The sequence below is a fragment of the Siminovitchia thermophila genome (assembly GCF_016909185.1).
GTDB lineage: Bacteria > Bacillota > Bacilli > Bacillales > Bacillaceae_C > Siminovitchia > Siminovitchia thermophila.
In genome coordinates this window covers 1-57,671 of the sequence record NZ_JAFBFH010000017.1, presented here as the reverse complement: position 1 = coordinate 57,671, position 57,671 = coordinate 1, and the positions used below count along the sequence as shown (strand labels likewise).

Annotated in this window: 48 protein-coding genes, 1 pseudogene and 2 riboswitches (1 of these 51 running past the window's edge); of the genes and pseudogenes, 18 read left to right on the top strand and 31 right to left on the bottom strand. The window is 42.7% G+C overall.

Annotation, left to right across the window (positions count from 1 at the left end; all coding sequences use genetic code 11):
• From JOC94_RS12770 to JOC94_RS12715, 12 genes are all read right to left on the bottom strand, one after another.
• Positions 1-933: the 5' portion of an MFS transporter gene (locus JOC94_RS12770; RefSeq protein WP_077109487.1), read on the bottom strand. The gene continues 231 nt to the left of window position 1, outside the view; 933 of the gene's 1,164 nt are visible here — the first part of the coding sequence; its start codon is at positions 931-933; its stop codon lies off the left edge, out of view.
• 110 nt (positions 934-1,043) lie between these two features.
• Positions 1,044-1,143, bottom strand: a riboswitch (purine riboswitch).
• Positions 1,144-1,186: 43 nt separating this feature from the next.
• On the bottom strand, positions 1,187-1,339 hold the full coding sequence (locus tag JOC94_RS12765) for a hypothetical protein (RefSeq protein ID WP_171973765.1): 153 nt from the start codon (positions 1,337-1,339) through the stop codon (positions 1,187-1,189).
• Positions 1,340-1,742: 403 nt separating this feature from the next.
• On the bottom strand, positions 1,743-3,314 hold the full coding sequence (locus tag JOC94_RS12760; protein WP_205179514.1) for a bifunctional GNAT family N-acetyltransferase/carbon-nitrogen hydrolase family protein: 1,572 nt from the start codon (positions 3,312-3,314) through the stop codon (positions 1,743-1,745).
• A 330-nt stretch (positions 3,315-3,644) separates the two neighbouring features.
• Complete coding sequence (locus tag JOC94_RS12755; protein ID WP_205179512.1) at positions 3,645-4,727, bottom strand: C45 family autoproteolytic acyltransferase/hydolase; 1,083 nt, start codon at positions 4,725-4,727, stop codon at positions 3,645-3,647.
• Positions 4,728-4,750: 23 nt separating this feature from the next.
• Positions 4,751-6,028 (bottom strand): NAD(P)/FAD-dependent oxidoreductase, encoded by a 1,278-nt coding sequence (locus tag JOC94_RS12750; RefSeq protein ID WP_205179510.1) that lies wholly within the window; start codon positions 6,026-6,028, stop codon positions 4,751-4,753.
• A 39-nt stretch (positions 6,029-6,067) separates the two neighbouring features.
• Positions 6,068-7,114: an ABC transporter substrate-binding protein gene (locus JOC94_RS12745; RefSeq protein WP_205179508.1), complete on the bottom strand. Its 1,047-nt coding sequence runs from the start codon at positions 7,112-7,114 to the stop codon at positions 6,068-6,070.
• Between the two features lie 51 nt (positions 7,115-7,165).
• Positions 7,166-7,513, bottom strand: coding sequence for a hypothetical protein (locus JOC94_RS12740; protein ID WP_205179506.1), 348 nt, complete (start codon positions 7,511-7,513; stop codon positions 7,166-7,168).
• 8 nt (positions 7,514-7,521) lie between these two features.
• Entirely contained in the window at positions 7,522-8,967 is a 1,446-nt protein-coding gene (nhaC, locus tag JOC94_RS12735) for a Na+/H+ antiporter NhaC (protein WP_205179505.1), read from the bottom strand.
• A gap of 377 nt (positions 8,968-9,344) precedes the next feature.
• Positions 9,345-10,682, bottom strand: a complete 1,338-nt coding sequence (locus JOC94_RS12730; protein ID WP_205179503.1) for an APC family permease — start codon at positions 10,680-10,682, stop codon at positions 9,345-9,347.
• 132 nt (positions 10,683-10,814) lie between these two features.
• Entirely contained in the window at positions 10,815-12,302 is a 1,488-nt protein-coding gene (locus JOC94_RS12725; RefSeq protein WP_205179531.1) for an aldehyde dehydrogenase family protein, read from the bottom strand.
• A 236-nt stretch (positions 12,303-12,538) separates the two neighbouring features.
• A complete protein-coding gene (locus JOC94_RS12720) occupies positions 12,539-13,912 on the bottom strand; it encodes an aminotransferase family protein (RefSeq protein WP_077109478.1) in 1,374 nt (457 codons plus the stop codon).
• A gap of 29 nt (positions 13,913-13,941) precedes the next feature.
• Entirely contained in the window at positions 13,942-15,183 is a 1,242-nt protein-coding gene (locus tag JOC94_RS12715) for a Zn-dependent hydrolase (protein WP_077109477.1), read from the bottom strand.
• A 171-nt stretch (positions 15,184-15,354) separates the two neighbouring features.
• On the opposite strand from JOC94_RS12715, the gene JOC94_RS12710 reads away from it, so the two are divergent.
• Both JOC94_RS12710 and aguA read left to right on the top strand, forming a co-directional pair.
• Positions 15,355-16,740, top strand: a complete 1,386-nt coding sequence (locus JOC94_RS12710) for a sigma-54 interaction domain-containing protein (RefSeq protein ID WP_205179502.1) — start codon at positions 15,355-15,357, stop codon at positions 16,738-16,740.
• Between the two features lie 281 nt (positions 16,741-17,021).
• Entirely contained in the window at positions 17,022-18,119 is a 1,098-nt protein-coding gene (gene aguA, locus JOC94_RS12705) for an agmatine deiminase (protein WP_077109475.1), read from the top strand.
• A 245-nt stretch (positions 18,120-18,364) separates the two neighbouring features.
• Here the strand turns inward: aguA and JOC94_RS12700 are convergent, their stop codons facing one another.
• Positions 18,365-19,750, bottom strand: coding sequence for an aspartate aminotransferase family protein (locus tag JOC94_RS12700; protein ID WP_077109474.1), 1,386 nt, complete (start codon positions 19,748-19,750; stop codon positions 18,365-18,367).
• Positions 19,751-19,953: 203 nt separating this feature from the next.
• Here JOC94_RS12700 and JOC94_RS12695 point away from each other — a divergent pair, with 203 nt between their 5' ends.
• Positions 19,954-20,823: a MurR/RpiR family transcriptional regulator gene (locus JOC94_RS12695; RefSeq protein WP_077109473.1), complete on the top strand. Its 870-nt coding sequence runs from the start codon at positions 19,954-19,956 to the stop codon at positions 20,821-20,823.
• A 160-nt stretch (positions 20,824-20,983) separates the two neighbouring features.
• On the opposite strand, the gene hutH is transcribed toward JOC94_RS12695, so the two are convergent.
• The 8 genes and pseudogenes from hutH to ehuB all read right to left on the bottom strand — a co-directional run bounded on the left by hutH (position 20,984) and on the right by ehuB (position 29,083).
• A complete protein-coding gene (hutH, locus tag JOC94_RS12690; protein WP_205179498.1) occupies positions 20,984-22,528 on the bottom strand; it encodes a histidine ammonia-lyase in 1,545 nt (514 codons plus the stop codon).
• A gap of 388 nt (positions 22,529-22,916) precedes the next feature.
• Positions 22,917-23,263, bottom strand: a pseudogene (locus tag JOC94_RS22940) (GyrI-like domain-containing protein).
• Positions 23,264-23,409: 146 nt separating this feature from the next.
• Complete coding sequence (locus tag JOC94_RS12685) at positions 23,410-24,921, bottom strand: acetyl-CoA hydrolase/transferase family protein (RefSeq protein ID WP_205179530.1); 1,512 nt, start codon at positions 24,919-24,921, stop codon at positions 23,410-23,412.
• 144 nt (positions 24,922-25,065) lie between these two features.
• Positions 25,066-25,710, bottom strand: a complete 645-nt coding sequence (locus JOC94_RS12680) for a LytTR family DNA-binding domain-containing protein (RefSeq protein WP_205179497.1) — start codon at positions 25,708-25,710, stop codon at positions 25,066-25,068.
• A gap of 242 nt (positions 25,711-25,952) precedes the next feature.
• Entirely contained in the window at positions 25,953-26,720 is a 768-nt protein-coding gene (gene ehuA / locus JOC94_RS12675; protein WP_171973766.1) for an ectoine/hydroxyectoine ABC transporter ATP-binding protein EhuA, read from the bottom strand.
• Between the two features lie 75 nt (positions 26,721-26,795).
• A complete protein-coding gene (ehuD, locus tag JOC94_RS12670) occupies positions 26,796-27,494 on the bottom strand; it encodes an ectoine/hydroxyectoine ABC transporter permease subunit EhuD (RefSeq protein WP_077109469.1) in 699 nt (232 codons plus the stop codon).
• Positions 27,491-28,156, bottom strand: a complete 666-nt coding sequence (ehuC, locus tag JOC94_RS12665; protein ID WP_205179496.1) for an ectoine/hydroxyectoine ABC transporter permease subunit EhuC — start codon at positions 28,154-28,156, stop codon at positions 27,491-27,493. Before ehuC ends, ehuD begins: the two co-directional genes overlap by 4 nt.
• Before the next feature lie 42 nt (positions 28,157-28,198).
• Positions 28,199-29,083 (bottom strand): ectoine/hydroxyectoine ABC transporter substrate-binding protein EhuB, encoded by an 885-nt coding sequence (gene ehuB / locus JOC94_RS12660; RefSeq protein WP_077109467.1) that lies wholly within the window; start codon positions 29,081-29,083, stop codon positions 28,199-28,201.
• 338 nt (positions 29,084-29,421) lie between these two features.
• Here ehuB and JOC94_RS12655 point away from each other — a divergent pair, with 338 nt between their 5' ends.
• Positions 29,422-29,547 carry a small acid-soluble spore protein P gene (locus JOC94_RS12655; RefSeq protein WP_205179495.1) on the top strand — a complete coding sequence of 42 codons (126 nt, stop codon included), beginning with the start codon at positions 29,422-29,424 and terminating at the stop codon, positions 29,545-29,547.
• Positions 29,548-29,809: 262 nt separating this feature from the next.
• Here the strand turns inward: JOC94_RS12655 and JOC94_RS12650 are convergent, their stop codons facing one another.
• Complete coding sequence (locus JOC94_RS12650) at positions 29,810-31,366, bottom strand: BCCT family transporter (RefSeq protein WP_205179494.1); 1,557 nt, start codon at positions 31,364-31,366, stop codon at positions 29,810-29,812.
• Between the two features lie 260 nt (positions 31,367-31,626).
• Here JOC94_RS12650 and ectA point away from each other — a divergent pair, with 260 nt between their 5' ends.
• The 6 genes from ectA (at position 31,627) to JOC94_RS12620 (ending at position 36,814) form a co-directional block, all read left to right on the top strand.
• Positions 31,627-32,193 carry a diaminobutyrate acetyltransferase gene (ectA, locus tag JOC94_RS12645; protein ID WP_236017086.1) on the top strand — a complete coding sequence of 189 codons (567 nt, stop codon included), beginning with the start codon at positions 31,627-31,629 and terminating at the stop codon, positions 32,191-32,193.
• Positions 32,194-32,216: 23 nt separating this feature from the next.
• Positions 32,217-33,497 (top strand): diaminobutyrate--2-oxoglutarate transaminase, encoded by a 1,281-nt coding sequence (gene ectB / locus JOC94_RS12640; RefSeq protein ID WP_236017085.1) that lies wholly within the window; start codon positions 32,217-32,219, stop codon positions 33,495-33,497.
• A 13-nt stretch (positions 33,498-33,510) separates the two neighbouring features.
• Positions 33,511-33,897, top strand: a complete 387-nt coding sequence (locus tag JOC94_RS12635) for an ectoine synthase (RefSeq protein ID WP_077109464.1) — start codon at positions 33,511-33,513, stop codon at positions 33,895-33,897.
• A gap of 116 nt (positions 33,898-34,013) precedes the next feature.
• A complete protein-coding gene (locus tag JOC94_RS12630) occupies positions 34,014-35,042 on the top strand; it encodes a LytTR family transcriptional regulator DNA-binding domain-containing protein (RefSeq protein ID WP_205179493.1) in 1,029 nt (342 codons plus the stop codon).
• Between the two features lie 219 nt (positions 35,043-35,261).
• Entirely contained in the window at positions 35,262-36,110 is an 849-nt protein-coding gene (locus tag JOC94_RS12625) for an ABC transporter ATP-binding protein (RefSeq protein WP_205179485.1), read from the top strand.
• Positions 36,107-36,814: an ABC transporter permease gene (locus JOC94_RS12620; protein WP_205179477.1), complete on the top strand. Its 708-nt coding sequence runs from the start codon at positions 36,107-36,109 to the stop codon at positions 36,812-36,814. The genes JOC94_RS12625 and JOC94_RS12620 overlap by 4 nt, the downstream gene beginning before the upstream one ends.
• A 186-nt stretch (positions 36,815-37,000) precedes the next feature.
• Here the strand turns inward: JOC94_RS12620 and JOC94_RS12615 are convergent, their stop codons facing one another.
• The 4 genes from JOC94_RS12615 to JOC94_RS12600 form a co-directional block, all read right to left on the bottom strand.
• Complete coding sequence (locus JOC94_RS12615) at positions 37,001-38,275, bottom strand: ArgE/DapE family deacylase (RefSeq protein WP_077109460.1); 1,275 nt, start codon at positions 38,273-38,275, stop codon at positions 37,001-37,003.
• A gap of 62 nt (positions 38,276-38,337) precedes the next feature.
• Complete coding sequence (locus JOC94_RS12610; protein ID WP_077109459.1) at positions 38,338-38,796, bottom strand: tripartite tricarboxylate transporter TctB family protein; 459 nt, start codon at positions 38,794-38,796, stop codon at positions 38,338-38,340.
• Between the two features lies 1 nt (position 38,797).
• The gene (locus tag JOC94_RS12605) at positions 38,798-40,300 is read right to left on the bottom strand and encodes a tripartite tricarboxylate transporter permease (protein WP_205179475.1); all 1,503 of its coding nucleotides are present in this window, start codon (positions 40,298-40,300) and stop codon (positions 38,798-38,800) included.
• Positions 40,301-40,443: 143 nt separating this feature from the next.
• Positions 40,444-41,406 carry a tripartite tricarboxylate transporter substrate binding protein gene (locus tag JOC94_RS12600; protein WP_205179473.1) on the bottom strand — a complete coding sequence of 321 codons (963 nt, stop codon included), beginning with the start codon at positions 41,404-41,406 and terminating at the stop codon, positions 40,444-40,446.
• 1,354 nt (positions 41,407-42,760) lie between these two features.
• A riboswitch (SAM riboswitch) is annotated at positions 42,761-42,878 on the top strand.
• A 144-nt stretch (positions 42,879-43,022) separates the two neighbouring features.
• On the opposite strand from JOC94_RS12600, the gene JOC94_RS12595 reads away from it, so the two are divergent.
• From JOC94_RS12595 to JOC94_RS12575, 5 genes are all read left to right on the top strand, one after another.
• On the top strand, positions 43,023-43,868 hold the full coding sequence (locus JOC94_RS12595) for a MetQ/NlpA family ABC transporter substrate-binding protein (RefSeq protein ID WP_205179471.1): 846 nt from the start codon (positions 43,023-43,025) through the stop codon (positions 43,866-43,868).
• Positions 43,869-43,949: 81 nt separating this feature from the next.
• Positions 43,950-44,987, top strand: a complete 1,038-nt coding sequence (locus tag JOC94_RS12590) for a methionine ABC transporter ATP-binding protein (protein WP_205179469.1) — start codon at positions 43,950-43,952, stop codon at positions 44,985-44,987.
• A complete protein-coding gene (locus JOC94_RS12585) occupies positions 44,962-45,633 on the top strand; it encodes a methionine ABC transporter permease (RefSeq protein ID WP_408021921.1) in 672 nt (223 codons plus the stop codon). Before JOC94_RS12590 ends, JOC94_RS12585 begins: the two co-directional genes overlap by 26 nt.
• Positions 45,634-45,667: 34 nt before the next feature.
• Entirely contained in the window at positions 45,668-46,507 is an 840-nt protein-coding gene (locus JOC94_RS12580; protein ID WP_205179468.1) for a MetQ/NlpA family ABC transporter substrate-binding protein, read from the top strand.
• Between the two features lie 172 nt (positions 46,508-46,679).
• Positions 46,680-47,585, top strand: coding sequence for an acetamidase/formamidase family protein (locus JOC94_RS12575; protein WP_205179467.1), 906 nt, complete (start codon positions 46,680-46,682; stop codon positions 47,583-47,585).
• 925 nt (positions 47,586-48,510) lie between these two features.
• On the opposite strand, the gene JOC94_RS12570 is transcribed toward JOC94_RS12575, so the two are convergent.
• Together JOC94_RS12570 and JOC94_RS12565 are read right to left on the bottom strand one after the other, a co-directional pair.
• Complete coding sequence (locus JOC94_RS12570; RefSeq protein ID WP_205179466.1) at positions 48,511-49,908, bottom strand: vWA domain-containing protein; 1,398 nt, start codon at positions 49,906-49,908, stop codon at positions 48,511-48,513.
• A 10-nt stretch (positions 49,909-49,918) separates the two neighbouring features.
• Complete coding sequence (locus JOC94_RS12565) at positions 49,919-50,089, bottom strand: hypothetical protein (protein ID WP_205179465.1); 171 nt, start codon at positions 50,087-50,089, stop codon at positions 49,919-49,921.
• A 486-nt stretch (positions 50,090-50,575) separates the two neighbouring features.
• Between JOC94_RS12565 and JOC94_RS12560 the strand changes: the two genes are divergently transcribed.
• The 3 genes from JOC94_RS12560 to JOC94_RS23550 all read left to right on the top strand — a co-directional run bounded on the left by JOC94_RS12560 (position 50,576) and on the right by JOC94_RS23550 (position 52,269).
• On the top strand, positions 50,576-51,079 hold the full coding sequence (locus JOC94_RS12560; protein WP_205179525.1) for a hypothetical protein: 504 nt from the start codon (positions 50,576-50,578) through the stop codon (positions 51,077-51,079).
• 4 nt (positions 51,080-51,083) lie between these two features.
• Positions 51,084-52,013, top strand: a complete 930-nt coding sequence (locus tag JOC94_RS12555) for an ABC transporter substrate-binding protein (RefSeq protein WP_077114512.1) — start codon at positions 51,084-51,086, stop codon at positions 52,011-52,013.
• Between the two features lie 172 nt (positions 52,014-52,185).
• On the top strand, positions 52,186-52,269 hold the full coding sequence (locus JOC94_RS23550) for a hypothetical protein (RefSeq protein ID WP_408021922.1): 84 nt from the start codon (positions 52,186-52,188) through the stop codon (positions 52,267-52,269).
• A gap of 1,026 nt (positions 52,270-53,295) precedes the next feature.
• Here JOC94_RS23550 and JOC94_RS12550 read toward each other — a convergent pair.
• From JOC94_RS12550 to JOC94_RS12540, 3 genes are read right to left on the bottom strand one after another with little or no spacing between them, the layout of a single operon-like run.
• A complete protein-coding gene (locus tag JOC94_RS12550; RefSeq protein ID WP_077114506.1) occupies positions 53,296-54,645 on the bottom strand; it encodes a lanthionine synthetase C family protein in 1,350 nt (449 codons plus the stop codon).
• A 14-nt stretch (positions 54,646-54,659) separates the two neighbouring features.
• Positions 54,660-56,507: an ABC transporter ATP-binding protein gene (locus JOC94_RS12545; protein WP_077114508.1), complete on the bottom strand. Its 1,848-nt coding sequence runs from the start codon at positions 56,505-56,507 to the stop codon at positions 54,660-54,662.
• Positions 56,495-57,520, bottom strand: a complete 1,026-nt coding sequence (locus JOC94_RS12540) for a thiopeptide-type bacteriocin biosynthesis protein (protein WP_077114510.1) — start codon at positions 57,518-57,520, stop codon at positions 56,495-56,497. The genes JOC94_RS12545 and JOC94_RS12540 overlap by 13 nt, the downstream gene beginning before the upstream one ends.
• Positions 57,521-57,671: the final 151 nt, after the last annotated feature.

Sequence of the window (57,671 nt, the reverse complement as noted above, 5' to 3'; positions counted from 1 at the left end):
CTGTTGTGGAGGAGCAAGACTCCAACTTAACGCGCCCCAAAGCATCATCGCCACCAAGAATAAAGGAAAAGAAAAAGTGGAATATGGCAGTAAGAATAACACAATGGCAAAAGAACTAATGACTAGTAAAATACTTTTCTGAGATCCGATTCGATCAGCCAATGCTCCCCCCAACGCACCGCCGCATATGGCCGAAAGACCAAATAGGAAATAACAAATACTTATCCAATTTTGATTTAAATGGAATGCTGTTTCCAAAAATGGGGTGAAATAAGCATAGAGCGTATAATGTCCAGCCAGCATGAACATCGTTGCCAAGTGGGCGCTCGCAATTTTTATGTTTCCTAGCGACTTTATTTGGACGGATAGCGGCTGTACTCTTTCAGTAGGAATTCGCTCTAAAAATAAAGAGATGAAAACAATGGACATAAGAGAAAGAAAAGCGATGCCTAAAAATATAGTCCGCCATCCAAAGTGATCGGTAATGATAATGCCTATAGGCACACCTAAAACAAGCGATGAGCTAATTCCCATATAAATAAAGCCTAATGCTTTTGCTCTATGTGCCGGCTCGACAATCTTCGCCGTAATCGTTAACGAAAGGACAACAACTAAGGCGGTACTCATAGCTGTTATAACTCTCGCAACCATAACAAGCAAAAAATTAGGACTGAAATACGTCATGACATTTCCGAGGAAAAATATAAACAATGCGATAAGGTACAATCGTTTCCGTTCAATTTTTGCCGTCAATGATAATAAAACAGGACCGGAAATGGCATAAATAAGCGCAAACACACTAATAAGCTGTCCCGCGGTACCAAGATTGACTTGCAGATCGTCTGCCATAACAGGTAAAATGCCGCCAACAATTAATTCGACCAGACCTACTCCAATCGTAGCCGCAGCAAGTATAAAAACTTTCAAATTCATTAAGGCCCCTCCCTACACTTTTCACACCGCATTTATAAAACATTCTCCTTTAAAATTTTATTGAATCAGACTTAGTGAACCCTTTTAAAACATAAAAAACCCCTGTCCACAAAATAAGATTGCTTTTTTGTAGTCAGGAGGTTATGGTTCCTGGTAGAGACCCTCAAACCAGATTATTGAGGTTATACAAACTTGCGGTTATAAAAATTTCCATTTTAAACTCTACCACATCTATGAACTTTTTTTCAACCCTTCATTTTCTGTCTCTCGTCTCCACTTCAGTTCCCAACAAAATCATATCCGTTGGATGTGCAGGAGGAATGACTGTATGGATGAGGCAAGACATCTGTTGCATGTTTCCTTGTAAAAGCCGATCCCCGTGAATAATGGGACCCGCTTTATTCATAAAAAACTCCTTTCGTGTACCCCGACATTTTTATGAAAAAGTGAGCAGTACGTTTCAGTTTCTTATTTCGCAAAAAAACTTTCAGAAGACATTGTTCTCAAAGTGCCGTCGTTATTCTACCCTTGAAGCTGTTTCAATGCACCTGAAACCTTTCATTTATTCCCATGACAATTATATTGTTCGTTTTTTCATCAGCTGATTAGTTGTGTCCCAGACTCTCTAAAATAACTTAAATATCTACTATATTGCATCTTAAACTATGGCTTATATTTCTTGTTATGTTTTTTCTTTATTGTTGTAACCAAATAAGCTATTAAAACGATAAACAAAATCAAAATAATTGTTCCTATAAAAGTCAATAACGCCACCTACTTTCAGGTTTTATAGATGAAGCTGCGGCCAGTCACTCGCTCGGCCGTTCTGACTCATCATGGGGCGTGAACGCATTCACTTTCGAGAACCCATATTGTCTCCTGTCTTTCAAAGGCGTTACTGAACCGGCTAGCCGAATTCGTCGCAGCGCTTCAAGCTCCACTTCACCGGTTACGAGTGCTTCCACGTTCGAGTGGCCTTTTGCGATGACTCCATCCCCCGGAAAGGAAAAATCAATTGGAGAAAAGATTTCCGACCTTCCGTAGCGGGAATCTGTCAGCGTGACATGGCTTAAATGCCCAACAGAACCTGATGTCACCACAAACACCTGATTTTCAACAGCTCTGGCGCGCGCGCAATAGTGTATTCTTAAAAAGTCATGCTCGTTTTCAGCAGTAAACGGGGTAAAAATAATTTGGGCACCTTTATCAACTGCCAGACGGGCTAACTCGGGAAACTGAATATCGTAACCGATCAAGATGGCTATCTTACCGCATTCGGTATCCAATACTTTCAACTCGGTCCCCGGCTGTATCCCAAACCACTTTTCTTCTTCTGAGGGAATATGCAGTTTATACTGCTTATCCATCGTTCCGTCTCTATTAAAAAGGAAAGCAACACTATACAGTTCGTTGTTTTCTTGGACATAGTGAGAGCCGGCAATAATGTTGATGCTATATTTTAAGGCTAAATCGGAAAATAGATTCATGTATTCATTTGTGTAAGAAGCCGCTTTTTGCGCTTGGCCGCTTGGAAATCTTTCCTCTAAAAAAGAGGCCAATTGCATGGTAACCGCTTCCGGAAATACAATAAAATCCGAGCGGAATTTAGAACTGTTGCGGACGTAATGTTCACATTGTGTGGCAAAATCAGAAAAAGAACTGATTTTCTTCATGTCGTGTTGAACGGTCGTGATGCGGACAGGTAAAGAATGTCGGTAGTCTTTGTCAGAGGATGGAACGTAGTCTTCATTGATCCATTCCATTAATGTGGCATTTTTAAGAGATGCTTCATCACCTGTTAAATAGTTGGGCAAGACTTTTTTAAACGTAAATCCATTCATTGTTTGGAATGTAATGACAGGATCGTAGATTTTTTTCTTAATGACTTCATGCACATATTGTTCCGGCGTCAATTCATGAGCATATTGATGATAATTGGGCATTCTGCCGCCAATTATGATGCCTTTCAAATTGAGACGGCGGCACAACTGACGACGCGCTTCATACAAGCGGCGTCCAATTTTCAGCTTCCGGTAATCGGGATGAACGACAACATCCAACCCGTATAAATGGCCGCCTTTCGGGTTGTGATTACGGATATATCCATCATCTGAAATATCATCAAAAGTATGTTCCTCGCCATACTCGGCAAAATTGACAATAACGCTTGAACACGCGCCCACAATCTTCCCACCATATTCGACACAAAACTGCCCTTCCGGGAATATTCGGATGTGACTTTCATAGTGTTCCGGTTCAAAAGCGACATCGGGAATGCCAAAGCTGAGGTTGGCTACTTTTACGACCTCCGGAATGTCTTTTTGACGAATATTTCTTATGACGATTTGTTTATGTTTTATAGAAGTGTCCGTCTCACTCATGGTGCTTCCCGCTTCCTTTCTTATTTTTCATGATTTTATTTACAAGATGGGGCTGGGACATAAGTTGAAAGCTGATTAAAATTCGTAAAAGTCGTGAGAATAAAACCCGTGAAATCAAGGTTTTTAAACTTGATTCCATGCGGTTTATTCATTTTTATAGGGTTCTGTCCCAGTCTCAGCAGTACCAAGTTCCAAATAGATTGGGTACCGGATTTTACTAATTGATATCTCTTTTCCCTTCTGATCAAATTTGGTGTTGATGGATTCAGGCCTGCAAAAATTGCATTCTAACGAATGGCACGTATCCACTATTGGATCATCAAGAGTCATTTATAGTTCCTCGTACTTTTCCGGTGTCGGATTGCCGATGCACAGCCATGTTCTCCGTTTCGATAAATTCATGATGATTGAAAATACGGTTTCGGTACGCCTATGCTCGGGCGCATTTTCGTTAGGAAAATGATTAATAGAATTCGGATAATTAAATTGATCGGAAAGCCATTCTTTAAAGCTCTCCTCATCAATTGCCCTTCCTTTCGCAAGGGCGGTGCGAATCAGTTGCTCAGCACGGTTTTTCCGGATAACAGAGTCGGTGTATTTAAATTCATTCAAATCCTTCAAGTTACGCAACAAGGAGGGCGAGCAAATATGGTTTGAATGAACAATGGCTCCGTCAGGGGCCCCCATCATGTCTATTCCAAACGTTGACACCTCGATATTGGCCGCCATCGAACCACGTCCGTTTTCTTGAATGGCAAGCAAAAAGTTGGCTGCAGAAGCCATTTGACCGTCCTTCACCTTGGCAATCGCTTCGTGATAAGAGAAAGAGTTGAGTACAGCTCGCAACCCAAGGTGAATCGGTACTTCATCCGATTTTTTATCAGTGATCAATGCATTGAGGCAAACAGCAAGCCCCGCTGAATTCCATCCTATTTTTCCAATGATGCCGCCTTCGGTTACCATTGTTATATCAGGTTTTCCTTTTTGTTTTATGCGAAGCAGCAACAGGCTCGCCTTTTGACTCCCTTTCCAATCCCAGTTTTGTCCAATAATCGTCTCATCTGAAGCGGGCGGAGTCACGGCAATGGACGTGCAGCCATCAGAAAAAATCTGATCCTTTCTGCCGGTAAGCGCGATTTCACTGCGAGCATTCAACGCCAGTATATCTTCAAAATCCACTCCGGCGCCCGCCGCCACCCCCTCCATTTCTTCGAGGAAGCCGGGATCGTAATCTTCAATCGCTTTTAGATGGACAAGCGCCCGCTCTCTCGCTTCTTTCCAACCGATACGATGGTATCCGTAAAACAATTTTTCATAAGTGCCCAAGCTGATTTGGATTTGTTCTTTCCCTTCACGCCCATGTTTTTCCCCTATTTCTCTTGGTGTTCCTTCTAAATCCAATTGTTTGATCATGACAGTCTTCCTTTCTCACACAATTATGAAATGTAATCCTTTATTTTAAAGTAATATTTCATAATGCCGAGACCTTTTGCATTATGGCTGTGAAAAGGAATCGGCTTTAAGTTTGAACGGTCCAAAGGGTTGTTTTTATCTCCTTCATTTACAATATTTGCAGCAACTATTTTCCCGAGTAAGGTGGACATGGCCGCTCCGTGTCCGGCATACCCGAAAGCAAAATGAGTACCGTCATCGAGTTGCCCGATGTAAGGTATTTTTTCAATCGTAAATCCTACTTTTCCGCTCCATGTATACTCCACTTTCGCGTCTTTTAATGCGGGAAATACCTCTGTCATTCCTTTTTGCAAATGAATAAACAGGCGTTTCGCATCACGTTTGCTCGTTGTGCGGCCGGAACCGCCAAAGACCATCCGGTGATCAGCCGATAAGCGATAATAATACAGCAAATTTTTCGTATCACAGGCCGCCCGATTATTGACAATCAGCCGCTTGCACAGCTCTTCCGGCAGCCTTTCTGTTGCCAGTACGATACTTTCTACGGGTACAATGGCCCTTTTGATCAGCTTATGCAGGTCTGTCGTATAGGCATTGACAAAAATACCAATGTGCTTCGCTTTGACAGAGCCATTGCGCGTTTTGACGACCACCTCGTCTTTTGACGGATGTTCTATTTTCATAGCCTCGGAGTTTTCATAAATGGTTCCGCCATATTTTTCCACAGCGTCCGCCAATCCAAGACAGTAATTTAACGGGTGGAAAATCGCGCTTTTATCGTCGATGTGTGCGCCATGGTAATAGGTTGACTCCATTTCCGTATGCATGTCTTCCTTTTCGATCACTTTTGTTTCAAAATGATATTCATCATACAAAAATTCCTGTTCTTTTTTTAGCGAATCCAAATGGGACGGCTTGTAAGCTGTCAACATATTGCCGTTTCTGAAAAAATCACATTGGATATTTTCTTTTTCTATAATATTTGCAATTACATCCACGCAATCCATCGACATTTGAAACATCTGTTTGGCAGTCTCTCTGCCATACTTTTTGGCAAGCGCGCTCATCGGCTCCACATAACCGATTAGTACTTCCCCGCCATTTCTTCCACTTGCGCCCCAGCCAACAGACTGAGCTTCCAATACGATCGTTTTTACATTTCTTTGCTGTAAATGATATGCGACGGAAAGCCCGGTAAAGCCGCCGCCGATAATGACAACATCACATGTTTTCTCTCCTTCCAGTGAAGGTCTTTTTGGATGTTTGTTTGCTGTCGCATGCCATAATGATAGATCACTCATGGTTCCACTCCTTCAACAGTATGAATCGATCATTTCATTTTATTGTTTTACTTCCGACCATGCCCTGTCATAGTATTGAATGGCTTGCCCCACATCTACTGCGTGGAGGCCCCTTTCATAGTCTTCATCGGATAACTCCAACTCTTTTCGGACATCTTCCGGCAATAATTCCAAGGCAGCTTTGTTCGGGTTATGGTACGGGTAGTCCATCGTGATTTCTTTGCTTATTTCCGGACGAAGTATGAAGTCAATGAATTTTTCCGCATTTTCTTTATTGGGGGCATCTTTGGGAATAACAAAGTTGTCTTGCCATAAGCTTAAGAAATCTTTGGGAATAACGGCTTTAATGCTCGGGTTTTCCCTCATGGCCAAAGCCGCTTCTGCTCCATACACGATACCCGCTTTTACTTCGCCACTGACGAGCAAGTTTTTCGGGCTGTCACTGTCAAATGCCTTTATATTTGGCATTAATTTTCTTAATTCCTCCCCGGCTTTCATGATTTCCTCTTCACTGGTGCTATTTGTGGAATATCCAAGCATTTCAAGCATGGCGCCAAGCATCGTACGCGGGTCATCCAATACGACAAGGCTGTCTTTTAACGACGGATCAAACAAGTCTTTATATTCATCAATCTCAATATCTACCAAATCTTCGTTATAGGCAATCACTTCCGTTCCCCACATATACGGAACCGAGTAATCGTCATTTGGGTCAAAATCCCACCCCAAAAACTTTTCATCAATGTTTTTTAAATTTGGAATATTTTCCTTATTTATCTTCTCCAGTTTTCCTTCATTGATTAATACTTCAATAAAATACGTGGATGGCACTGCCAAATCATAGGTGGCATTTCCGACATTTAATTTCGCTAACAGCTCTTCATTGGAAGAAATCGTGCTGTAGTTCACTTTAATCCCTGTTTCTTCTTCAAATTGCTGAATGAGGTTTTCAGGCAAATATTCGGACCAATTTAAAACATTGACGACATTCTCTTCTTTTCCCCCCGTACTTCCTCCCCCGCATCCAGTGGCAATAAACAACGCAAGTATAGCCACAATCATTAACATGCCAAGCTTTTTTCTCATCCAAAACCTGCCCCCTTTTAATGTTATTTGAAAATTTAACCAACGGGCCATTTACATATCAATGGCAAGCTCTTCCACATACGCGAGCACCATTCCTTTCAGGATTTCATCTCCTTCCTTCACCTCAACCGACAATAACTTTCCCCGATAGGACTTGATTAGTTCATATATACTGCCATCTGTTTTTTTGATTTGAAAAATGGTTGAACACCGCTGCAAGTCATCTTCTTGGTGAATCTGAATCTTTTTTAACATGCCTTCGCAGGGACTTACAATCATCTCTTCCATTTCCGTCTCTCCTATCGCTTTTTCTATTATACGTTTATCTAGCCGACTTTTCGTAATCGCTTTCATTTCTTCTTGTGCCAACATGCCGAAAAAGTCGCTTCTTTCCGGCATGATCGTTTTTAGCCTGCGGCATTTGCTTTACTTTTAAGAGCTTTCTTTGCTGCAACCTCATCTTTATATTCAATTTTGAATCCGATCATTCCATATAGGATGGCAATAAGCGGACTAAGCAAACATAAAAACGCAAATGGCAAATAACTCAATGTCGCGACTCCTAATGTCGTTGCCATAAAAGCGCCACACGTATTCCAAGGAACGAGCGGAGAAGTCATTGTTCCCGCATCTTCAAGTGTCCTCGATAAATTTTTGGATTTCAATCCCCTTTTCTCATATTCTGCTGCATACATGCGCCCCGGCACGATGATTGACAAGTATTGATCACATCCGACAATATTGGCGGAAATACATGTTGCGACAGTTGTCGCAATTAAACTTCCCGTTTTCTTCGCCAATTTTAGTAAACTATGAACAATTGTTTCGAATATCTTTGTTTTTTCAAGGACACCTCCGAAACACATCGCAATAATGATAAGTGAAACCGTATACAAAACAGATTCAATACCGCCGTTATTGAGAAGAGTGTCTACTACTTTGATATTCGTTTCAATAGAATAGCCGTAATACAAAATGCCGATGGCATCGCCTACAGGCACCTTTTGGACAACTATGGCACAAAATGTTCCGATCAGCGCGCCTATCGTCAATCCAGGCAAAGCAGGGATTTTCATGATCATCATAAAAATAATGAATACCGGTCCGAGCAATAACCACGGGGAAATCGTGAATATGTCCGCGAGTTGGGATTGAAGAAGACCAACCTCGGAAATCTTGGAACCCTTTCCGGCAAATTTCAAGCCCATAACCGCATAAATAATGAGTGAAATGACAAGAGCCGGTACAGTCGTATAAAGCATATGCCTAATATGTTCAAATAGCTCCGCTCCGACAATCCCCGGAGCCAAATTCGTTGTTTCGGATAACGGGGAAATTTTATCGCCAAAATATACACCTGAGATGACTGCTCCCGCGACCATTGCCGGATTCATTCCGAGACCGTGGCCGATTCCCATAATGGCGATTCCAATCGTCCCGGCGGCAGTCCAAGCATTGCCTGATGCAATGGATACAATACAGGAAATGGCGCAAGCGGCAACAAGAAAATAACCCGGAGCCAAAATATCAAGACCGTAATAAATCATCGTGGGAACAATACCGCCAGCAATCCATGACCCGATAATGGCTCCGATAACCATTAAGATCACAATAGCTTGAAGAGCCATTCTGACAGCATCAAGCATGCCATTTTCAATATCCTTCCACTTATAACCGAGCCCCAAAGCGACGATGGAAGCGACACCCGCACTAAGCAAAAGGGGAATATGCGGATCGGCCTCGTAAATAAATATCCCGACAAACAGGGCTATTATCATGAATGCAATGGGAATAAGCGCAACAAATAAAGTGGGTGTTTTTACTGTTGATTTTTCTTCATTATATGTCTTCATTTAGTAACCTCCTGATGGATAAAGCGCTATCATATTTGATTGCAATTTTTATGCCAAGCTTGTGAACGCTAATTAGCAACGTTTACATCAGCAAAATGAAGCTGTTGTATTCACCATTGCATAACCTTTTCTTTTTTGCATGATTTTTGGCAGACGCAACCGAAAATAAGCCTGAACCCCTATTTTGGACTCAGGCTTGATTTATAAAAAGCGCCACATTCAAAAAACCGTTTTATGCATCGGGCCGTTCATATACAACTTTACTCTACCTTTATATTGAAAGTTCCTTCACGAATACCTGTTCATTTTTTGCTTCCCGCTACTGTTCAGCTTTCCCCATTATCACCCAGCTATCATAGACAAGTCATGAGAGAGAACTAGGCTTCCAATTCATCAAAAGCAATCTGAGGAGGCTCCTTTTTAAAGAAATTCGTCGTAAACGCTAAGTAAATGGTTCCCAACAGCGCCCATATAAGGCCTGCTATAATGGAAAAGATATCAAGACTGATCCATAGGTAAACAACAAATGCCAAGCCGATGAGTGGAAAAAGAAGACTACTTACAGTAAAACCAAATGAACGAGGACCTTTGTGTTTGAAAAAAGAAATGATCACACAAAGGTTCACGAATGAAAACGCCGTAAACGCCCCGACATTGATCAGAGAAGTAGCCGCTTCTAAGCTAAGGAAAATGGCCGAAGTAGACAAAACTCCGATAAGCAGAATGTTAGCCACAGGAGAATTAAATTTCGGATGCAAGTATCCAAAAAAGCGCTTCGGAAGCACCCCGTCCCTTCCCATCGCATAAAGAAGTCTTGATGCACTAAGCTGTGCGGCTAAACCCGAAGCAAAGACAGAGAACAATGCTCCCGACAAGAAAAAGGACAAAAATAAATTTCCACCAATGATCACGGCAATTTCTGGGGAAGCTCCTTCAATATCCTTAAAAATGGAAACGTCAGGAAACAGAGACTGCATAAAATAAGTGACAGTGAAAAAGAAAACGCCGCCAATTCCAGCTACGAGAAGAATCGCTTTCGGAATGGTCTTTTTCGGATTTATTGTATCTTCCGACAAGGTTGTGATTGCATCAAACCCGATAAACGAGAGAGCCAATAATGCTGCCGCCCCAAATAATTCTGGCACCTCACCCCCGGAAGGGAAAATGTCACCGATCGGGATAAAACTCTCCGGCCCTTTCACGATTGAACGAATCGTAAGGTACGCAAAGATCACCCCAACCAACGCCTGGAAAATAACAAGAAGCATATTGACCGAAGCAGCAATTTTTACACCGAAAATATTTAAGAAGGTGATGATAGCGATCAGGCCAACAACCCAAAGCCAACCTGGAACTTCCGGAAATCCGGCTGATAAATAAATATCAGCAAGCAAAGCATTAATCATCGGAAGCGCTATATAGGCAATAAATGTGACCCAACCAACAATAACACCCAAATAAGGATTGATCACATTTCTCGTATACGTATAGACAGAGCCCGCGCTGGGAAATTGCCTGACAAGCTTTCCATAACTGAGCGCCGTGAACAAAATGGCAACAAATACAACGATATAGGCGGCTGGCACATGGCCGGAGGATATATCGGAAGCGATGCCGAATGTATCAAACACCGCCATTGGTGACATGTACGCAAGTCCTATGGCAACAACATGCATTAACTTTAGTTTTCTTTCAATTTGATTGGTTTGTTCCATACAAGTTTCATACCTCGCAAGTTTTATGTCTAGAGAAGGGCGACACGACGCGAATGCGTTTTCACGATGTGGGCAATTCCCCGCTTTTGGCACGGGAGTCTTGCCTGGCGAAAGTTGCCAGGCCAAATCCCGTTATTCTAAGTTAATCCACACACTTTTCACTTCTGTATAATTTTCTAGCGCATAAGAGCCCATTTCACGTCCAATACCAGACTGCTTATAACCTCCAAACGGAACGGCCGCGTTTGTAAGATTGTAGCAGTTGACCCAAACCGACCCTGCCTTTAATTTATCGGCTACAACGTGGGCATTTTTCAGGTTTTCCGTCCACAATCCCGCTCCAAGTCCGTAAGGGCTGTTATTCGCCCGTTCAATCACTTCATCAATTGTTTTATATGGCATACAAGCGACGACAGGCCCAAAAATTTCTTCCTGCGCAATTGTCATATGCTCTTCAACTTGAGAAAAAACAGTCGGGGCAACGAAATAGCCTTTATCGAATGTTTCTCCGCCGGCCAAAAGATTGGCCCCTTCTTCAATGCCTTTTTGAATATAAGAAGTGACGATGTCTTGCTGCCTTTTAGAAACAAGCGGACCCATTTCTGTATCTTCTGACAAACCATTTCCCAACTTTACATTTTTAGCATAATCGGCAAGCCTTGCCATGACCTCATCGTACATATGCTCAGGAATGTATGCTCTTGAACCGGCACAGCATACCTCCCCCTGATTGGCCATAATTCCGCTGAATACCCCAGGGATCGCTTTATCCAAATCGGCATCAGGCAAGATGATGTTCGGCGATTTGCCGCCAAGCTCAAGTGTTACACGCTTCATTGTGTTCGCGGCCTCTTTCATAATCGCCTTGCCAACACCGGTAGAGCCAGTGAAAGCAATCTTGTTCACCTTTGGATGCTTAACCAGCGCATCGCCTGCTGACTTTCCAAATCCAGGAACGATATTGATAACGCCCTTTGGAAATTCCGCTTCCTCAATAAGTTTGCCCAAATAAAGCGCCGATAGCGGCGTCTGTTCCGCCGGTTTCAAGATGATCGTACAACCCGTCGCAAGCGCCGGAGCAATTTTCCACAATGCCATCATAATCGGAAAATTCCACGGAATAATCTGGCCGACCACACCCACTGGCTCATGGCGGGTATAATTAAAAAATGATTTGGAAACCGGAATCGTTTGACCGGTCATTTTCGTCGCCCAGCCCGCAAAATACCTGAGCTGATCAATCGCTCCAGGCAAATCGGCGTTTCTCATCTCCTGAATCGGTTTACCATTATCCAATGTGTCCAACTGGGCGAGGATTTCAAAATCCCTTTCCATTAAATCAGCCAATTTATGCATCAATTTAGAACGATCCGATGCGCTGATTTTCGACCAGCTTCCTTCTTCGAATGCTTTTACAGCAGCCTCAACCGCTCTATCAATATCTTTTTCACGGGCTTCATGGACGTGAGCCAACACTTCCCCTGTTGCAGGGTTAATTGTTTCAAACGTTTGGCCATCCGCCGATTCATGCCAGCCGCCATCGATAAATAGTTTCTTCTTTTCTTCCTTTAAAAAATCTCTAACTTTTGGATGAAGTTTCAAAGTTTCACCAGTTTTCATCATTTTCATCCCCTCACTTGGAAAAAGTGGCTGGTTGGTCCAGCAATGATTCTAGTACATCGGTAGTCGAGCGCTTACGCTTTTCTTTTTGTCCAGCTTCAGCGCTCAGCGACTAGCTGACTTCGAGCCTCCTCCTACGATAAGTCAACATCGGCTCCTTCGTCGCCGTGTTTCCTTTATCTCGTCTGAGGCTCTCCAGTCCGTACGTCGCTGGTCGAGCGCTTCCGCTTTTCTTCTTAAATCGTTTTTGCGAAGGCGCCGATTGCATCATCGACAATGGCAATGATCTTTTCCACTTCGTCTTTTTGTACGATGAGCGGCGGTGCAATCGCCACGATGTTCATGCCAGGCGTGAAATCAAATGGTCTGATTAACAGTTCACGTTTATAGGACTCTTCCACAACAGTCGCGGCAGCTTTGATCGATCCGGCAAACGGTTTTCCCGCTTCTGGATCTTCCATCAAATCGAATCCGGCAAGAAGACCTCTAGATCTCGTGTTTCCGACAAATGCATATTTGTCTTCCAAATAGTCGAGCCCTTTTTTCAACTCATCTCCCATGACTCTTGCGTTTTCAATCAGGCCGTCCCGTTCGAGAATTTCGATGTTTTTCAACCCGACAGCACATGCTGTAGGATGTCCGCTGTACGTAAATCCATGCGCGAGCATTCCGTCGAATGTGTTGAATGCGTCTCTGATTTCTTCTGTCATGAGCACTCCACCAAGTTGCGCATATCCGCTTGTCATCCCTTTTGCGATCGACATGAAGTCAGGAACGACGTCCCAATGGTCCACACCGAACATTTTTCCTGTTCTTCCGAATCCGCAGATGACTTCGTCAGCAATCATATGAATATTGAATTCGTCACAAAGCTTGCGAACAGCTTGTAAATAACCTTCAGGCGGCACGTGGACTCCTCCGGCACCTTGAATCGGCTCTACGATGACAGCCGCAATTTTATCAGCGCCCTCTTTTTCAATGATGCTTCTGATGGAACCTTCATATTCAGGATGACTCTTATCTCCGAGCTCACATTCAGTCAAATGCGGCTTCGCGTTTACAATATTAGGGTCCTTTGATCCGGAAAATTCACGGTAAGCCTCGATGCCAGTCGCTCTTTGCGTCGCAACCGTAACACCGTGATAGCCTCTTTTCAAAGAAATAATGATTTTCTTGTCTTTTTTGCCTTTTAAATCCCAGTAAAATCGTGACAATTTAAATGCAGTATCATTGGACTCAGAGCCGCCGGAAGTATAGAAAATCGTATTTAAGTCGCCGGGCGAAACTTCGGCAATCTTTTCGGCCAAGCGCACGGACGCTTCATTCGAATAACCGTAGAAAGTGGTAGTGTAGGCGGCTTTTATCATTTGTTCATATGATGCTTCGGCCAATTCCTTCACACCATGGCCCAGGTTCACGTTCCACAGCATGGAAACCCCGTCAATGTATGTTTTGCCTCGCATGTCTTTTAAGTAGATGCCCTCGCCACTTGTAAAAATCAATTTCGGACCGGTTTCTGACTGCAACTTTGGATTGGTGGACGGATGAAGAATGTGCTTTTTGTCAAGTGATGACAACTCATTAAATAATGTTTCAGTTTGTTGGCTCATGTAAAATCTCTCCTTATTTTAAATTTTCTTTATTTCTTAGTGCCTGCCAGCTTCTGAACAACATATAAAAGGACATTTGCCCCTTTTTCAATATCATCATCCAATGTCAGCTCCTGCTCATTATGGCTGATTCCGTCAACACTGGGGACAAAAATCATGCCTGTATCCGCCACTTCTGCCATATATTTCGCATCGTGGCCCGGGCCGCTGAACAGTTCCATGGATGAATAACCTAATTCAGTTACCGCCTCTTTGACGGCATCTTTGACAACCGGCGCAAATAAGGTCGTCTCTGAATTCCAATCGGTTGTAATCGTTAACTCCACTTTACTTATTAACGCAATGGCACTGAGTTGCTCTTTTAATCTTTCGAAAGCATGGGACCTCAATTCGTTGTCCTCATGGCGAATATCAATCGTAAAAACTACCTCGCCGGGAATAACATTCGTGACGTTAGGGGTCACATCCATTTTTCCGACGGTTGTTTTTAAGCCTTTGATGTCATTTGCAATCTCGTTCACCTTTACAATCATTTTCGAAGCAGCCACAAGTGCGTCCTGCCTGTTTTCCATCGGAGTCGGACCCGCATGGTTCGTCTTTCCCGCTACCTTCACCGTGTACCAGTCATTGCCCTGTATTCCCTGCACAACACCAATTGTTTTTTCTTGTTCATGTAAAATTGGGCCCTGTTCAATATGCAGTTCAATAAAATTTTTGATGTTTTTTAACCGATTCTCGGAATCTCCCATATAACCAATATCTTTTAAAGCCTGTTCAAACGAAATTCCTTCATCGTCTTTAATGTGGTAAATAAAGTCTTTTGTAAAATTCCCGGTAATTCCGCCGGAACCAAGCATCGGAGGCGCAAAACGCGCTCCTTCTTCATTCGTAAAATTAATAATTTCAACAGGATATTCCGTTTCGATATCGTTTTCATTTAGAACACGAATCACTTCCAAGGCGGTTAAAACACCTAAGATGCCATCATATTTTCCGCCGCAAGGCTGTGTGTCCAAGTGGGATCCGATGGCAACGGATGGACCGTTATCCTTTTTTCCTTTTCTTCTTCCATATATGTTTCCAAAATCGTCTATTCTTACTGCAAGACCTTCCGCTTTTAACCAGTCAACAAAAATGTCGCGCATGTTCTTATCAGCTTCCGACAGTGCCAAACGGTGCAAACCGCCATGTGCGGATGAGCCGATGGAAGAGCTTATTTTTATTGTTTCAAGCAAACGCTCTCTGTTCACTTTCAATAATGTCTTTTCCATACGCATCCTCCCCACTTACATTTATCAATGCAAAAAGCGTGCCAAAAGGAATCCCTTTAAAAATAAATCCTTTTTTTAAGAAAGCCAGTCATATATAATAGATTTGCACCGATAGTGAATAAAAACGATGCGTAAGCGAATCAATTTTCGATGAATTCAGGAGGCGCTTTTATGAAAAAGTACTTTTTTAATGATCGACATTTTCATCGCGTATTCAATCACTTAAAAGATGGTATATTTATAGCTGACAAAAATGGCGTGGCACTATGGTGCAATGATACAAGTACAAGACAAATGGGCGCGCCCCGTTCAAAAATCATAGGCAGACATGTCAATGACTTGGAAAACAACGGTTTTTTCACTCCCTCCGTAACGAAAATCGTATTGGAACAAAAAGAAGCTGTGACAAAAGTCCAAACTTCCAAAGACCGGCAGTTTTTGGCGACTGGTTATCTTGTAAAAATTACAGAAGACGATGCCGAGTACATTCTCGTTCAAGTAAAAGATATTACCGAAACGGTGAAGAACTCGTTAAAGCTGGAAAAAGCGGAAGCCCTAATGCGAAAGTATTGGGAAGAGCTTCAGGAGATGAAGAAAAATCAGCATCGGGACAAAACGAGCCAACTCATCATCGGAAACAGCAAGAGCAACGAGGAATTGCTGGATTTGGTGCATAGGGTGGCCACTGTGGACGCAACCATTTTATTAACGGGTGAATCCGGTGTGGGCAAAAGCTTGATTGCCGGTGAAATCCATAAACATAGCACGCGAAAAGATAAAAATTTTGTCCAAATCAACTGTGGAGCCATTCCGGAAAACCTTTTGGAATCAGAACTTTTCGGCTATAAAAAAGGGGCTTTTACCGGAGCAAGCCATAGCGGAAAAAAAGGGCTTGTTGAAAAAGCGGATGGCGGGACATTGTTTTTGGATGAAATTGCAGAACTCCCCTTGTCCCTGCAGCCGAAGTTACTTCAATTGGTTCAAGATAAATCGTTTATCCCCGTCGGCGGCACGGAGCTAAAAAAAGTCGATATCCGGATCATCGCAGCCACCAACCAGGACCTGCCAAAAATGGTTAAGGAAAAGCGATTCCGTGAAGATTTGTATTACCGGTTGAATGTCATTTCCATCCAAATACCGGCGCTTCGGGAACGAAAAGAGGACATCCCGCCATTGGTTTATCATTACTTAAAACGATTTAATGATACATATATGAAAACATCATCCTTGGACAAAGGGGTGCTTGAATACCTTCAAAATTATAGCTGGCCCGGAAATATCCGCGAGCTGGAAAATATGATTGAGCGTTTAATTGTAACGGCAAAAGGTGACACGATCACGGTATCCGACCTGCCGGATAAAATTTTATATGAAGAGTTCATGGACCATTCGATCCGAAAATTAAATAATCAAAGCCTTCCAGATTATTTGGAAAAAATCGAGAAAAGACTAATTGAAGAAGCGAAAATGAAATATCCTTCCACGAGAAAGGCGGCTCAGTCTTTGGGATTGACGCAATCCTCCTACTTAAGACGGTTAAAAAAATATGGATTGTAACTGTCCGGATAACGTAGAGCAGACGGCGCCATTGGGAAGGTACGTTGCGGTAAGATGTTTCAAGAACATGGCTCCCCAGGCGGCCTTGCACGCTGCTCCTCAAAAGCAACCTTTTTCCTCATGACATAAAACTCCATGAAGCAAGAGGTTATTCAAAAAGCTGAGAAGCGACCTTGCCGGAACCGCATAGGCAAGATCGCGCTTAGCAAAACAGTGATAATTTCCCGAGTGGCATAAAAGTTGCATGATAATATCAGTGAACATAAATGGAGGGGATAGTAATGGCACGTACGATAAACAGTACACCCAGAACAGATGGATTTAGAATGCCTGGCGAGTTTGAGGAACATGAAAGAACATGGATGCTTTGGCCAGTCAGAACAGATACTTGGAGAGCTGGAGCCAAGCCAGCACAACGAGCTTTTGCAGAGGTGGCGAAAGCGATTTCACAATTCGAACCGGTTACGGTGTGTGTTAGAGCGGAACAGTTCGAAAATGCCCGCGCTCTTTTGGACGAGCAAATACGGGTCGTCGAAATATCATCTAATGATGCTTGGATGCGTGATATAGGACCCACTTTTGTCAAAAATGACAAAGGTGAAGTGCGAGGCGTGGATTGGGGATTCAATGCCTGGGGAGGTTTGGAAGAAGGACTGTACTTCCCCTGGGATCAAGATCAACTTGTAAAAAGGAAAGTATTAGAAATTGAACAAATTGATCGCTATGACGCAAAAGACTTCATACTAGAAGGCGGCGCCATCCATGTAGACGGGGAAGGTACGCTCATTACAACAGAGCAATGCGTTTTAAACCCGAACCGGAATCCACGTATGTCAAAAGAAGAAGTCGAGGAAAAACTCAAAGAGTATTTAAATATTGAAAAAATCATTTGGATCAAAGAAGGTCTTGTTGGTGACGAAACCGACGGACACGTAGATGAAGTACTATTTTATGTGCGGCCCGGAGAAGTTGCCATCAGTTGGACCGATGATCCTGCACACCCGCAATATGAAGTACTTCAAAAAACCTATAAACAACTTGAGGAGGAAGTGGACGCCAAAGGGCGAAAACTGAAAATCTATAAAATTCCGCTGCCGCGGCAAATTACCATTACAAAAGCAGAAAGCAATGAAATTGATTTCGCCGCCGATGCTTATGACCGCTCAGCCGATACAACATTTATTGCAACTTACATTAATTGCTATTTATGCAATGGCGGGGTGGTATTGCCGGCGTTTGATGATCCGAAAGATGAAGAGGCGGTAAATATTTTTAAACAGATGTACCCGGATCGAAAGGTCGTTACAGTGAATACACGTGAAGTCTCTCTTGGCGGAGGCAATATTCACTGCATTACCCAGCAGCAACCCAAAGCGTAAAGCTGAGCGAAACACATAAGACACGATACGATAGCCCTCAAGCAACAGGGGCAAGTAAGTGGCGGGGAGGCTGCTTATTCATTTGCGACCTTAGCCGATGGCTCCCTGAGCTGGGACTTTAAAAAGAGAGAACGGGAAAACACATTGATATGCTCCCCTGTAAGTAGACAGGTAAAAAAATAAAACCTGAATACTTAAAGGGGGCAGTTCACATCCCTTCTCTCTTTTCGTTTTCTCGGCCCTGGCTAGCAAAGCTTCCCTAACGCCCCTTCAAAAGCCTCCAATGTCCTACTGATTTCTTTTTCTCCATGTGCGGCCGATATGCTATAGCGATTCAAAGGCTTTGTATAAATCCCTTCGGCTAAAAGCAAGAAATCAAGCTCTCTTCTCAAGGCAAAGTCCGCTTTTTGAAGGTCGCGATAGTTGGATATGCTCTCTTGTTCCGTAATAATAATATTAAAGATGGAACCCAGCCCCAATACCTGCATCCCAACGCCTCGTTCAGAAAACAATTTTGCAATACCCGCTTTCAATTTGGCCGCCATATCTTGAATATGCCAGATTTCCCTTTCCAACACTTGGATCGTGGCTAATCCCGCGGCCAATATGGCCGGATGCCCGTTATAAGTGCCGCTGTGAAATAATACATCTTTGGCGCTGGAATGCCGGCTTTTGCTAACGTCAAACACATCTGCGGACGCCGTTGGTGCGCTTAATTCCATAATATCTCTTCTTCCTCCGGTTATCCCGATCGGATATCCACCGCCAACCGCTTTTCCGAGCGTTGTTAAGTCAGGGGTAATTTGGTAGTAGGCTTGCGCTCCCCCGAGCCCCATTCTGAAGCAGGTTTTCACTTCATCAAATATAAGAAGTATGCCCATCTCTTCTGTCATTTTTTTCAATCCGTCCATGAAGCTTTGGGTAGCTGGGATAAACCCTCCTTGAACAGGTTCAATGATCACTGCCGCGAGATCGTGTTGATTTTTTTTCAAAATGTCATAAGTCGCATCCAAATCATTAAATGGCAATATGATCGTATGCTTTTCATGGTACGGGTCGACTCCTTTTGATTCGGCTACCGGATGTGGGTGCCTTTCCGACCCGGCCTCATGTACAGGAGGATTGACACTAACGAGTACTTGGTCATAACCGCCATGGTAATGTCCTTCAAATTTGGCGATTTTATTTTTTCCGGTATAAGCATATGCTAAACGGATTGCGAGCAAAGTAGCTTCTGTCCCCGAATTCGTATATCTTAGCCGTTCCATGCTCGGATAAAGCTGTTTTACTTTTTCTCCCATTTCCATTTCAAGCCGGTGGGGTGCTCCAAACAGATAAGTACCCGATTCTTCCAATTGTACATGCACAGCTTCGATAATGTCCGGATGGCCATGCCCTAAAATCAACGCCCCGTAAGACAACAAATAGTCAATATATTCGTTCCCATCAATATCATACAAGTAACTGCCCCGGCCTTTTTCCATTGCGATCGGATACGGTGAAAAGAATTTAATATTAGCCGTCGCCCCGCCTGGCATCACATCCAGCGTCTTTTTGTAAAGCTCCAAGGACCGGGGGGTTTTTTCCATGAACCGCCTTAACCCTATACTTTTTCTTTCACTGATTGCCATTCATAGCACCTCATCAAAGAAATTATTTTTTCACTTTTTATATGTTATGAAATATATATTTCATTATACACTTAAAAAGCCTATTTGGAATCATTTATTTCAAAATGTAAACAAAATAAAATATTTATTGCAAAAATGCCCGTATTCCATTAATGTATACTGTAAGCCACACTGCCCTTTCACTTTAGAAGGGAACGATACAAATGAAAACACAAAACATTTACCGTCATATGGCAAACAAGCTGCCGGAAATGAGCAAAGCGTTTAAAAAAATTGCCCATTATATTTTGGAGAACACGACAGTAGTTCCATTTTTGAATGTCGCGGCACTTGCCAAAAAAGCAGATGTCAGCGAAGCAACGGTTGTTCGATTCGCCTCATTCTTGGGTTATTCCGGTTATTCGGAGATGCAAACTCATATGCAAAATTCCATTCAAAAGCAGCTTACGACAACTGAAAGACTGAAAATGACAGCAGATGTTTACAATGATCAAGAGCAATGGTTTTATAATATTTTTCGCGACGATATCGAAAATATTAAATCAACCATTGAACAAGTAGATATTGGAAAATTTCATCAGGCGGTTCATATACTTGAAGAAGCGCAAAACATTTATATTGCCGCCAATCGAAGTGCTGCGGCCCTGGGGATATTTCTTCAATATTATTTGCATATTATTTTGGGTAAGTCCGAAATCGTTAGGTCTGTAGAAAACCTTTCGGAACAATTGTACAACTTGGGGGAAAAAGACGTCGTTATCGGGATCAGCTTTCCGCGCTATACGAACAGCACCATCCAAACACTCGCTTTTGCCAGGGAAAAAGGATCAAAAACGATTTGTATTACGGACAGCCTGCTCTCCCCGCTCATCCAACACGCGGACATCCCCTTAACTGCGTCAAGTCAAATGCCGTCCTTCATCGACTCCTTTACGGCGCCGCTTAGCTTGATAAACGCCCTCATTATTAGCGTTGGAAAAGAACGAATGGATGAAGCCAGATCCCGTCTTGATCAAATGGAGGCTACATGGGATCGCTTTAATGTCTTTTACCTAAGAGGAGATCAATCGTAAAATGAACTGCCCCCATTGACAGTGGAGGCAGTTCATTTTTTTAATTTCAAGTATTTTCCGTATTTCACCAAATAAAAAGTCATAAAACTTTTATCGAGAAAAAGCATCGTGGGTTTGAATTAAACTTGGAATATTCTTCTTATATCACTTGCTCGTGCGCTTAAGCGCCCAAGTCCTTTTGAAGCAATTGTTCGATTTCCTCTGTGATTTCCATTTCTTTCATAAGTTCTACTATTTTGTTTAAATAAGGATACATCACATGATCGTCCTCAATAAAAGGAACATGTCTCCGGCAAATCGTATATAGCCGATTTGTTCCTTTGCCCAGTTTTTCAGAACCTCGATAATCGGCGGCACGCGCACCACAAAACAGTTCAATGGCGATGACCCGATAGCTGTTGTTCACGATGCTTGCCGCTTTTCTTGCGGCAATCGTCCCCATACTGACATGATCCTCCTGATTGGCCGAACTCGGTATGGAGTCGACACTTGCCGGATGGGCAAGTGACTTATTTTCTGATACGATCGACGCGGCAGTATATTGAACAATCATCAATCCTGAATTCATACCGCCCCGCTTTGTTAAAAAGCCGGGCAAATCTCCATTTAATTGGGGGTTCACAAGCCTTTCCACTCTGCGCTCGGAGATATTGGCCAATTCCGCCACCGCGATCGCCAGATAGTCCATAATGAGGGCCATCGGCTGCCCATGAAAATTCCCGCCCGATATGACTTTATCTTTATCCGCGAAAATAAGCGGATTATCTGTAACTGAATTCATTTCAATTAATAGTTTTTCATGTATATGCTGCAAAGCGTCCCTTGACGCACCGTGGACTTGAGGAACGCACCGAATCGAATAAGCATCCTGTACCCTCAACTCCCCCTGGTTTGTGATCAACTGGCTTCCCGCCGTCAATCTTAACATGTTCCTGGCCACTTCCTGTTGCCCTAAATGAGGGCGAATTTCATGAGTTTCCGGTTCAAATGCTTGCTTGACTCCGCGAAGAACATCAGCCGTCAAAGCGGCAGTACAATCCGCCCAATTGGCAAGCTGGATCGCATCCCAACAAGCAAGCGCCGCAATCGCCGTCATGACTTGTGTTCCATTAATTAACGCCAATCCTTCTTTTGCTTCAAGTGAGACTGGAGATATTCCCGCTCTGGCAAGCGCTTCCAATCCACTCAATTGTTCACCCCGATACTTGGCTTCACCTTCTCCCATTAACACTAAAGCCAAATGCGCCAGTGGTGCAAGATCCCCGCTTGCTCCGAGCGAACCCTGTTCTGGTATGACAGGTGTCACCCCTTTATTAAGCATTTCAACCATTGTTTCCAAGACCGCCAGGCGAATACCGGAATGTCCATGTAAAAGGGCGTTGACTCTCAGTAAAATAACGGCCCTGACGACATCGTCAGGAAGCGGTTCACCGAGACCGCATGCATGACTGCGAATCAGGTTTAATTGCAATTCTTTTCCCATCTCGCTTGGGATGTAAGTGTCACTGAATTTTCCAAAACCGGTTGTAAGCCCGTATACTACCCTTTTTTCCTCCAAAAGACTTTCAACATATCGTCGGCTGTGATGAATTTTTTCTCTGGAGTCGCGGTTTATCCCCACTTGGTAATGGCAACGCGCAATCTGAACCACTTCCTTGAGTGTTAATAGCGAGCCGCCTAATACGATTTGATTGTTTTTAGCCACGTGACCACCTCATTTCTGTCCATAAATTACTGTAATCGCTTTCAACAATGTGTTACATCTCATTTTAACATGGAAGATGATTTCGTCCATACATTTCTCCAGCACTGTGAAAAAATGCAAAAGAATAAAGGAAGCCAGAAAGCGAGCATCAAGGCAAACCCATTCATGTAAAAAATGAGCATCAAACATAACGATTTTTTATTGGAAGAGTCCATCATGATCAATGGTCTTTCTTATTCGAAAATACAGGTACAAAGAATTGCGCAAAAGCAAAACGATTGCTTTTAAATGCTGCCGGCTCGCAATTACATATTGAAAAAAGGTATTCCGATTTTACAATCACCCTACTGCGAATTCTGAATGTCCCTGCTTCGTAGGAACTAATATGTCACATTCTTTCTATAATTAGTTGTTCTCTTATCGATAGATCATTTCTTTCTATCTCTAAAAAATATTTCCCCAAAATTCACTGACTGCCAAGAAAACAGCGTATTTCCCGCCGGATAATTTACCAACATGGGCTGGTTTTGTCACATTAAAATCTTTATGTATTACTACGCAAACATCGTAACGACATTCCTCTTTAGGACGAATCATCTCTTTGAGTATCTTGCGGTCTGCCTGAAATTGTGGAATGATTTTCCCACTTTTTTTATTTTGCTTTTCACCATACTTCCCAACATTTCGGAAATAAGCAATCCTTGATTCAGGTAATTCTTCAATCGTTATTTTCAGTCTTTCTTAGATAAGGTAATTCGATTTAAAATGTCTTTCAAGTTTTTTTAAAAAAATTGATGATCAGACGGTTTCAGTCATCTACTATTCCAATAAATAATCCGATTTATAATAGAAAACAAAAAAAATGGCATAGCAGCCAAGGCTTATGCCATTTCTTTTTCCTTTATTTGTTGAAGCATTGTTCCTTGATTTTTATATTGGATATGCCAAGAAAAGGCTTTTTCAAGAACATGCGGTGTTTGGCCTCCCCGCTCCAACGCTTCGCTATAATACGTCCATAACTGATCACGGTATAGGGGGTGGGCACAATTTTCAATGATTAAGGGTGCTCTTTCTCTTGGTGCCAACCCTCTTAAATCCGCATATCCTTGTTCGGTCACCACAACGTCCACATCATGTTCCGTATGGTCCACATGAGAAACAAATGGGACAATACTGGAAATATCGCCGCCTTTGGCTAATGATTTCGTTACGAAAATAGCCAGCCGGGCATTGCGGGCAAAATCGCCGGAGCCGCCAATTCCATTCATCATATTTGTACCGGAAACATGTGTCGAGTTCACATTGCCGTATATATCAAACTCCAAAGCCGCATTAATAGAAATCAAGCCAAGCCTGCGGATGATTTCCGGATGATTTGACAACTCTTGAGGACGCATAATCAGCTTATCCCGATATTTTTCAAACTGGCCAAAAACGTGGTTCATTTTCTTTTCCGATAATGTTATGGAACAACAAGAAGCAAATCGCACTTTACCCGCGTCAATTAAATCAAATACAGCATCTTGAAGAACTTCAGAGTATATTTCCAAGTCTTTAAATTCAGAATCAAGCATCCCGTGAAGTACCGCGTTGGCTACCGACCCGATGCCCGATTGTAATGGGGCAAGGTGTTCGGCCAACCTGCCTGCTTTTACTTCCTTCCGTAAAAAACCAATCAAGTGTTTTGCCATCATTTGCGTTTCATCATCCGGGTCCACGATCGTGGATGGAGAATCCAATTGCTCTGTAAATACGATTCCTTTTATTTTTTCAACATCAACCGGAATCCCGGTTGTCCCGATCCGATCCTCCACCTTTTTCAATGGGATCGGTGAACGCTCACCTTGCTTTTCGGGATCATATAAGTCATGCAACCCTTCCAATAGTGACGGCTGCGCCATGTTGATTTCAATGATGATCGATTTGGCCTGCTTCGCAAAAGACAAGGAATTCCCTACGGATGTCGAGGGGATCACCATTCCGTCTTCTGTAATCGAAATCGCTTCCAATATAGCCACGTCAATGGGTTCTATCGTATTTGCCCTGACATATTCAGCCGTATGAGAAAGATGGTGATCAACAAATAACAGCTCTCCTGCATTGATCTTTTTCCGCATCACTGCATCTGCTTGAAAAGGCAAACGTTTACGTATGATACCAGCTTCGGCAAACATTTTATCAACATCAGACCCGAGAGAGGCTCCAGTGAACACGTTTACCTTCAACGGTTCTTTTTTAGCCCGCTCCACCAACGCAAAAGGAACCGCTTTCACATCACCTGCTCGAGTAAAACCGCTTAATCCCAATGTCATCCCATCCTTGATCCAGGAAGCCGCTTCTTCAGCCGAACAAATACGGTCCCATAAGCGTGAATCTCTGATGCGATCCTTCATTTTACCCAATGATATCCCTCTTTCTCTGCATATAGTTAAAAATTATTTTATCCTATGCATGAAGCTTTTGGAGAAATCAGGCCTATAACAAGAAAAACACCGATTAAGCGACAAAATATAATGGCTGAGGCAGAAGAATTTTTTTCAAAAGCCGAGCATCTTCCGGAAATAACTGGCATACGATTGGCTGACAGGAATTCTTGTTTGATTGTCCATTTCCAAAATAAATGTTGAGTGGGTGTCTGGATATATTTCCTGTATATAGCGAACATTCACGATAAATGATCGGTGGCAGCGAATAAACATGTCTCTTGGCAATAAATACTCAAACTCTTGCAGCGGATCCTTATGGGTTCCCGAAAAGCCATCTGCGAAAACATGTGTCTTTCGATCTTTTACTTCCAGATACTTTACGTTTTCAAAGGGGACGGGAATCCAGCCATCATTTGATTTAATCGTTACAACCGATTTACCTTCTGTATAAGCAGGGTAAATGGCCGTCACGCAACCTTCCAGCTTCCCCCCATATTCGAACGGCACAGCCATGCCGTGATAGGGCACTCCGTACACTTCACGGTGAATAAACTCTGACACTTTTTGATTCGTAGTCAGCGCTTTATACGCGATTGTTCCTTCCTTCACAGGGTCCCCCGGCTTGATTTTTAAATCAACCCGCTTGCTCGGACGATAATATATGTATTCTTTTGTATTCGATACAGCAATTGAAATTTCATCCGAAAATAACTCACCAATCACATTGAGCAATGAGACAACCGAAAGCTTTTCCATTAAACCACCCTTTTTAGCTCGTTCACTTCTTACAATATCATAGCAAGTTTTTCCCTTTGAAGGAAAAATGGAGGTTTAAACCAAAGTGCCAATCAGATAGATGTCCTAGAGTAAGTGAAAAATATAGACGTCATTTTACAAGATATTTCACCAGTTGGACAGGATTGCCCAGGAAAAAGAGACCGGTGATTTTCAGAAGAAAAATGATCCTTCCACAATTTAAGCAGAAGGATCATTTTTATTTATTCGTAACCATTTCGAAAATGTTGTAAAAATGTTTGCAGCCGTTCCGTCTCCGGATTTTCCAGCACTTCTTCCGGCGGCCCTTGCTCAACAATGTTCCCCTGGTCGATAAACACGACGCGATCGGATATTTCACGGGCAAAATCCATTTCGTGTGTAACGAGAATCATCGTCATATTGCTCGTTTTCGCAATGTCTTTGATCGTCTTTAACACTTCTCCGACCAGTTCCGGGTCCAGAGCAGAGGTCACTTCATCAAAGAGCATTACCTTTGGCTCCATGACAAGTGCCCGGGCAATGGCCACACGCTGTTGCTGGCCTCCCGATAACTGCGCCGGATATTTATCGACATGGTCTTTCAATCCGACTTTCTCCAGCATCTCAAGCGCCCGCTCCACCGCTTCCTGCTTCGGCACGCCAAGCACATGGATCGGCGCCTCGATAACGTTCCTTAATATCGTCATATGCGGGAAGAGGTTGTACTGTTGAAAGACCATTCCGATTTTCCCGCGCACTTTCCGCAAATGTTTCTCATCCGCGGGTACTAATCTTCCTTTGACTTCCTTGTGCCAAAGCGGCTCTCCGTCCACTTCAATCACTCCGGATGTCGGTTCCTCCAATGTCATGAGCATTCGGATAATCGTCGTTTTACCCGAGCCGCTCGGACCGATAATCGTGATCTTTTCCCCCGGCTTGATATCAAGGTCAATTCCTTTTAACACTTCCGTTTCCCCGAACGATTTGCGGATATCCTGATAAGAAACCATCGGACGTTGTGGCGGATGATCTTGGATGGCTCCCGGGGCCGGATCATCCCCAACGGCTTTTTTCAATACGGTCATTTACAGGCTCACTCCTTTCGTGGCATGGTGTTTGCCGCCTGCCCTTTTCAGCTTTTTCTCCACATGCTGCACGAGCAGGGACGACGGGTAACTCAAGAGCAGGAACAACAGTCCCACAATCGTGATCGGTTCCAAGTAACGCCATGTTTCAGACCCGATGATTTTGGCCGTCTGCAACATCTCCACCACCAAAATGGCGGATAGTAGCGGCGTCTCTTTAAACAACACGATGAGATAATTCCCAAGCATCGGGATAACGGGCGGAATCGCTTGCGGCAAAATCACTTTCACCCATGTCTGAGTCCGGGAAAAGTTCAGTGCCGTGCTTGCTTCCCACTGGCTTTTGGGCACCGCCTCTATCCCGGAGCGGTAAATTTCCGATATATACGTGCTGTAATGGATGCCAAGTCCCAAGGCACCCGTGAGAAACGGGCTCATGGCAAAACCGATGTACGGAATTTCCGGCAAGGCATAAAAGAGGAAAAACAGTTGGACGAGTGGCGGCGTACTGCGGACAAACTCGATAAATCCGACCGCCAGCCACTTCACCGGCTTGATCTTCGTCCGGCGAAGCAGCGTCAGAACAAGCCCGAGCACAAGCGCAATGAGATAAGCGACAACTGTCGCGCCAAGCGTAATCCACATCGCCTTGAGGATTCTCGGAAAAATATCAATCGCAAAACCCCAATCCCATGTCATCCGGCCACCACTCCCTTCGCCGCGCGTTTTTCAAGCCAACGCGCGCCAAATATAAGCGGCAGGGCGATGACAAAATAGAGCAGGAGAAGAAGCGTAAAGATTTCCACCTGATCCCCCGTATAATTATCTTTCAGCATCCTGCCTTGGAACGTCAGGTCGGCCAGAGTCACAAGCGAGACAAGTGACGTTCCTTTCAGGAGTTCAATCGAAATATTTCCAAACCCCGGCAGCATGATTTTAAACGCCTGCGGCAAAATGACGAGCCGCATTCGCTGCCAACGAGTCATATTCAGAGCAATACCGGCTTCCGTCTGTCCGCCGGGTATGGCCAAAATCGCTCCCCGGACAATCTCCGATGCATAAGCCCCATAGTTTAGGCTAAGGGCGATCACCCCTGCTGTAAACGGAGACAGTTCCACTCCAAAGGCCGGGAGGGCGAAGAAGAAAAAGAACATTTGCACAAGCAGGGAAGTGCCGCGAAACAGCTCGACCATCACTCCCGTCAAAAACCGGACGATCCAAAAGCGCGACACCCTGCCCAAACCGAAAAGAAAGGCAAGGAAAAAAGCTAACACGGCCGATAAAAACAGCACCTGAATGGTGACTTTCGCTCCCTGCAACAATTCTGGAAGAAACATTGTAACATTATCTATGATAGACATCCCCTTTTCATTCTTAGGTGCGCCTTCATTTGTTGCGGGATATTATTTAGCACACCGGTCTGCGGTTGTGACCTCGTCCGGCAAATTATCTTCGCCAAAACCAAACTCTTGATAAATCTCCAAAATCTTTCCTGAATCGAATAACTTCTTTAATTCGGCGTTGTATGCCTCCCTCAGTTCCTTGTCTTCCTTGCGGAAAACAGCCGCGCCGTAGCTCATGACGCTCTCTCCGTCAATGACCGGCTGCGTGAAAGGCTTGGCTTCTTCGATTTTGGATTCATCAGCTGAAGCGACCGCTTCACGCAACGTCGCCTCCGTCATGACTGTCGCATCGACACGTCCGGATGAAACAGCGGCAATATTCGACGAAATGCTGTCGGCCGTTTCAATTTGGCTTTCATCCACACCAAGCGATTTCAGGAAATTAAACTGATTTGCTCCCGCCATAATGGACACTTTCACATCCGGATTCGCGGCAATATCTTCATAGCTGTGCAAATTTTTCGGATTGCCTTTTTGAACAGCCATCCCTTCCCCGTATCGGATTTCAACATCACCAAACGCCGCTTCCGAGCAACGTTCCGGACGGATATCCATTCCGGCGGTAACGACATCAAATCGGCCCGCCTTCAAAGCCGGAATCAAGGAACCGAACTCCGTTACCTCTCCTTCCACTACTTCTACACCCATCTCTTTAAAAACGGCTTTTGTTATTTCAGGCGCGACACCTGTGACTTTGTCCCCGTCCATATAGCCGTACGGCTTTTCATTGGCTACGCCAAGTTTGACCTTTCCTTCTTTCTTGATTTGTTCAAGAGTGTTTTGTCCGTCTTTTCCTTTCCCTCCGCTTTTAGACGAACTGTTGGAACCGCATGCACTGAGAAAAACGAGAAGGCATACAGCCAACAGAAGAGCATACTTTCTCATAATAGTGATATCCCCCTGTTTTTTTATTTCGAATTTTCCAAAATAAGAAAATGTAATCCGCCTGTATCGATCAAATTACTTGGTTTAGTCATATGAAACTCACACAAACCGGAGAAAACCGATGGAAAACTCTATGTAATATAGTCTACGTGAACCCAGAATACGGTTCAAACTTCATTTTCCATGTTAATACCCCATTAAATGCTCTCTCGCTACATTAAGATAACAAGAGTGGAAGGATACTCAGCATTATTGGCATATCCTCCTCTTTCCTGCCACATAGAGGCTCATATAAATAAGAAGTTTGGAAAGGATACCAAAATGGGAGGTGCAAGGACATGAGTAAAAACATGGAAAAAAAGCAGAAGAGAAAATCAAACGAGCCAGAACCGCAAAGTGGCTCGCATAAAGTCAAAAACCAGAACCATTCAAGACAAAATAAAAACCCGGGACACGGGATGTAAAAAAACCCGTGCTTTGTTCATCACTTTAGAATGGTACCGGAAGATTGAATGCCCATCACAATACAGTGTCAAATAGACAATCATCGGACTGGCACAGCCACCTCTCCAAAGAACGTGGCTGTTCTTTTTTTATGATGCTCCTCCCTTTTCCATTCTATATTGCCAGCTAAAAAAGTCTTGTCAAGCAAGTATGACGTCATACCCGAAGAAAGCGCCTCCCTTTCATCTTTCTTCCCGATCCGGTCATCATTCTATCAGGCCCTTACTTTTTTGTCTTTTTGTTTGCGGCGGCCTTTTCCAAACGCCTGAAGCGTCTTAAATCTTCTTTCCGCACCGGAAGCGGTTCTTTTCGAACCAGTTTAACAGTGGACACCATCAACAAAAGCAATATGGCCGTAAAAGGCAACGCCGATATGAGCGAAGCTGTTTGCAATGCCTCCAGTCCGCCTGCATATAAAAGAACAGCCGCTATGGCGGAAACGAGTACGCCCCACACAACTTTTGCCAACAGCGGGGGATGCAAGCTCCCATAGGTCGTCATGCTCGCCAAAATATAAGTTGCCGAATCGGCAGATGTCACGAGAAAAGTAAGAATTAACAGAATAGATGCGAATGAAATCAATCCGGTAAACGGAAGGTGTTCAAACGTGGCAAAAAGAGCGGTCGTGAGATCTAAATCAACAGCACGGGCTATGCCTGTCCCCTTTTTTAAATCCAGCCATAAGGCGGTCCCTCCAAAAGCCGCGATCCATAAACAGGCGATTGCCGGCGGAATGACCATTACCCCAAAAATAAATTCGCGGATGGTTCTCCCTCTCGATACCCGTGCTACGAACGCCCCCACGAAAGGCGACCAAGCTATTGCCCAAGCCCAGTAAAAAATAGTCCAATCCCGCACCCAATTCCCTCCGACATAAGGTTGCAACCTTAAACTATATTGAATGAAGTTTGTAATATAATCACCGATTGCAAGCGTAAATGTTTCCAAAATAAAAACGGAAGGGCCCGCGATAAATACAAAAACCAATATGCCAAGCGCCATACCCAAGTTGACATTGCCCAAAAAACGGATTCCTTTTTCCAAACCCGTTGTGGAGGAAATCATATAAAAAATAAAAACCATCACAATTATTCCCAACTGCACGCCGACCGAATGCCCCGCTCCAAACAAAGCATTCAATCCGCCATTCATTTGAAGGACGCCGAGTCCGACAGAAGTAGCGATTCCCATTACGGTTGAAATAACCGCCAAAGCATCAATCGTTCCTTTTACAACGGGTTTACCGCCCGTTACCGGTTCAAGCGCAGTAGAGACAAGTCCATCCCTTTTCTTGCGGAACTGAAGAAAACCGATCACGAGACCGACAATGGCAAAGACCGCCCATTGGCTGATTCCCCAATGGAAAAACGAGTAACCCATTGCGACTCTAGCAGCATTATCCGATTCCGGCTCCAATCCGCCAAAAGGCGGTGAAAAAAAATGGCTCATTGGTTCAGCAATCCCCCAAAACACAAGCCCTACCCCAAAACCGGCAGAAAAAAGCATGCCGATCCATGTGAAAAAGGGAAATTCCGGCCTTTCATCTTCTCCTCCCAGCCGAATCAATCCATATTTACTGATAGCCAACCCAATCAAAAAAACAATGACTAAAAAAACGGCTAATAAATAAAACCATCCAAAATTCTTTGATGTAAAGTTAAACAACTTACCCGATACAATTCCAAATTGCTTTGGCATCAGCGCTCCCAATAATACGAGTATGGATACTATAAAAGCTGACACCGTAAATACTGGATTCTTCCAAGCTTTTCTATCCATCAGATCCTCCTGGTCTACTTATAGTGCTGTTACATTCTTTTTAAAAACGGCCCCATATCATATCTATCACTTTTATTTACCTAATTATTTTTTTGTAAACATGAAACAGACAATTCATCTTCTTCAGTCAAGCTCTCAATAGGACCATTCGGGAGGGATTTAAAGAAAACATACTAAAATGTATAGCAGTTTCATGCTCATACTGAATAAATCGTTCTCATCACGGCTGAGCCGTTTTGATTTTCATGATGACTCTCGATATGATGGTATACAACTTTATCAAAGGGGGTGACCAAACAATCGGCAAGGTAAAAGAAAAGCCAATAGCAAAGGGAAGGATCACCGAAACAATATATTTTCGGGAACCAACCGCAGATGACGGAAGCCATATGTTTGATCTTGTCGTAAAATCAAAAGTCCTTGATGTCAATTCATCTTACAGCTACCTCATGTGGGGAAAGTACTTTCATAAAACATCTATCATTGCAGAAACAGATGGCCGGATCGTTGGATTCATTTCCGCATTTCTCCAACCCGAATCCCCTGACACACTTTTTATTTGGCAAGTCGCCGTCGATCAGACTCAAAGAGGCAAAGGGTTAGCCACTGCGTTGATCATGAAGCTCCTTAACAGACTTGAAGGACAAAATGTCCGCTTCATCGAAGCAACGGTAACCCCGACAAATATCGCTTCTAACCGTTTATTCAAAGGATTGGCGAAAAAACTGGGAACCGACTATAAAACATTTGAATGTTTTGGGGAAGACCAATTTCCCGATCCTTCACATGAAGCCGAGATTGCTTATCGGATTGGACCACTTAAATAAAAAATTGGAGGTATATGCACTTCATGTCAACTGTAACGAGCCAACCGGAAATGGACATGGACATTTTTAACACGCTTGAGTCAAACGTAAGGAGCTACAGCAGAAGTTTTCCCGCTGTTTTTAAAAAAGCAAAAGGATACAAGTTGTGGGACGTCAATGATAAAGAGTATATCGACTTTTTTGCCGGGGCCGGAGCTTTAAATTACGGTCATAACAACGAAAAATTGAAGCAATCCCTCATCAAATACTTGGAACAGGACGAAATTACACACAGTCTTGATATGGCCACTGTTGCAAGAGGCACCTTTTTGCGGAGGTTTCATGACATCATATTGAAACCGCGTCAACTCGAATATAAAGTGATGTTCCCCGGTCCCACTGGCACCAATACTGTGGAAAGCGCCTTAAAGATCGCCAGAAAAGTAACCGGTCGCAATACCGTAATCAGCTTTACAAATGCGTTTCACGGAATGACGATAGGCTCTCTCTCAGTAACTGGGAACGAAGCAAAAAGAAGCGGGGCTGGCATTCCTCTTTCCAACACCGTTTTTATGCCTTATGAAAACGCAGTCGAAAACGTTTCTTCCATCAAAATGATTGAACATTTTCTAGAAAACCGCAGCAGCGGTCTTGATTTGCCAGCGGCCATGATCCTTGAAACAGTCCAAGGAGAAGGGGGCATCAATGCAGCAAGTGATCAATGGCTGCAAAATATCGCTTCTATTTGCAGAAGATTCGGTATACTGTTGATCGTTGACGATGTACAGGCGGGATGCGGAAGAACGGGGACATTTTTCAGCTTTGAACCCGCACGCATTAAACCAGATATCATTTGTCTATCCAAATCGATTGGCGGATATGGCTTGCCGATGGCTCTTACATTAATAAAACCCGAGTACGATATTTGGGAGCCGGGTGAACATAATGGAACGTTCCGCGGAAACAACCTGGCATTTGTTGCGGCTTCAGAGGCCTTGGATTATTGGAAAACAGATGATTTTTCCAAAGGCATTCAAACAAAAGCCGCTGAGATGACTCACTTTATTCAGAAGATCATTGAGGAATACCCGGAGTTGAAAGCGGAAAAAAGAGGCCGGGGATTGATGCAGGGAGTGGCATGTGCCAAAGACGAAATTTCCGAAAAAATCTGTGGAGAAGCTTTTAAACGAGGACTTTTGATGGAAACTTCCGGTCCAAAAGGAGAAGTATTCAAGTTCCTGCCGCCTTTAACGATTGATGAAGAAGGAATGACAAAAGGTCTTAATATAATAGATGAAAGCATTCAAGCCGCTTTAAAACAATGAAGGAGATGGAAAAATGATCGTTAGAACATTGGATGAAATTATTGGGACAGAAAACGAAGTAAAAGCGGACACTTGGGCAAGCCGCCGCCTTTTATTAAAATCGGATAACATGGGCTTTTCATTCCATGATACGATTATTTATGCAGGAACTGAAACTCATATTTGGTATAAAAACCACCTGGAAGCCGTATATTGCGTTGGCGGAGAAGGGGAAATCGAAACCGTTTCCGACGGCAAAGTCTATCCTCTGAAAGACGGGACAATGTACGCGCTTGATCAAAATGATGAACACTACTTACGAGCGACAAAAGATATGAGAATGATCTGTGTTTTCAATCCGCCACTTACCGGAAGAGAGACACATGACAAAGATGGTGTCTACCCTTTAGTAGAAGATTAATGTTCTCCCCTACAAACCCAAGCCGGGATCGGCTTGGGCTTTTTCATTTACACGATCCTTTTGATTAACTGTTATAATGCAGATTGTAAGTAGATTTGGAGAAATGGGGAACAGTCATGGAATTGAAATTTGCAAATGCGGAAAAAAGGGTACACGATACGCTCATCTTCCCTTCATTTAACCTGTCAGTCCATCCCGGGCAAGTGGTCGCTGTATATTCAAGTGTAAATATCCAGGAGCAAGTGTTGCATTTACTCCTCGGTAAAACGTTTCTTTCACGGGGAGAAATTCAGATGAATGGCAGCCCGTTAAAGCACCCGTCCAAAAATATGGGCTTTTTTTTCTTGAAGCCGAGTTTATACGAACGGCTTTCGATAGAAGAAATGCTTCGTTTTATAAAAAATATCTATAGTTCCAATCAAGACATTGAAACAATCATCAAAACGGTTCACCTTGAAAAAAAACGGAACACAAAAATTCATCAACTAACCTATTCGGAAACGAAGCGGGTGCAGCTTGGCTGCCTGCTCCTGCAAAATCCTGCGATTTATATTTTCGAAGAACCCGATCAAAACTTGGATTTGGAATCTAAACGAATATTTTTGTCCCTTCTGCATCAGCTTCGTGAATCAGATAAAAGTATTTTGATCCTGACGGGAAATATGGAAAGTGCCATTACGGCTGGTGATAAGGTGTATAAGTTAGACAACAGCGGATTAACATCCATTCAAATTGAAAGCGACCATTCGGAAAAAGCCGCTGACCCCATACAAAAGGAACAAGGAAGCGAAATGATGCAACCCGTTCAATTCAAAAAGATCCCGACCAAAATAAAGGATAAAATTGTCCTCTTTAACCCACCGGAAATTGATTATATTGAAAGCAGTGATGGGCAATCATTCTTGCATATAAAAGGCGAATCATTTTCAAGCGACTTTACATTGCAGGAATTGGAAAATCGGTTATTGCCTTTCGGATTTTTCCGTTGTCACCGTTCCTATATTGTCAATTTGCAAAAAGTGCGCGAAGTGATTACTTGGACAAGGAATAGCTACAGCCTTGTTTTGGATGACAGCAACAAATCGACAATTCCTTTGTCCAAATCAAAAATGGCTGTATTGAAGGAGATGCTTGGGCTGAAATAATGATTATTTCTCGGGAAATATGTCGATATAAAACTGCCGTTAATCATCAATGTACCTCATTGAAAATCATCAAGTTGCTTGAATACCCAATGATTGGTTTATCAACTTCCCTTATACTCCATTCACCTCATTATCAACTCCTTTCATCGACTTTTTAATGCTTGATGATTCATGATCTTGTAACCTGTAGATACACAAACGGATGAGGTGAAGGAAAACATGGAACATATTATTGAGGTCAAAGATTTGGTGAAAACTTTTGCCAATCGTCCTGCTCTGGAAGGCGTCGATTTCCAAGTAAAGAAAGGAGAGATCTTCGGGTTCTTGGGTCCGAGCGGATCAGGCAAAACCACAACCATTAAGATTTTAACAGGTCAACTGAACCCGACAACCGGTACAGCTACCGTTTTTGGAGAACCTGTTTCCAAGTTGAAAAATCCGGACTATCGGAAACGGTTTGGTGTTCTAACTGATAACAGCGGTTTATATGGAAGGCTATCTGTTTTAGATAATTTGAAGCTGTATTGTCATTTATATGATGTTCCGCACACAAGAATAGAAGAAGCTCTTACAATTGTAAATTTGGAAGAGGATAAAAACAGAAGAGTTTCTACATTATCAAAAGGGATGACACAGCGGGTCGCATTGGCACGCGCATTGTTGCACGAACCAGAGCTTTTGTTTTTGGATGAGCCGACATCAGCTCTTGATCCGACAAACACCCTCCATATATATGAAGGCCTGCGAGCATTAAACGCAAAAGGAACGACCATCTTTTTAACGACACATGACATGCATGAAGCAGATACTCTCTGTAATCGCATTGCATTTTTAAATAAAGGGAAAATTCAGTTATTAGATACACCCGATAACCTCAAAAGAAAATATTCCGAAGCCACTGTCACTGTGGAAATGACAAACGGACAAAAAGTCGTTGTTCCGACAGGTTCAGAAGGTGCAGATAAATTATATAGTCTGATGAAAACAGATCAAATAATGAGAATCCATTCAAACGAATCGACTTTAGGCGAAATTTTCATTCAAGTAACAGGGAGGAAGCTGGCATGACATTTTCATGGAAACGCGTAAACGCCATTTTTGTCAAGGATTATAAGGATTTTTCACGGAATATGGCGGTTTCAATTATCATTTTCTTTCCGCCTGTCCTCGCTGCCCTGTATAGTCGCATGGGCACCAGTTCGATTGAATCCATTTATATGATTTTCAACATGGGATTTGCCATGGTCGCAGCCTTTGTTCAAAGCTGTCTCATTGCGGAAGAAAAAGAGAAAAACACTTTAAGGGGACTGATGCTGTCTCCCGCCACCACAGCCGAAATTCTCAGCGGGAAAAGTTTACTGTCGTTCCTGTTGACGCTTTTCTCCATTGTGCTAAGTGCGATCTTTTTTGAATATCTTCCCAAGAACATTGGAATCATTGCTCTGGCTATCATCCTTTCATCGTTTTTTTATATCGGTTTAGGGACATTATTGGGCCTTTATGCGAAGTCTATTATGGAGGCCTCCGCACTTGTCCTGCCTGTTATTATCGTTTTTTCCGCTGGAACATTTTCCAAGTCACTGGCTGAACAGTATCCCGTGTTGAAAGCGGCCAATTATTTGCCGAACGTACAGTTGCTTGATATTGCGACAAAAGTGGAAGCAAACGCGGGCGGCGCAGATGTACTTTCGCATTTTGCGATTATCGCTGCTTGGGTCATTATCATTTCTCTATTAACAGTGATCATCTTTCGTAAACGAATGGTCGATTAACGAGGCGAGCACTATGCCGTTGCGGCCGGACGTTTTAGCCTATAATCTGAATCAGGCGAAGCAAACCAACGAGGTTCCTTCGCCTGATTTTAGATTTGCAAAATATCAGCTTAGTGAGGGCCAATCTCTAAACAACCATGCCGATCCCTTCAACGCAACATCTCTGTTACAGCCAGAAAGTGCGAATCATGCCTCTTCGACACCGCACCAATCAATGATGTGAGCGGCTAACACTTTTGCCGTGTCGATGACACTGTCAATTTCGACATATTCGTCTGGCCCGTGCATATTGGCACATTTTGGCCCAAATACGAGACCCGGCTTATCGTAATACTGGGTAAATCTCGCGTCATTTCCGGCTGCCCGTCCGGCGACTTCCACTTCACGCCCCAATATGCTTTCAGCCGTCTGTTTAAATGACTGGATATAAGGATGTTCGGGATTTTGGTTCCATGCTTCTGTTGTCCATCCGTACCATTCTAATTGGGGAGGGTTTTGCTGAAGCCACTCGTCTTCTTCAGCAGCCTGTTGAATTGTTTTTTCAACAAGTTGTTTGATCTCCGCTCGCGTTTCTGATGGAATAAACCCGATTCTGCATTCAAGGACTGCTTCACCCGGCACATTGGAAGCCCAGTCGCCTCCCTGTAAAGTGCCCAAGTTCAAATGAACAGATTGGCCGGAACCTTTATGAAACAGTTCAAAATAGACTTCCTTTGCTCTTTTTTCCGCCAATGTTTCCAAGGCGCTGTATACTTTATACATTTTGCTAATGGCATTCACACCTAAATGCGCCATCCCGGCATGCGCCGTTTTTCCGAGCACTCTTACCCGAAAATACATGACACCGGCATGTGCCACAGTCAGCCTTAAAGCGTGGGGTTCCGTTGCAATAAAGCCATCTGTTACATACCCTGCTTCCAATAATGAAAGGGTGCCGCCGGCTCCTCCCGCTTCTTCTTCGATGACGCTTTGAAGCTGAACTTCCCCTTTTGGCTTGAGACCAAGATCCAATAAAGCCTTTAAAGCAAACCAATTGGCCAGCAGTCCCGCTTTCATATCTCCAGAACCCCTGCCGTACAATTTATTTCCTTCGATTTCACCGCCCCATGGGTCCTTTGTCCATTTCTCCACAGGTTCAGGGGAAACAACATCGACATGGCCGTTTAATGCTAAAGAAGGCGTATTTTTTGTCGTCCCTTTCCAAACGCCAATGATATTTTTCCGTCCTTCAAATGAAAGCCCTGAACTGCTGAATGCAGGATGATTCCGAATTTTTTCATATCGCGGCTGTATCTCTTCCACTCGTAATCCAATTTCCTCATATCTTTTCTTCATATATTCCTGCATGGCCTGCTCATTGCCAATCACGCTTGGAATTTGTACCGCTTTCACAATTGCTCCGATTAAGTCCTGCTTATGTTTTTCTATATAGTCCAATACCTGCTTTTTGGTGTCTCGCAACAGCTGTTACCTCTCTTTCTATGAATGTCCAATTCTATTATAGAACAAATCCAGTCCTCATTTCAGCCAAAAATACCGGCAGGCAAAGGAACATTGAATATATAGCGGAATAAAACGAAGAAAAACACACTGACCGCCATTGCGCTCCAAGCTGAATGAAACACCCTCCTATTACCGGGCTTATCCTCTCCCATCATTAAATACCATGTAAATACCGAAAGATAAATGATGCTGGCCAATAAAAAGCCTAGTAAACCTATGAGTACGACATATGCGACCATGCCCAAACCAATAATAAACAGTTGACGTTTATGAATATGTTCGAACAGCTTTGGGCGTTCTTTTCTTACTAAAACGACTGCCAAATACATCACACTAAGAAACAGCAAAATGATACTTACTGTGCGCGGAAAAAGGTAGCTCATTTCATTTAGTCCCTTTGTTTTCCATATGGCGGCCAACGATAAAAACACCAGGACCAGAGAGAACACAAGATCATACGACATGTTTCGCCTGATCACTTCAAACACCTTCTCTCGCTTTTGATTTCAGAATACTTGACACGATTGGACCTGCTATAGAAATGATACATAAAATGATTAAAACAACCGTAACAGGCCTGGAAAAAAACAGTGTCCAGATGTTTCCAGACGCTTTTCCAAGCAAAATCGATTGGATCAACCCTCTTTCGGCAATCGGCCCCAGTATGAGGCCAAGCACAATCGGGGCTGGATGAAAACCGGCATTTTTCAAGACATAAGCTATTAAGCCAAACCCAACGAGCATGGCAACATCCAACAAACTGTTTCTGATCGTATAAGTTCCCACAACCGTCAAAAAGACAATGGAGGGAGCAAGATACCAGATAGGCAGCGTAAGCACATTTCCAATCGTTTGTGAACCGATTAGACCAAAGAACAACATGATCACGTTTGCCAAAATAAACGCGATTAAAAAGGTATAAACGAGCCCCGGATGGTCGTTCATAAGGTTTGGTCCGGGGGTAATTCCTTGCATCATAAGCGCTCCAAGCATGATAGCGGCCGGTGGCGCTCCCGGAATGCCGAGTGACAAAAGCGGAACCAGTGATCCTCCGACCTCTGCGTTATTGGAAGTTTCAGCCGCCATTACTCCGTCCATATTTCCCTTGCCAAATGATTTTTTGTCTTTGGAAAACCGAATGGCAGCATCATAAGAGAGCAGTGCTGCCACATTGCCGCCGGCTCCGGGAATAATGCCGGTAATAATGCCGATAAGCGACGAACGAATGAAAAAAACCGGTTTTTTGATGATATAGAAAAAGATTTTCTTAGAAATGCCCTTTTCTTTTTTTAGCGCCTTTTGCGGCTTGATTTTATTTTCAATCATTGAAATTACTTCCGGGACACAAAAGAACGCGATTAATATGACAACCATATCCAACCCCGATTGCAGGCCGGAAAAGCCGAACGTGTATCTGGATTCCCCACCAACTGGAGAGATTCCGACCGTTCCCAACAACAACCCGATACAACCCCCAATCAATCCCTTTAGCAAAGATCCCGAAGAAAGGGTGGCAATCATCGTTAAGCCTAGTACCGCCACCCAAAAATATTCCGAAGGGCCAAAGCTGAGCGCCCACTTTGCTAATATGGGCGTTAAAAACAAAAGAGCCATACCACCGATAATCCCGCCTATTCCCGAACTCATGGCCGCGGCGATAAGAGCATGGGCGGCTTTCCCTTTTTTCGCCAATGGAAATCCGTCAAAGGTGGTGGCGATTGCGGACGGTGTACCGGGGGTATTGATCAATATGGCTGAGATACAGCCGCCATAAATGCCGCCCACATATAAGCCGCCCATCGTCATCAGTGACATCTCCGGCTGCATCGTAAAAGTAAAAGGCAACAGAAGTGCCAAAGCCATCGTGGCGGTTAACCCGGGTAATGCCCCCACAATCATGCCCACTAATACCCCGGTGCATAAGAGCAGGATATTGAAAGGGTCCGTTAATGAGCTCATCACAGATGGAATCGAATCAATCATCTTTGCGCCTCCCGTTCTGTATCTCAGGGCTTATTCCAGGACCAATTGGGCGGTGGTCACTCAACCTTTGCCTATATGATTATTCCATTCCTGTATAGAAAGTTCCGCATTGCCTCATTTTCAATAATTGGCAGCATGTAACCCTACTGTTTTTCCAAAATATCCGCAAACTCCTTCGTTTTCTGTTCAATATATTGGACTGATTCTTCATGGCCCATTGCTTTTGGCTCAAAGCCTTCCTCATACATCTGATCTTTCACCCCCGGCTCCTCCAATATGTTCAGGAAAGCCTTTTCCAATTTGTGAATGATCTTTAGATCGGTATCCGGCGGCGCTCCTACCCCGCGATCAATCGAGGCGGTAATATCGTAACCCTCTTCGATAAATGTAGGAACTTCCGGCATCGGTTCGAATGTTTCTTCAGACCCGATGGCAAGAATTTTCATGTCTTCGGTATATTTTAATAAATCGCTGGAATTCGCCAATACAGCGTCCGTATTGCCTCCCAGAAAAGCTTGCATAGATGGGCCCGCCCCGTCAAACGGCACATATTGCAACTCAATCCCTGCCACATCTTGAAGCTGTAAAAAGGCGATATGATGGCCGGAATAGTTGCCTGATCCCGCGACCGTGATCGACCCCGGATTTTCCTTTGCTTTTTGAATAAAGTCATCCAACGAGTCAATCCCGCTGTCTTTACCGATAGTCAACGCGATTGGCGTTGTCTGGAAAATGGCTATAGGCACAATATCCTCTGTTTGATACCCTGTATCTTCATTGGCAAGCGGCTGCAGGATGATATGCGGGATGTTGATGCCTGCGAGAAAATATCCATCCGCCTTTTGATTCACCAACTCACTCCAGCCTACAGAACCACCACCGCCAGGTTTATATTGAATAACAATTTTTTGCTTTAAATATTTCTCCAGAAATGACTGCTGCCGCCGGGCCTCGATATCAGACTGTCCGCCTGGTTCAAACGGGATGCTGTACGTAATGGATTTTTCAGGAAACTGCCCTTTTCCATTTCCGCCACTTGCAGAACAAGACATTAATAACAAAGCGGCGCAAATAAATGAAACAGCAGTTACCCACTTTTTCTTCATGGGGTAAACCTCCCTTGCTCGGATACGGCAAATTCTTAATGATTATATTCAGATTGACGGAAGATGATTCGAACTTTATGGAGATGAAAAAGATCAAAGCGCCATACATGAGCTCCTCGGGAACAATCCATTATCTTCCAACCCACAACCCCATAAGGTTTTTTTCGGTTTAACCCCAAAAAGATTATTGTTTTAATGTTGTTATCTTAACTTCTTATTCTATAGATTCCCCTGGATTACCATAAACAAAGAGTCTGAGACACAACTCAATCAGCTGATGAAAAAACGAACAATAAAGTGAAACTTCATTCAGTAGGGCTCCTACTGAATGTTAGTTGAACCAATCGGGCATTTAGGTGCCGTTTTCTCCCACTTAGGGCTTTTGTATTCACTCAAGATTTTGAAGTGGGAGCCTTACGGCACCTTACATGCGGGATAAATTATCCCAGGTATAATACGCAAGCTTTTAGCGTAGTCAAAATAGGTAGACTCCTGCGGGAATAGCTCGAGCTGAAGATCCCGCAGGAAAGCGATCTTTGCTTTCCGAGGAAGCTGAAGCCGTGCCCGCGGAAAGCGAAATATGTTGACGTAGCGATGTTAGGGATTTTTTACACAAATAAACCGAACAATTCATTTATAATTGTTCGGTTTTTGCTATTTCGTATTTGCTTATGTCCCAGCCCCTACAATATACATATGTGGTTAGACATCTCGTCCTTTACGTTCAAAAAAAAACAACCTCTTGAAAAATGTCGTTAGGTTTTACACCTGATGTAAAGCTCGGTGATACTAGTACATATTTAAAAAAGCTAAAAATATTTCCGTAAATGTTTTTTGTTTAAAATTATGTATAATCTTATTAAAAGGAGATGATCATAATGATAAAGTACAGACGTTTTTTATATCTCAGCTTTATCGTTTCTATAAGCATAGTCTTAATCTCTCCTTCTCAAGGAAAATCGTATGGACTTCCTTTTAACTGGGTAATACATCATGGACCTAATAAATTAACTACTACATTCCTCCTTTTTTCTCCTAAGAATTTATCAACTACTGAATTTATCCCCTCTGCATTTTTATTAAATGTGTTTATTATCTATTTCTTAATAATTGGAGTATATAAATTTTTGACAAAGATAAATAAAAATCGTCAAACAAATTAATTTTATAAATTTGCTCTTTCATTGCGTTCCAAAAACTTCTCCTTAAAAACTAAAGAGTCCAATAATTCAAAACCCAAGAATGTTGATTTTAAAGCTTGGGTTTTACTTTTTGATTTTCAGTTTCCATGAAAAATTTGTTGACATTTTTTCTAACTAAGGATAATATCTATGTAACAATTGAATTTGAAATTCTCTTATAAAGAGCGGCGGAGGGACTGGCCCTGTGAAGCCCGGCAACCATTCTTGTTTGACGAAACAAGAACAGGTGCTAAATCCTGCAAAATACTGTTGTATTTTGAAAGATAAGAGAGGTAAACCGATTTACTTACAATGTATATCCATGCCTCTCATTTTGGGAGGCATTTTTCATTTTGAAGAAAAAACCTCCCCGTATGTGATTTTCAACATACGCCTTAAATGCAGACTAAATATATAAAGAAAAGAGGAAATGACATGCACAAATGGTTATTAACTAGTTTCGTTGTGTTGCTAGCACTTACCCTTGCCGCATGCGGTGGAGGAAAAAGCAGTGAAAAAGAAACTGTAAATAAAGAATCAACATCTGAAGGTCTTCTCAGCGACGGCAAATTGACAGTCGGCGTAACGGCCGGACCGCACGAGCAAATTGTGGAAAAAGTAAAAGAGCTTGCAGCAAAAGAAGATTTGGAAATAGAAGTAAAAGTTTTCACCGACTATGTCATGCCGAATATCGCTTTGGACGAAAAAGAGCTTGATCTCAACGTATTTCAGACGATACCTTATTTAGATCAATTTAAAAAGGACAGAAACCTGGATCTTGTAAATGTGGGCGAAACAGTAACGTTCCCGATGGGTATTTATTCTTCCAAAGTAAAAGATGTGCAAAAACTGCAAAAAGGGGCAAAGCTCGGTTTGCCTAACGATCCTACAAACGGCGGCCGCGCTCTCGTTTTATTCGAAAAAGCCGAATTGATTACACTAAAAGAAGGCTCGGGAAACACGCCAACTGTCAAAGATATCGAAGAAAACAAAAACAACTTTGAATTTGTGGAATTGGAAGCATCCCAAATTCCCCGTCAGTTGGAAGAACTGGATGCGGCGGCGATTAATACCAATTATGCGATCGAACATGGATTCAAACCTGGAAAAGATGCTATCTTTATCGAATCGAAAGATTCTCCATGGGTAAATATTGTTACGGCAAGAGCCGAGTCCAAAGACGACGAAGCGATTCAAAAGTTTTTGGATGTGTACCGCTCTGATGAAACAAAACAATTTATTGATGAAACATTTGAAGGATCTGTCATTCCTTCCTGGTAAGGAATGAAGGGGGCCACCCGTCCCCGAATATTCTTCCAGCCATTACGGGTTTGAAAATAAAGCATGAAGGAGCAAATACACATGATCGAATTGGCGGGAATTTCAAAGACATTTAAAGGCAAGCAAGGCTCTATTCACGCATTAAAGAATGTGTCACTTTCAGTGAAAAAGGGTGAAATATACGGTGTCATTGGATACAGCGGCGCAGGAAAAAGCACGCTCATCCGTTGCGTCAATTTATTGGAAAAACCGGATACGGGTTCTGTAAAAGTAAAAGGGATCGATTTAACAAAGCTGTCTACCAAAAAACTTCGCGAAGCCCGCAGTAACATCGGAATGATTTTTCAAGGCTTTAATTTGTTAAAGACGGCTACTGTTTATGAAAATATCGCCCTGCCGCTGAAACTTGCCGGATTCAGCAAAAAGGAAGTGGAAGAGCGGGTCAAGAAATATATAAAAATCGTTGGACTCGACGAAAAGCATCATGCCTACCCGGCCGAACTGTCCGGCGGGCAAAAACAACGGGTAGCCATTGCCCGTGCGTTGGCTTTCGAGCCCGAAGTCCTTTTAAGTGACGAAGCGACAAGCGCATTGGACCCTGATACAACGGAGGCCATTCTGGAATTGCTGTTAAAAATCAATAAAGAGCTCGGCATCACGATTTTGTTGATTACGCATGAAATGAACGTCATCCAACGAATTTGCGACCGTGTGGCCGTCATGGAAAAAGGGGAAGTAATCGAGGAAGGAAAAACGAAAGACCTCTTTACTTCACCGCAACATCCGACGACGAAGCGGTTTGTCAGCAATCTGTTTACACATAAAATACCAAACGACATGCTGGAAAAATTAAATGAAAGCGGCCAAGTCGTTACTCTCTCTTTCTTCGGGGAATCAAGCGGCGAACCAGCGTTGGCCACTGTTACAAAGAAGTTTGATATATATCCAAACATTCTATCAGGCAGCATTACACATTTAAAAGAAGATACCTTTGGCCAGCTTGTCGTTCATATGAAAGGTGATCCGGCCGAAATTCATAAAGCCATTCGGTATTTGGAACAAGATCAGGTTCATGTGGAAGGTGTGAAGATTAGTGACGAAAATAAACGAGTTTCTTGACAACTGGGGCGCTGATATTTGGGAAGCCATCATCCAAACCTTCCAAATGGTCGGAATCTCTTTAGGAATATCCATTTTAATTGGCTTGCCTTTGGGAATCATGCTTGTTTTGACCCGTCCGGGAAAAGCTCTCGGCAATAAATTTGTTTTTGGTGTTTTAAACGTATTGATTAATATTATCCGTTCAGTTCCATTTATTATTTTGTTGTTCTTTATTTTGCCTTTTACAAAATTCATTGTCGGAGTAACGATTGGTGTAAAAGGGGTGATCGTGCCGCTCGTTATTTATACAGCGCCCTATATCGCCCGCTTAATGGAAACCGCCCTCTTAGAGGTGGACCGCGGAGTGATTGAAGCATACGAAGCGATGGGGATGAAAACAAGGCATATCGTATGGCACGTGCTTGTAAGGGAGTCCCGCTCATCCATCATTCTTGGTTTAACCATTGCCACCATCTCCTTAATCGGAGCAACGGCCATGGCGGGACTTGTCGGCGGCGGCGGTCTTGGCGACCTTGCTTACCGCTACGGACACCTCCGTTACGAAGTCGATGTGATGTATGTAACAGTCATCTTGCTCATCATCCTTGTGCAAGGGCTACAGTCGCTTGGCAACCGCTTGGCAGCCAAATTGAAAAAAGACTAATCAACCATCAAAAAAAGAAAAGAGGAATGGCAATATGAAAAAGTGGCTCTTATCCAGTTTACTCCTCATACTGATCGCCGCCCTTACAGCTTGCGGAGGCGGCGACAAAGAAAACGCGGGAGATAAAGACGAAAAAGCGAAAGACCTGCTCAGTGACGGAAAGCTGACTGTAGGTGTCACCGCAGGTGAACATGAGGAAATCATGGAAAAAGTAAAAGAACTGGCCGCAGATAAAGACCTGGAAATTGATATAAAAACTTTTTCCGACTATCTCATTGTGAACGAAGCACTGGCACAAGGAGATCTTGATCTGAACGTATTCCAACATGAACCTTATATGAACAAACAAAAAGAAGATCGCAACTACGATATCGTCAACGTCGGAAATACGATTACGACCCCGATGGGTGTATATTCCAATAAAGTGAAAGATCTCGGCGAACTGAAAAAAGGCGCAAAGCTGGGATTGCCCAGCGACCCGACCAATGGCGGCCGCTCCCTCCTATTATTTGAAAAAGCCGGACTGATCAAACTGAAGAAAGGCGCTGGCGATACACCATCCGTCAAGGACATTGAAGAAAACAAAAAGGATTATGAATTTGTAGAATTGGAAGCCGCGCAAATTCCACACCAATTGGATGATTTGGATGCGGCGGCCATCAATTCCAACTACGCGATTGAAAGTGGACTCGTTCCAACAGAAGACGCCATCTTTATGGAAGAAAAAGATTCCCCGTGGGTGAATATTGTTGCCGCCAGAGCGGAAAGTAAAGATGACCCTGCGATTAAGCAATTTTTGGAAGTATACCAGTCAGAAGAAGTCAAACAATTTATTGATGAAACATATAAGGGTGCCGTTATTCCCGGATGGTAATTGGGAAGGTACCGAACTAACCGGAAAGGCGGATGTAGCACAAATAGGGCTGCCCCCGCCTTTTTGCCATGTTGATAGAGAATAGATCACCAAATACGACGAAAATTGACTTACCTAACTTCTATGTTACGATAGGCTTAATATGTACTTTTTATAAAAGGGTGGGAAGAGAATGCCGCAAATAGTACCAACGGGAAAGCCTATTTATTCATTTAGCAAAGAACACGAACCCGTTATAAAGGTGGACTCGGGAACCAGGTTGGTAGTTGAAGCTTACGACTGCTTTGAAAATCAAATCCAGTCCGATCATACAACGATGAACAGTATTGATTGGAACCGAATTAATCCCGCAACTGGCCCCATTTACGTAGAATCGGCCAAGCCGGGAGATGTATTGGCTGTAACGATTCACAGTATTGAAATTGGGGAAAGTGGCGTGCTTGCTACTGGACCAAATTTGGGTGTCATGGGCCATCGAATCGATGAATTTACCGTGAAAATCACTCCAATCGAAGACAACTATGCCATTTTTAATGAAAAAGTGAAAATCCCGCTTAATAAAATGATTGGTGTGATAGGTGTTGCTCCTGAGGACGATGCCGTGCCTTGCGGCACACCGGGAAGCCATGGCGGAAACCTGGATACACTTCTCATTGCAGAGGGAGCGACCATCTATTTCCCTATTTTTCACGAAGGGGCTTTGTTTGGCCTGGGAGATATGCATGCAGCAATGGGAGACGGAGAAATTGGTGTATCCGGTATCGAAGTTCCGGGAAAAGCGGATATAACCTTACAAGTATTCAAAGGAAAAAGCTTGAAGCACCCCGTGGTTAAAAATTCAGATGGTCTGAGTCAATTAGTATCAGCCAAGACATTGGACGAAGCCGCCAAAACGGCCGTGGAAGAAATGGTCGATCTGCTCCTTCCCCATACAGACCTTGAACTGAGCGAAATGACGATGCTATTAAGCGCGATTGGACATACTCAAATCTCGCAGATTGTTGACCCTTTGTTAACGGCTAGGTTCTTTGTACCCCAATGGTTTTTAGATACGTATAACATAAAGATATTTGGTTAAAAATCCCGTATAGAAAAACAAAGGAGTTGTCCATTAAGTCGATTTTTTCGGCCATTGGGCGCTTCTTTTTTTATTTAAAAACGTTGTGAAGGACCTCGCCTGTATCCTTTTTAAACAGTGGCGATTGGACATGTGTGTGGCAGCATACCAAGAAATTAGACGAGACACTGATTGTTCCTGAAGCAAAGTAGATGTTCATCATTACATTTTGCTAAAATCGGTAACCTGTTTTGTTTTTTTTGGCAGAGTTAAAGGTTTTAACCGGACTTTATCCGGACGTCGTTAAGCGTATAGAAAAAGATGAGGCCTCATAGTTTTTTGGTTAATTTGTTAATAGCAAATTGAAAAGCAAAAAAAGGAATGCGAGTATTGGTGCTGAATGGATCATTGATGAAAAAAGCATAACCAAATGTGATAGCTGTAACGATAAATAAAAGAACGTGCCATAATTGGTTTTTTTGAAGGTGGTTGATATTTAGCAAAGTTAAATATCGAGTTTACAAACCATAAATATGAATTTGCAATGAGGAGTTCAGAAAATATATTGGAAAATAATGGGAATTCCTATAACTCCTGTACATCTGAACGAGTCTCCCGTTGTACTTTCCTTCAACATCTTCCACTGGTTGAATGATATTTCCGACATCTGTCCGAAAGCTTGTAATGATCATATGGCGACCTTGCCGTTCGGGTATTTAGTCAGAAACGGATTTTTTCCCCAGTGAATGCACGGCAGACACTTTCAAACCACTTCTTTCCAAACAGGAAGTGGCCATGGCGAAAACATGATCCACTTCCTTGCATGTAAGTTGGACGATGCGACATTATGAAAAAGTTGAAAACCCTACAGTGGGAAACCTCTTTTTTTCTATTTCTCCCCGATTCATGATGTCCAAACGAGAGCTGGAGGCTGTTCAACTTTTTTCTATAGATCAAGGTCCTTTGTTACATGATCCATTTTCTCTTTTATGCTGTCCGCGGTATCAAAAATTTCACGATGCTTTTCTTGTCTGACGGAGTCTGCATATTCCTTAACGGTTTTCGTCCGTTCATCTATTGCATCTGAAATAGCTAGTTTGGTATCCAGATCCATTATGTCTTCATCCGATAGTTCGTTTAAAGCTGTTTTCATTCGATCATGCTCCCTGTTCAGTGAAGTGAGGTAATCTCCCTGTAATCCCCTGAGCTCACTAGCCATTCTGACAGACGAAACGTTAGTACTATGGGAATTTTGGCTAAACCAGTATCGCCACCCTGTTTTTCCCATGCTTTCCTTCCAGCTTTTCGTAACCTCTTCATCCAATTCCTGTTTGTTATTAACCGATGTATACTTTCCGCCTCCGGCATTGGCCACCTCTTTCAACTGGCGATCAGCTTCGTCGTCCACATCAAATCCGATAATATTCATTTGCAGGTCTGTTAGTGAATGCTTGGCAGCCTTTGCTGCTTGAACAGGATCCCCATCACATGTTTCAATACCATCACTAACAACATAAATAAATGTTTTTGCCTCCTCACTGCTCGTTTCTTTTAGCTCCTTTTCCGCTTTCTGTATGGCTGACGCAAGCGGCGTCCAACCACTCGCATCAAATTGATCTAACGCAGCGGAGAATGCTTTTTGATCGTATGCTTTCAAAGGATACACGGTTTCGATGCTTTCACATGACAGCTTTTTGTCCTGATCGGACCCTGTCCCTTTATGACCGAAGACAGATAAGGAGATGTTCACATTCTCCGGCAAGCTTTCTGAAAATTGTTCGATGCTTGACTTTGCCAATGCCATTTTTATACCACCTGGAACTTCCGCCTTCATGCTTCCACTGGCATCTATCAAAACAGCTATATTCACTTCATCCGGCTGTTCGTTTAATTCTTCTTCACTGACATCCTGAACGAGTCTTCCGTCGGGTAGTTTTAGTTCGTGATACTTTACTTCCATATCTCTCACTGGCTGAATGACATTTCCGACATCCGTACGGAGACTTGTAATAATTGATGTTGCCCACTGCTTGGCATCCCAATCCTTCGTATCTTTGTTTTTTATTTCTTCCAGGTATTCAGCTACAGCTTCTTCTTCTGCTTTTTCATACTCTTCTTGATCAGCAAACTCTTTTTTTCCGATATATTTTTCGAACAAGTGTCCAGCCGGTTCTTTCTCGATTTCTTCTCCAATCAGGCTGTACGTTTCTTTTTCTTCTGTAGTCTTTTGTGTTTTTGATGTACCAGTATTTTCTTTAGGTTGGCCACTTTTTGTTTCGTCCTGCTGACAGCCAAGCAAGGCCACGCAGACAAGTAGCAAAATCAGCCAAGGCTTCTTCAACATTTTTCACTTCCTAATTTGATATTAATGCTATAAGTTTAGTATAGTTTTTTTTGAAAAAATTAAAAACGTCCTTTTTGCCTAACACTAAAATACTATTAGAAGCCAGGTTAAATTCTTTCACAAATAGCTTTATTTGGGCGGGTGTTGGCAGAAAAAGAATGGCGTTTTCTAAAAACAACATGACCTCCCTCACCTATTCGTCAAGTTTGTTTGCCCGTCATTGGCGCATAATCTATGTTATGCGAAACTTAAGTGTTTTTGTCCTTGACGCAGTCCAGGCCATTATCCTTAAGCAGTCGCTCAAAAAATGATATTGAATCTGTCTCTACCCGGAAACCTGTCAAACTATCATACGAAACGTGATATACTGGCTAAATAAGTCAAATTCTTGCAGAAGTGTAGCCACTTATTTTAAGCTTGATAGGAAATCTGGCCAGTTGGAACTGGTAGTGCCGATGATGCCTTACTGTTCGGTTGACCCATACTATTTGCCCTTCTGAATACAGGGGTAATTGATGAACCTTGAGCGTTGCCCGCTTTTCCCCGGCCGTCTTTTTTTGGTCCGCCATCCGGACGTCAGAAGGCGGCCACTTCCACTGAAAAAGAAACAAAGGAGGGAAAGAACTTGAAAGAAAAGAAAGACTTGCGATATCTTTGTTATCCTTATATGCGTGAATCTGCTTCCACCGTGGATTTCGAAATCAGAACAGATTCATTGACAACACGGATTGGACAAGCGGCTTCGCTTACAAAAGAGATACCGGTTGTTCACGAAGATTTAATGTATTTGCTTCCGATGGTTTACCATTTAAATGGTTCTGTCCGTGGAAAAATGGCCATTACCGAAGAGGATGTAAACCGTCTAAGCAAGATGTACGACTTTTATGTGGCAGAAGTAAAAGATCGAATTGACCGTTTTGTCCTTCCACAAGGCACAACAGCGGCTTGTGTGCTTCATGTTTGCCGCAGTGAAGCGAAGAAATCTGTCCGTGCCCTACATAAAGTCAGTTTGGAAAAAGAAGTGCCAAAACGGCTCTTTGACTACACTCATCTTTTGGCCAATGTCTTATTTGTAATGGCAGTTTATGTGAATAAAATAAATGGCGTTGAAGAGATTCCTTTTATAAGCAAATCTTACCCTGTAAAACGGATGAAGAAATCGGAGGAATAATGTGATGAAACAGGCAAAATTACTTGGCTGGCTATCTGCTATTATTCTCGCTTTTTTTCTGAGTGCATGCCAGAATGCCGATAACAAAGGAAATAAATCAGCGGAAGCCGACCAACCCTACACCGTGACAGATGATACAGGAAAAGAAGTGACGTTTGAAAAAGCTCCGAAAACAGTTGTTTCTTTAGAACCAAGCAACACCGAGATCTTATTCGCGCTCGATTCCGGAGATAAAGTCATCGGCGCGACTGATCTTGACCAATATCCGGAGGAAGCAAAAGAAATTGAACGTGTTTCAGACTCTGTCCATATAAACACGGAAAAAATAATTGACTTAGATCCGGGTGTTGTATTTGCCCCTACAACAGCTGACGAAGGTGCGTTAAAGACGCTGGAAGATGCAGAAATTCCCGTTTTTGTAATCCAATCGCCCTCTTCTTTTGAAGATGTATTTGGTGATATAGAACAAATTTCCGAAGTAATGAATGTGAAAGAAAAAGGAGAAACATTGATCAAAGATATACAATCCCAAATAGCGGAGGTAGAAAAGAAAGTCAAAACAATTGAAAATCCGAAAACAGTCTATGTAGAAATGATTCCCGCTCCCGAAATGTATACAGTTGGAAAAAATACACTTCAGGATATGATTTTACAAAAAGCAGGTGTGAAAAATACATTTGGCGACCAAGTAGGCTTAATAAATGTGACGGCTGAAGAAGTGGCCAAGCAAAACCCGGAAATAATCGTGACAACGGGGCTGCATGAAAATCCGATCAAAGAAATCCAAGAGCGCAAAGGTTGGGAAAACATCAACGCCATTCAAAACGACGAAGTATATCTAGTGGATAATGACCTAATGGGCCGTTCAGGACCAAGAATCGGTGAAGCTGTTGAGTTGGTTGCAAAAACCGCTTATCCCGAGCTTTTTCAATAATGTATAACAGCTGGTGTAAAATGTCAGTGTGTCGCGACTTTTTATCCCGCATGTAAGGTGCCGTAAGACTAAGACCTGATTTGATACAAAAGGTCTAAGTGGGAGAAAACGGCGCCTAGCGGAATGAAAAACAGCAAAAGTTCAATTGAACTACCACATCGAGGTTGAACGAATGTATTATTCCGTTCCATATGATTACGTACATGAACAAATCGATGTTCGACTAACCACCGATCTAATTAAAGTTTACTTGTAGCTAAGTATTTCTTTCACAAATATTTACCGGAAGAAGTGATGATGAAAATAGTAGATAGGTTACTAACTACTTGTGTATGGGACGAGGAAGAGGATTTAGATTTTGATGAACTTGTCCGTTGGGCAATTGAGATTATAGACGAGCAATTAGCAGATAAACAATTTAGATAGAATCAGCAGCCATTGAAATTAGGATAAAACCTTTTCAATGGCTGTCCCCCCTTTTTCTATATAGCCAGTGGCTCTCTCCTCTGCATTCACTGGCTCTATTGACCGCAAACAGTGGCTCAAAACTCCGCACAGCCGGCTCATTCTGTTCGCAGTATCCAAATTGACAATCATTTATCACAGAATTTCGGCAAGGTAAGACTGCCAATTGACTTTCGCGCATATCCTTATTCCTCTATCACTCCATTCCGGTATTCCACAGTTCGATTGATATGCGCTACGTGTCACCCTTCTCCCCTCGAGCGTCCGCTAAAACAAAAAATAGAACAGGCTACCAACTGCACAAGAAGGTAACCTGTTCTATGGTGTTTTGCTGTCCCATAATTAACTGTGAACTCACACCACACGCTCAAGACAGCCATTTGTAATTTTTGTTGCAATTTGATAAGGGTTATTTTCAAAACTAATCAGCACTCTTATTCAAGACCGACCTTGATTCCAATATTTATTCATCAAATATTGAAAAACATATGCCAAGAGTACAGCTCCAACAAACCATAATACAGATTTTTAAAAAAGTGACATGAGAATAATGACACTAAATATACTGTTTATTCTAATTCACCAAGAGATTCATTGGTTGCATTTATCGTTTCAACTACTGCATTAAAATCCTCTTACTCGAATTTCTCCAGCAACTCTTTGTTTTCTAGGGGGGTCTAAAAAGTTCAAATTAAAGAAAAATACACCCATAATAAAAACCCATGAATGCGGATTTTACAGCATTTGTGGATTTTACTTTATTTAGTCTCCGTGCGGAAAAACTACTTTTCGGACAGCCCCATTACTCTTTTTACCGTTATGATTTATTAATCATAAAGGCCAGATCCCAGTTTGATATCGGCTTTTGGTATATGGAAAGGAGTGTCAGCAATATCCCCGCCACGCCCTCCAGCATCCCCATATTGGCTATTTTCTTCTCGGCATTATCACTAAAATTGTGATCATAATATCCTAATGGGGCATTCTGGTCATACATATCCACGATCATGGAAAGGAGTTTGTCCCGTTCTATTCTTAATGCTTCATTTCCGCTGTCCTCATACATAAGATGGGTAAGTCTCAAAAGTCCTGAAAGTCCATGACAAAATGTAGGGGAGAAGATATTCCATTTCTTCAACGGTTTAGAAAAAGTAGCAAGATAGGCATCTAAAGCAATCGCCTTCAAAGCATTCCGATTAAGAGCCTCACCTGCAAGCCACAATGCCCTTGCTGCGCCTGGAGATCCATAGCACCATGCGTCCCTATGGTAGTCTTCCGCGTTTGAACGATCTTTATAAACCTCTTCTTCCCAGCTGATTATAGAAGGTAACCTAACACCATATTGATCCTTCCGGGAATGAGATCTCAGCCAATCGCTAATTTTATGCATTGCCTCTTTTTGACCCGAAATTTGAATTCCTTCCTTTAAACATATCGACATGGCCGCTAGGACACCCGCTATTCCATGGGACATGCCGCAGTTGAATTCTCCCATTGGGCTAGACTCCGGAGATAATTGTCTGGGTAAAATATACCAGCCGGGAACCGTTACCCCAAGTACTGTTTTATCTTCACAAAATGAAACTATATAAGCCAGAACTTTCCCGAGGGCTGTCTTCGCCCATTCTTCCTCTTTATAAAGTAATAAGATTCCTATTGTACTGCACCACCCCTCGATTACATCATAATCCGACATTTCGAGGTCGTTTTTGGCCATCGTTTTTTCCAATTCCGCAGGGTAAGTTTCACAGAAAAATTGAATTAATTGATTGATGAAACCCTTGTATCTACTTCCGCCTTTAGAAAGCGCATGTACCCCCATCAGGATTCCAGACAGGCCGCTCCACATGGAGAGAGAATGAATCCCATGCCTTTCGATTTCTTTTTTTATCCCAAGCACATAGTCATGGCCAACAAGATCCCAGCCGGAATCTTGCCTGAACTTGTCCATTTCTCCCATAGCCACACATATGGCCGGATATCCATGAGAGAGACTTAGAGGCTCCCATGGATAATGTTTCACACCATGATGGAGGATAAAGTTTTCTTTATCCTGGATGGCCGCACTTACAGCTTCCTTATCCTTTAATTTCATAGCCAATTCAATGGCAATGTCTTCTACCTTTCTCCTTAAAATCTCGCTCTTATGTAATTCCGTCTGCACCATAGGTCCATCCCCCTTTATAAGCTCTGCAGATGCACTTCTTCTCTCACAATTGCATTCACTTGAGTATCATACAAATCTTTATAGAGCCCATTTAAACTTATCAGTTCCTCATGTGAGCCCATTTCGATGATCTCGCCATTGTCAAAAACAATAATTTTGTCAGCAAATTTAACAGAGGAAAAACGGTGAGAAATAAATAATCCGATCTTATCTTCTACTAAGTCCTGAAATCTGGAAAATATATCCGCTTCAGCTTCCGGATCTAAAAAGGAACTCGGCTCATCGAGGATATACACGTCAGCTTCCCGCATAAATGCTCTAGCAATCGCAATCCGCTGCCACTGTCCCCCTGATAGCTGCTCGCCTTCTTCAAACCATCTCCCGAGCTGGCTGTCTAGTCCCCTGTTCAGCTTATTTACAAGAGGCAATACACCAGACCTCTCGGCTGCATTCAGGATACTTTCATCTTCCAACATCCTCTGAAGATTTCCAAATCCAATATTTTTTCTTGCAGACATTTCGTAGTGAACAAAGTCCTGGAACACAGCCCCCATCCTTTGGCGAATATCTGATTTTCTATATTTCCTGACGTCTTGATTGTTAATCAAGACCTCTCCTTCATAAGAGCTGTAAAGCTGGGTCAGAATTTTTACCATCGTTGACTTTCCCGAACCGTTTTTCCCAACGACTGCAACAGTTTCTCCTTTTTTCAGCGTGAAACTAATATGCTTTAATGTCAAATTTGCAGTATTTGGATAAACAAATGAGACATTTCTGAATTCCAAACTTTCTATTTCGCCCAGTTCTTCTGCACTCGAGTCATCATCTTCTTCCTTCACTTCTAAATCCAAAAAGGCAAACAGCTGCTTCATATATAAGCTGTTTTGGCATAATGATAAGATTCCTTGAACAACTCCTTGAGAGTTTCCCTGTGTCATTGTAACCGCCTGAATCATTCCGACGAGATTGCCAATCATGATTTCCTTATTAAACGCAGCAAATGCGATCATGAAAATAATGATGGCAGAGACAATTTCATTTAAAAATTGAAATCGGATAGACATAAAAGAACGTTTCTTGGCAATTACCTTATCTTCTTCAAAGAAGCCAGAGAATATCCGCTTATACTGCTCAATCAAATAGGAGCCCAATTTAAACAATTTCACTTCTTTAAAGCTATTGTCTTTTGTCAGCAAAAACGACAAATACCAGGATTCTCTGGTTTTAGGGGCTCTTCTGAAATGAATTTCAAACTCTTCTTGACCTAATTTCAAAAAAGAAATAAAGGAAACGAGTGGGAAGACGATCAATAAGCAGGCAACCCACCATTTCCAGATAATCAGAATCGCAGCAACAGAAAATAGGGTTACAGCCTGGCTGATTAAGGAAAGTATCTGGGAAAAAATCTGATACGGTCGATAAGATGCCTCCGACTGGGCGCGCTTTAGCTTATCCTGGACATCTGCGTCTTCGAATGATTCCAATGGGAGGTCATTTGATTTGCTCATGATCGTTTCATTTAAGCGATAGCCTATGAGACTTTCATAAAGCCTTTCGACATACCCTTTCATGACACTCACCAATTCATTCAAAATAGTTGCCCCTGCAAGCAGAGCAAAGCTGAAAAAAACATCTGAGAAGGCACCGCTGTTCTGCGAATTGACAATACTGTTAATAAACCCCTGCGTGGCAATAATCAAAAAGGCAGGAATCAGCCCCTGCAAAAGAGAGCAGCCAATAATAAGAATAAAGTAGGCTTTGTTGATCTCCCAGAGAAGCTTGAATAATCGGGGCCAATAAGAAAATGAACTTAAAATACTTTTAAAACTGAAATTAGAAGAATAGTATTTTAACTCATCCATTGTTTCTGCTTCTCCTTCTGGTACCTTAAATTGTACAAAGTGTGTCTCGCGAGTGTGATAATCTTCGTCTCCCTCGTCCGATCTACTCCGATTAACCGGTTAATGTGCATATGAATGACGCTGCCGATCAGGTCGTCAATATGGTTGGTTAGCAGACCTTGCTGATTCGCCTCCTTTACACTATCTGCATACCGCCCCAACGTTTCTCTTCTAATATTCAATAATGAGGAGATTGTTTGTCCATTTTCATCCATCTGTAAACTAGACCAATTGTCATTGGTATTGCCATATCGCAGTAGTTGGGGTTTCAACTGTTTAAATTCCTCTTTATAATCCTTATAATTCACACTTTCATTGAGCCAGTCCAGCTGTTCCCTGAAGCTGAACGAAAATGCTTCCAGGATATCAATAATACTAATAGCCCCAAACAGCTCTTCACTAATGTCAAAGCGTTGAAATCTTCTAAGGCCCAGATACTGTGCTACAACCTCGCTGTCTTTTGAGAAGAATGCTTCAGCATTACCGATAAGCTTTGGACCCCCATATCTCTCGATTTCAGGGTCATATGTATCAATGACCATCCGATTCAATAAACCATCTTCTTTCATCGTATTAGCCCATTTATAGATGGATGGAAATCCTTGAGTTACTAAAAGGTCCGGATCCCCTTTTAACCGGATTCGGATATGTGGGACTTCGTCTATATATCGGATGAAGAATGCCTGTTCAGCCCAGCCATTTTCTTTTGCTTCCTCAGACAATTTACAGAATCCATTATATAGAAACTCCTCGACACGCTGACTCATGCCATACAGCTTGATATAAAGCCATTCACTTCCCGGAAATTTTAGTCGTTGTTCATCCGGTATAAATTCCTTCTTTATCTGCATTTTATTTTTATGAAGGATGTTCTCGTTTGTTACATGGGTGTTTTTGATCAGCGGGAAAACAAATTCGGCAAAAAATGAATCCCCGTTCTTATTTTTCACAAATAGTTCGGCCGGATCTTTCATTCCCGTTTCGTTTATCCTGATGGTTTGTCCTTTACTAAGCCGCTTAAAGTCATATTTATAAATGCTACTCTAAGAATGTACAAAGTTGATTGTTTAATAATGTACAGCTTCGACCAATAACCGCATAATATTCTTGAGGTGAATATTATGT

Bases quoted from the DNA above. Each gene is read 5' to 3' on its own strand.
- JOC94_RS12580 (WP_205179468.1), top strand. From the start codon at position 45,668: ATGAAAAAGTGGCTCTTATCCAGTTTACTCCTCATACTGATCGCCGCC.
- JOC94_RS12550 (WP_077114506.1), bottom strand. From the start codon at position 54,645: ATGGTGCAGACGGAATTACATAAGAGCGAGATTTTAAGGAGAAAGGTA.
- JOC94_RS12715 (WP_077109477.1), bottom strand. From the start codon at position 15,183: ATGGAAAAGACATTATTGAAAGTGAACAGAGAGCGTTTGCTTGAAACA.
- JOC94_RS12710 (WP_205179502.1), top strand. From the start codon at position 15,355: ATGAAAAAGTACTTTTTTAATGATCGACATTTTCATCGCGTATTCAAT.
- JOC94_RS12655 (WP_205179495.1), top strand. From the start codon at position 29,422: ATGAGTAAAAACATGGAAAAAAAGCAGAAGAGAAAATCAAACGAGCCA.
- JOC94_RS12570 (WP_205179466.1), bottom strand. From the start codon at position 49,908: ATGTTGAAGAAGCCTTGGCTGATTTTGCTACTTGTCTGCGTGGCCTTG.
- JOC94_RS12755 (WP_205179512.1), bottom strand. From the start codon at position 4,727: ATGATCAAACAATTGGATTTAGAAGGAACACCAAGAGAAATAGGGGAA.
- JOC94_RS12765 (WP_171973765.1), bottom strand. From the start codon at position 1,339: ATGAATAAAGCGGGTCCCATTATTCACGGGGATCGGCTTTTACAAGGA.
- JOC94_RS12740 (WP_205179506.1), bottom strand. From the start codon at position 7,513: ATGCCGGAAAGAAGCGACTTTTTCGGCATGTTGGCACAAGAAGAAATG.
- JOC94_RS23550 (WP_408021922.1), top strand. From the start codon at position 52,186: ATGTATTATTCCGTTCCATATGATTACGTACATGAACAAATCGATGTT.
- nhaC (WP_205179505.1), bottom strand. From the start codon at position 8,967: ATGAAGACATATAATGAAGAAAAATCAACAGTAAAAACACCCACTTTA.
- JOC94_RS12595 (WP_205179471.1), top strand. From the start codon at position 43,023: ATGCACAAATGGTTATTAACTAGTTTCGTTGTGTTGCTAGCACTTACC.
- JOC94_RS12560 (WP_205179525.1), top strand. From the start codon at position 50,576: ATGCGTGAATCTGCTTCCACCGTGGATTTCGAAATCAGAACAGATTCA.
- JOC94_RS12600 (WP_205179473.1), bottom strand. From the start codon at position 41,406: ATGAAGAAAAAGTGGGTAACTGCTGTTTCATTTATTTGCGCCGCTTTG.
- JOC94_RS12605 (WP_205179475.1), bottom strand. From the start codon at position 40,300: ATGATTGATTCGATTCCATCTGTGATGAGCTCATTAACGGACCCTTTC.
- JOC94_RS12635 (WP_077109464.1), top strand. From the start codon at position 33,511: ATGATCGTTAGAACATTGGATGAAATTATTGGGACAGAAAACGAAGTA.
- ectB (WP_236017085.1), top strand. From the start codon at position 32,217: ATGTCAACTGTAACGAGCCAACCGGAAATGGACATGGACATTTTTAAC.
- ehuA (WP_171973766.1), bottom strand. From the start codon at position 26,720: ATGGTTTCTTATCAGGATATCCGCAAATCGTTCGGGGAAACGGAAGTG.
- JOC94_RS12685 (WP_205179530.1), bottom strand. From the start codon at position 24,921: ATGAAGGATCGCATCAGAGATTCACGCTTATGGGACCGTATTTGTTCG.
- JOC94_RS12695 (WP_077109473.1), top strand. From the start codon at position 19,954: ATGAAAACACAAAACATTTACCGTCATATGGCAAACAAGCTGCCGGAA.
- JOC94_RS12680 (WP_205179497.1), bottom strand. From the start codon at position 25,710: ATGGAAAAGCTTTCGGTTGTCTCATTGCTCAATGTGATTGGTGAGTTA.
- JOC94_RS12700 (WP_077109474.1), bottom strand. From the start codon at position 19,750: ATGGCAATCAGTGAAAGAAAAAGTATAGGGTTAAGGCGGTTCATGGAA.
- JOC94_RS12590 (WP_205179469.1), top strand. From the start codon at position 43,950: ATGATCGAATTGGCGGGAATTTCAAAGACATTTAAAGGCAAGCAAGGC.
- JOC94_RS12725 (WP_205179531.1), bottom strand. From the start codon at position 12,302: ATGAAAACTGGTGAAACTTTGAAACTTCATCCAAAAGTTAGAGATTTT.
- JOC94_RS12730 (WP_205179503.1), bottom strand. From the start codon at position 10,682: ATGGAACAAACCAATCAAATTGAAAGAAAACTAAAGTTAATGCATGTT.
- JOC94_RS12750 (WP_205179510.1), bottom strand. From the start codon at position 6,028: ATGAGTGATCTATCATTATGGCATGCGACAGCAAACAAACATCCAAAA.
- ehuD (WP_077109469.1), bottom strand. From the start codon at position 27,494: ATGACATGGGATTGGGGTTTTGCGATTGATATTTTTCCGAGAATCCTC.
- JOC94_RS12745 (WP_205179508.1), bottom strand. From the start codon at position 7,114: ATGAGAAAAAAGCTTGGCATGTTAATGATTGTGGCTATACTTGCGTTG.
- JOC94_RS12650 (WP_205179494.1), bottom strand. From the start codon at position 31,366: ATGGATAGAAAAGCTTGGAAGAATCCAGTATTTACGGTGTCAGCTTTT.
- JOC94_RS12620 (WP_205179477.1), top strand. From the start codon at position 36,107: ATGACATTTTCATGGAAACGCGTAAACGCCATTTTTGTCAAGGATTAT.
- ehuB (WP_077109467.1), bottom strand. From the start codon at position 29,083: ATGAGAAAGTATGCTCTTCTGTTGGCTGTATGCCTTCTCGTTTTTCTC.
- JOC94_RS12575 (WP_205179467.1), top strand. From the start codon at position 46,680: ATGCCGCAAATAGTACCAACGGGAAAGCCTATTTATTCATTTAGCAAA.
- JOC94_RS12545 (WP_077114508.1), bottom strand. From the start codon at position 56,507: ATGGATGAGTTAAAATACTATTCTTCTAATTTCAGTTTTAAAAGTATT.
- JOC94_RS12555 (WP_077114512.1), top strand. From the start codon at position 51,084: ATGAAACAGGCAAAATTACTTGGCTGGCTATCTGCTATTATTCTCGCT.
- JOC94_RS12625 (WP_205179485.1), top strand. From the start codon at position 35,262: ATGGAACATATTATTGAGGTCAAAGATTTGGTGAAAACTTTTGCCAAT.
- JOC94_RS12760 (WP_205179514.1), bottom strand. From the start codon at position 3,314: ATGAGTGAGACGGACACTTCTATAAAACATAAACAAATCGTCATAAGA.
- ehuC (WP_205179496.1), bottom strand. From the start codon at position 28,156: ATGTCTATCATAGATAATGTTACAATGTTTCTTCCAGAATTGTTGCAG.
- JOC94_RS12540 (WP_077114510.1), bottom strand. From the start codon at position 57,520: ATGAAAGATCCGGCCGAACTATTTGTGAAAAATAAGAACGGGGATTCA.
- ectA (WP_236017086.1), top strand. From the start codon at position 31,627: ATGATGGTATACAACTTTATCAAAGGGGGTGACCAAACAATCGGCAAG.
- JOC94_RS12720 (WP_077109478.1), bottom strand. From the start codon at position 13,912: ATGAGCCAACAAACTGAAACATTATTTAATGAGTTGTCATCACTTGAC.
- aguA (WP_077109475.1), top strand. From the start codon at position 17,022: ATGGCACGTACGATAAACAGTACACCCAGAACAGATGGATTTAGAATG.
- JOC94_RS12565 (WP_205179465.1), bottom strand. From the start codon at position 50,089: ATGTTGTTTTTAGAAAACGCCATTCTTTTTCTGCCAACACCCGCCCAA.
- JOC94_RS12630 (WP_205179493.1), top strand. From the start codon at position 34,014: ATGGAATTGAAATTTGCAAATGCGGAAAAAAGGGTACACGATACGCTC.